Below are 44,375 nucleotides of genomic sequence, written 5' to 3' on the forward strand. Positions count from 1 at the left end.
CCTTCCGGGACCTGGAGGCGGTCTATTTTCTGGACGCGGACAACCGGATCACCCCGACCGCCATGCGGGTCCTTCTGGACTATATGCGCGCGAACAAGGGGGTGGACTGGATCTATCCCAATATCGACAAGTTCGGGATCGAGTGGAACGGCAATTATACGGCGCAGTATTCCCGGCTTTTGCATGTCACCTTCGACAATATCTGCGAGGCGGGCAGCTTGGTGTCCCGGGCCATGCTCGATGCGGGCATCCGGTTCGACGAGACGATGAAGGCTGGCTTTGAGGATTGGGAGTTCTGGCTTCAGGCGATCTCCAAGGGATTCAAGGGCGCCAATTATCCGTTTTTCGGCTTTGAATACCGCCAACGGGCGGAAAGCATGCTGCGCGATTCCAACCGGACGCGGGAAAGCATTCTTGGTTATATCCGCACCAAGCACAAAGACCTGTTTTCCGCCGATACGCTGTTGCGCTGGGAACATGAAGAGACCCCGCGCTATGTGGCATTTGGCACCGATTCCTATCTGGTCGACCTCTTCACAGACCCGGCTGTTGCCCATGAGCGGCGCGGGTTTGAGGAATTTGTCAAAATGTTCTGGGCGGCCAAGAGCGAGCCGGAAACCTTTGGGGTGCCCCCCTTCTGGCTCTGGATGTCCCCCGCGCACCGGGATGCTCTCAAGGGCTTCGGCCTGCTGCATAATGTGCTCTGGCTCGGCGAGCGGCTCAGCAAGTCCCACAATTTTGTGGCCATCCGGTTCGAGCATGACAAGGACCGCCTCGGCGTTGAGGTCGCAACGCTCGGCGAGGGCAAGGAACTGGGCAAGCGCCCGCTCGGCTGGATGTGTTCCCTCGGTATCTTGAAACAATGCGTTGAGGACAAGTCGGACGACTGGGTGCGGACCTTGCGCAAGGCGCAACCCTCTCCCAAAATTGCGGAGGTCGTGGTGCGCGGGCCGTTTTCCGCCGACGACATCCAGGGCACGGCCCTGTCCTCCACCAACAGTCTTCTGGCCACCCTTGGCGCCTTGCGCGATTCAGGCTACCGCAACGGGCCAGATGCACGCTGGATCTGGCGCTCGGCCTATTTTCCGGACCGCAGCACCTATCACGAATTGTTGCGCCACACGCTTGGGGCCTCGCCGGTGATGCCGCGGCTGGCCACGGAAAACGGCCCCTTGCGGGTCGGTCTACTGCTGCCGATTGCCACGTTCGGCGGGGTGGAAAAGGTGGCCTATGCGGCTGCCCGTGTGTTGAAGAATGCCGGTTGTGAAGTGCATCTCTATGTCTTCGGCAAACCCGTTTATAACCGCATTCCCGACAATGACGGGCTCTTTGACAGCCTCAATTTCCTGGCGGATGACTATCCGCTTTGGGGCGGCCCGAACACATTTTCCGGCCATGAGCTGCTGATGGGCCATGACGAAAACGCCAAGTCTGAGGAAATTCTCGGCTTTCTGTCCGGGCTTGATGTGATCGTCAACAACCAGTTGGCGCCCGCCAACGCCGTCTTTGGCGAGTTGCGGCGCCGGGGCGTCAAGATCGTGAATTATGTGCATGTGCTGGATGCCTCGGACATGGGGCGGGCAGCTGGCCATCCCTATCTGGCGCTGGCTTATGAGCACATCTATGACAGCGTGCTGACCTGTTCCCGCGACATGGCCGAATGGCTGCATGGAATGGGGGTTCCGAGCGCCAAGCTGCTGCATATTCCAAATGCGCCCGGCTATCCTCTGGACCCTGAGGAGGTCCGCAGCCTGACCGCAGGCCGGGCCGGGGGGCGGGGCGGCAAACTCCGGGCCTTGTTCCTGGGGCGTCTTGACCGGCAGAAGGGCATTGAACGCATCCTTGCGGCTGCCCGGACGCTGAAACGGCGCGGCATTGCCATTGACTGGCGGATTGTCGGCTCCGACGTCATGGATGACGGCGCGGGCAGCTCTTGGAAGGACAGGTTCGCGGATCTCGGCATCCGGGTGGAGGCGCCAGTCTATGACAGCCGCCACCTGAGCAAGCTGCTGTCCTGGGCGGATGTTTTTGTCCTGCCGTCCCGTTGGGAAGGGGCGCCGCTAACAATCATCGAGGCACAGCGGCTTGGCTGTGTTCCGGTCGCAACGGATGTCGGAGCGGTTCGCGAGCTGATCGACCACAAGCGCGACGGCCTTTTGCTGCGGGCCAGCGACGACGGGGTTGTGACCCACGACCTGATTGCTGCGCTGGAAGGGCTCGCCGGCGCGGGAGACCAGGTCAAGGCCCTTTCCGGCCGCGCCTCTGCCAGAGCCGCAGACCGGAGCTGGGACAAGAGCCTGCAGCCATTTTTAAGACAATTGCACACCTGGTTTCCGGAGCGTTTCCAGACGATCCGGCGCACCAAGGGGGCGCAAACGCAGATGGACGATGGGACCGGGGGAGCCGGACCGCGCCGGACCAAAACACCGCGGCGCCGGGGTCTTCAAACCTCAGTCCGATAACCGAAGGGCGCTTGCAGCCCGATAACTGGAAGGTGCAGATCACATGAAAAAGCTCTTCGTGCTGAATGGCGGCGCGGCCGTCAAACCGGGGAACAAATCAGCATTTCTGAAGATTGACGATCCGCTCTCAGCCTTTGCTCGCGGGGGGATCAACACAGGCGACGTGCTCGTCTATGATGCCATGCTGAAGGCGCTGGCTTATGACCAGATCAAGAACCTGCAATTCGCCCATGCAGGTGATGAGAAACTTTGGCCGGAGGGGGAGTATGACGCCACCGTTATCCGGGGGTCCAACTACCTGACCGAGACGGTCGACATCGGCAATGTGATCCCGCTTCTGAAAAAGCTGAAAGGCCCGATTGTGCCGGTCGGAGTTGGCGCCCAGGCCGCCAAATACAAGAAGCTGGAAATGCCCAAGGGCAGTATCGAGGCCTGGAAGATCATCGCCGACAAGTGTGAGACCATCGGCGTGCGCGGTGTCTACAGTGCGGAGGTGTTCAACGACATCGGTATCAAGAACATCCGCATTATCGGCTGCCCGAGTTTCTACCGGAACCTGCGCCCGTCCATCGAGATCAAGCCGTTTGACCCGGCCAAGGCCCGGGTTGGCCTGACGCTGAACCGGTATCTGTCGGCGGATTACGCCTCCAATGCCACCAAGACCAACCGCATGCAGCGGGCTCTGATCCAGGCGGTTGCCAAACGGTCTGCCAACCGGCTCTATTCGCAAGGTGAGCGGGAAGAGACCCTGGCCATTTTTGAAAGCGGCGAGGCGAAGCAGAAACACATCTCCTCGATCCTGCAAAAATATGGTCTGAGCGGCGACAAGGATGTCGAAACGCTGCTAAGCGAGCGCATGCAGGCCTTTTTCGACGTGGATGAATGGGCGGCCGACGCAAGAGAGAATGTCGACGTGCTGGTCGGCTTCCGTCTCCATGGCAATGTCATCGGTCTGCATCAGGGTATTCCGGCGGTCTTCTTCACCTACGATTCGCGCATCCGCGAACTCTCTACCCTGTTTGCCATCCCCTCCATCGAGGTGGAGGACTACATGCCGATCAATCTGGAGAAGATCTTCGAAAGCGCAGATTTCTCCAAGGTGCAGCATGTCTACCGGCTGAACTATGCCGAATATCACCGCTTCCTGAGCGAGAACGGCCTGAACCATGTTCTGGCCAAGCCGGTCGCCGCGCCGCCCAGCAATCCTCTGACCAAGCCCAATCTGGTTCAGCGCGAACAGGATCTTGGGGAAGTAACCGGCTGGTTCCAGGACGAGGTCGAGTACATGACCAGCGAGATCGAGGTGCTGCGCAAACGGGCGTGGAACCTGGAACTGAAACTGCGCGAAGTGACCGGCCCGAAACCGGAAGCCAAACTGGCAAGCTGATGGGGATCATCCGATCCTTGCCGGACGTTTCGCCTGCCCGCCGCCGGTTCTTGAAATCGGTTGCGGGGGGGCTTCTTGCTGCGGGCAGTGTTGGGGCCTTTCGGCCCCGGTCCGCTTTGGCCAGAGCGCCGCTCCCGGTTCCTCTGACAACGTTGCCGGGCGACTGGCAGCTCTCCTTTGAAGATGATTTCAACGATCCGGTCCGGTTTCTCAAGACCTGGGAATTGCTGAAGCGCGGTGGCCATCAGCACCAGACCATGCGCTATCCCAAAAACGTTCTGGTGGAAGATGGCGAGCTCGATTTGCGGCTGGGCCATCAGAATGATCCGGACCGGCCGTTCACTGGCGGTTATGTGCGCACCCGCATATTCCGGCAGACCTATGGCTATTTTGAATGCGAGATGCGGATTGCGGCTGAGGCCGGTGTCAACAATGCGTTCTGGATGGTTTCCGATCCTGAAACTCAGGGGAACACCCAGTTCGAGCTTGATGTAGCCGAAGCCAAACACCCGAATGTGGTTCAGGTGGCCGCCCGGCGCTGGAAGCCGGACAAGATTGTGTTGGCCGCAAGCTACCGGTCAGAGGCGCGGCTGGAGGAAACCTTTCACCGCTTCGCCATGTTGTGGACCGGGGAGATCTTCCGCTTCTATGTGGATGACCGGGAGATCTTCCACGTGGCCAACAGTTTTGCCCACACGCCGGCCCTGCTTTTGTTCAGCAATGCGGTTGCTCCCTTTGCCGGAAAGAATGATGGCGATGTGGCAGGCGCCGCGACCTCCGTGCGCCATGTGCGGGTGTTTCAGAACGTGGCGGCGTGAGCGCGCGGTTTTGGATCTTGACCCTTGATCGTAACGTCACCGGTTCGTCGGCTCCGCAGATCCACTTCGCGTTGGCCTATGGTGGCAGGTGGTCGTCGGATGCGCCGACGATTGTGGCAGAACCGTTGACGCAAAACGTTCAGTCTTTCTTGCCAGACGCATGTCCTTAGGGAAGTCCGGCAGCCATTTTGGGTGGGCTTCGTTCAAACATCCGGGCTTTCATACCCGCGCGGGTTCTTGCAGACCCAGTTCCAGGTGTCACGGCACATGGCGTCCAGATCCCGTTCTGCTGTCCAGTTCAAAAGCGTCTTTGCAAGCTCCGTATTGGCATAGCACTCGGCCACGTCGCCTTCCCTGCGGGGGGCGAAGGAAAAGCGGATTTCCTTGTTTGAGGCGCGTTCGAAGGCCCGGACCATGTCCAGCACGCTGTAGCCGTTGCCGGTGCCCAGATTGACCGCAAAGCAATTGGCAGGCGCGGAGCCGGAGGCCAGAACCTCATGGGCCCGCAAATGGCCCTCCACCAGGTCCGTGACATGGATATAGTCCCGGATGCCAGTGCCGTCTGGAGTGTCATAGTCCTTGCCGAAGATGGACAGCTGTTCCCGGCGGCCATCGGCCACTTGGGTGATGAAGGGCATCAGATTGTTGGGAATGCCGAGCGGATTCTCGCCGATCTGGCCGCTTTCATGGGCGCCGACCGGATTGAAATACCGCAAGATGCCAAAGCGCCAGTCGGCATTGCTGGCGGCCACATCCCGGAGCATATCCTCAATCATCAGCTTGGTGCGCCCGTAAGGATTGACGGCGCGAGTCGGGTGGTCTTCGGTCAGGGGCAGGAATTCCGGTTCCCCATAAACGGTTGCGGAGGAGGAGAAGATCATCTGATAGACACCGCAATTGGCCATGGCCATCAGCAGGCTGTGGGTGCCGACAAAATTGTTTTCATAGTAGGCAAGCGGAATCTGGCTGGATTCGCCAACGGCTTTCAATCCGGCAAAATGCACCACAGCGGTGCACTTATAGGTCTTCAGAATCTGTTCCATAGCTGCCCGGTCACGGATATCAGCCGTTTCGAAGCTGACTGTCTGGCCCGTGATTGCGGCGATGCGCTCAATGCTGAGTTTGTTCGCATTCGACAAATTGTCAACCACAACAAGGTCATATCCAGCTTTCTGGAACGTGACGCAGCAATGTGATCCGATATAGCCGGCACCGCCGGTGATAAGAATAGTCATGAAACCCCAGTCCTGCCACTGATCCGTTTGCGAATCTTCAAACATGATGAAATTATCTTGATTTCAGTTTTTTGTCTAAGGTTTGACGAAAAAATATTTATATACGAGAAAAATGTACTTAAATTAATTCGGATATACTTAAAAGTTTGCGCGTATTTATCATATTGTTTGTTTCGGGGCAGCCTATTAGGCCAAGCTTATTGTGGTTCTGATAGCCGTTCCAGGCACCTGGAAAATCATGACGGCACGGGATCCCTGCTTGCAAGGAAGAGCCAAGCTTTGCTGCAAAACCGGCCTGACAATTCCAGGTAGTTTGTTGTCGTTATGGGCAAGTATATATCTCAATATCTCATTTTACATTCCAAAGTCATTCAGTGAGGATAGCTGGGAAATGTGTGCTGTGCACGTTCAGCCAGTTGCACCGGATCGCGGTGTTTCCAGGCTTGACCGGGGAGCTTCAGGCTGTTTCTGATTGGCGGAGCGTTGCATGGGAATGCAGCACGGGTGGCCGCTGGTCCGTGAGAGAAACAGGCCGACCGCTAGCAGCACGTTCGCTGGAGGAGGAAACATGTTCAATCTGAAAACCGCAGCTTTGGCTGCTGCTGTCATCGTTGCCGGAACAGTATCGGCGACGGCGGCTGAGTATGAATTCAAGCTGCATCATTTCCTGGGCGAAAAAGCCCCGGCCCACGCCAAGATGCTCGTGCCCTGGGCCAAGCAGGTGGAAGCAAATTCGGGTGGCAAGGTGGCCATTGAAATCTACCCGGCCATGACCCTTGGCGGGCGCCCCCCGGAGCTGATCAACCAGGTGCGCGACGGGGTGGTGGATCTCGTCTGGACCGTCAACGGCTATACGCCGGGCCTGTTCCCACGCTCTGAAGTGTTTGAGCTGCCGGGCATTCACAAGAACGACACAGCTGCCACCAATCTGGCGCTTGCGGATTTGTTCGAGGACGATCTGAAGGAAGACTACAAGGGCGTGGAAGTCATGTTCCTGCATGTCCATGCAGGCCAGGGCATTCACATGCGGGACACGGAAGTGCATTCCCCAGCGGATCTGGCGGACAAGAAAATCCGCATTCCGACCCGCACGGGCGCCTGGGCGATTGAAGCGCTCGGGGCTGCGCCTGTGGCCATGCCGGTGCCCGAATTGCCGCCTGCGCTGCAGAAGGGCGTGATCGACGGAGCCATGATCCCTTGGGAGATCATTCCGCCGCTGAAGATTCAGGAACAGACCAAATACCAGATCGAGGGCGCCGACAAGGAGCGGTTCGGCACCACCGTGTTCCAGGTTTCCATGAACAAGGCCCGTTGGGACAGCCTGCCGGAAGATGTTCAAAAGGCGTTCCGGGATGCATCCGGCCGCGATTGGCTGACGGAAGTCGGCAACATCTGGGCTGCGTCGGATGACTTCGGCATTGCCCTCGCCGTAAAGGCGGGCAACAAGCACATCATCTTGACGCCGGAAGAAACAGCGGTCTTCAACGAGGCCCTCGCCCCCGTGGTCGGCCGCTGGGTGGACGAAGTTTCCGAAAAAGGCATTGACGGTGCCGCGCTCGTCGAAAAGGCGAAAGCTGCGGTCGCCAAGAATGCGGCCAACTGATGACCGCATCCCAGCACAGAGGCAGCTCCGGGTTTATCGGGGCTGCCAGCCGGCTGATCACGCTGTGGGCCCTGCTGGGCGGCGGCGTTTTGCTGGTCGTTGTCGGGGTCAACATGCTGACCATAATCAGCGGTCAGTTCGGCAAGCCCTTTCCTGGGGATTTTGAACTCACGGAAATGGGCGTCGCGATTGCCGTTTTCAGCTTTCTGCCCTACTGCCAGCTCTCCGGCGCGAATGTCTCGGCCGATATCTTCACCGCATCTGCTCCGCCGCGCGTGGTGGCGTTCTTTACTCTTTTGGGCTCGGTGGTTGCGCTTGGGTTCGCCTTTCTTTTGATCTGGCGCATGTATCTGGGGCTGCTTGACCAGAAGACCTATGACTACACCACGACCATCCTGCAGATCCCGCATTGGATGGCGTTTGTACCGATCCTGATTTCCCTTGCTTTTCTGGCCCTGGCCGCCTTTGTCACGCTGATCCGCGATGTGAGCGCCCTGTCGAAAGGATAACCCGAAAATGGCGGATGCTCTTGTGCTCGGGCTCGGTGGCTTGGCCGTTCTCATCGCCCTTATCGCAATAAGAATGCCGATTGCCTATGCCATGATCCTGGTGGGTGCGGGGGGCACGATGCTGCTCAACGGTCCGGCACTGGTTCTGAGCCAGTTGAAGACGCTGGCCTATGGGCAATTTTCCATCTACGACCTGTCCGTCGTGCCCATGTTCGTGCTGATGGGGGCGATTGCCTCCAAGACCGGGCTCAGCCAGGCGCTCTTCCGGGGCGCCAATGCCTGGCTCGGCTGGCTGCGCGGCGGCACCGCAATGGCGGCCATTGCAGGCTGTGCCGGGTTCGGGGCGGTTTGCGGTTCGTCGCTTGCCACGGCCTCCACGATGGGCAAGGTCGCCTTGCCCGAACTCAAGCGCTACCGCTATTCCGGCGCCTTGGCGACCGGAACGCTGGCTGCCGGCGGCGTGCTCGGCATTCTGATTCCACCTTCCGTGGTCCTGATCATCTACGCAATCATCGTGGAAGCCAACATCGTGACCATGTTCATGGCCGCGTTCCTGCCCGGTATTCTGGCGGTTATCCTGTTTCTGCTGACTATTGCGATCTATGTGGCTGTCAGGCCCGATGCGGGCCCGAAGGGCGGGGTTGCCGACAAGAAAGAATTCGCCGAAGCCACCGTCGGCATGATCCCGGTGCTGTTTATTTTCGGGCTGGTGATCGGCGGCATCTATCTCGGCCTCTACAACCCGACCCCGGCAGCGGCCGTTGGCGTGTTTCTGGTGCTGGCTTTCGGCCTGGCGCAGCGCAAGCTTTCCTGGCACGATTTCATTGCCGCGCTCAAGGAGACCGCCGGAACATCCGGCATGATCTATCTGATCATCCTGGGGGCGGAGCTTCTGAAGATTTTCATGTCCCGGGTGGGTCTGCCGCAAGAGACGGCGGCCTGGATCGTCGCCTCCGGGCTCGACCCCATGACGGTCTTGATTCTGCTGCTCGTGGCGTTGATCCTGCTCGGCTGCCTAATGGACAGCCTGTCCATGATTCTGCTGGTGATCCCGTTTTTCTGGCCGGTTCTGGTCGAGGTCAACGGCGGCATCTATCAGGGAGCTGATGGCGCTGGCTTCGGTATGAGCACGGAGGACCTGAAAATCTGGTTCGGGGTGCTGGCGCTGATCGTGGTGGAGCTTGGCCTGATAACGCCGCCGGTGGGCATGAATGTTTTTGTGATTTCCTCCCTCGACCGGGAAACGCCGATGATCGAGACCTTCAAGGGGGTGGCACCCTTCTTTGGGGCGGAGATCATTCGCGTTATTCTGCTGGTCAGCTTCCCTGCGCTGACACTCTGGCTGCCAAGCATCCTGCAATCATGACAAAGCGGGCCGGACACCTCATATTAGGCTCAGGAGAGTGGCCGCCGGAATTACGTTATGTATCAGGACGGTGATCTGCTGCGCTGCGCGAAAATGCGGGTGGCCATGGCCTTGGCCTCTGCAACCGCGCTGTGCGGGTCCAGCACGCTGGTCCAGTCCAGGCCGGGGGGGGCAAGTGCGCTGAGGGTTTCGGCAAACGGGGCCGGGCCTGCGGCGGCCTTGGCCACCAGATCCTTGGCCTTGCTCTTGGAGATCCCGGCCCGGGCCAGAGCGAAGCTGGCCGCCTCGGCCATCATCTCCGGATTGCCGGTGATTGTCCTGGAGAGACTGCTGGCATCCGGCCGCAAGGATCCTGCCAGATCCTGCCCGTGGCGCAGGGCCGTACCCGTGGCCAGCAGAATTTGCGGCACAGCCATCCATTCCAGCGGCCAGCTGGCGCCATCCCGTTCTTCTGCCGGGGCAGCGGCGGCCGCAAGAGAAGTCTGGGCCGACAGCGCGATCTGAAACAGCACCTTGAGCGTTTCGGCCTGAACCGGATTGGCTTTCTGCGGCATGGTGGAGGACCCGCCACCGGTGCCGCTGGACAGTTCATTGATGTCCGAGCGGCCCATCAAAATGAGATCCCCCGCCATTTTGGCAAGTCCGGCGCAAACGCTGACCAGCCAGCCCGCAAGGACAAGCCGGGGTGTGCGGTTGACATGCCAGGACGGGCTGTTTTCCAGGGCAAGCTCTTTGGCAAGGGCCGCGGCCACCCCTGCGCCATCCGGGGCAATCGCACTGTTGATGCCTGAAGCGCCACCGAATTGCAGCCGCAAGACTGTGCGGCGCAGCTCCGGCAGGGCAGCTTCTGCGTCGATCAGCGGATGGGCCCATTGGGCGATGCGATAGCCAAGGGTGATGGGGGTGGAAACCTGGCTGCGGGTGCGCCCGGCCAGCAGTTGCTCCGTCTGGGTGTGGCTTTCCCTTTCCAGCGTGTCGATCAGCGCGGTGAGACGCGGGCCGATCAGATCGAGGCAAGCTCGGATTTGAAGGGTCTGGGCCGTGTCGATCACATCCTGGCTGGTGGCGCCCCAGTGAAGCCAGCGCCCGGCCTCGCTGTCCACATGGCGGCGCAATTCCGCAACCAGGGCAGGCACCGGCACACCGGCTGAGGCCGTCCCGGCTGCCAGGGCTTCCGGGGCGACCTGAACCTCCCGCAGGCCCGTCTCAATCCCGTCCGCTGCTGTTTGCGGGATCAGGCCAAGCTGACCCTGCACCTTTGCAAGGGCCCGCTCAAAGGCAATCATATGCGCAAGATCGGCCGCATCATCCAGATGGGCGGCAAGATCCTCGTCACAAAAGAGGCCTGCATAAACAGGGCTTGAAAACAGGGATAGGGGCATGGCTCTCAACGGTCAGGGTCTTGCTCCCATTTGAGAGCCAAGGGCGGGGCAAGGTCAAGCGGCCTTGAGCGGAACATCCAGGATCTCACGGGCCTGCTGCCAGGTGGCCACCGGGCGCTCGTATTTTGCGCACAGATCCGCAGCCCGTTTGACGAGGGCGGCATTGGAGGGGGCAAGGGTCTGCCGGTCCAGGCGCACATTGTCTTCCAGACCGGTGCGGGTGTGGCCGCCTGCAGCGATGCACCATTCATTGATGGTCAGCTGATGCTGTCCGATGCCGGCCGCGCACCATTCCGCGCCTGGCACGAGTCGCCCGACCGTCCTGATGTAGTAGTCGAACACATCCCGGTCGACCGGCATGGCGTTTTTCACGCCCATGACGAACTGCACATAGAGCTTGCCCGGAATTCGCCCGTCCTTGTTCATGGCGGCGGCCTGATGAATGTGGCTGAGATCGAAGGCCTCGATCTCCGGTTTGATCTTGTGGGTCTTCATCTCCCCGGCGAGCCAGTCCACCAGATCCGGCGGGTTCTCATAGACCCTGGTGGGAAAGTTGTTGGAGCCGACGGAAAGCGATGCCATATCCGGGGACAGCGGCAGCATGCCGCCGCGCATCTGGCCTGCGCCGGAGCGGCCGCCAGTGGAAAACTGCACGATCATGCCGGGGCAGTGTTTTTCCAGCCCTTCCTTCAGCCGCGCGAATTTCTCCGGATCAGAGGACGGGGTCTCATCGTCATTGCGCACATGGGCATGGACAATGGACGCCCCGGCCTCGAATGCGGCCTGGGTGCTTTCCACCTGCTCGGCAACGGTGATCGGGACCGCCGGGTTGTTTTCTTTTTTCGGCAGGGAGCCGGTGATGGCAACGCAGATGATACAGGGTTTGGTCATGGTTTTTCTCGTAGCGGGTCAGATGTCGAAGAAGACGGTTTCATCTTCGCCCTGCAGCTTCACATCAAAGCGGTAGACGGGTTTGCCACCGCGTTCGGTTCTGCGCGCCAGCAGGGTTGCCCGGCGCCGTTCCCATTCGATCAGGTTCAGGACCGGGTCGCCTGCATTGGCGTCTGTCTCGTCCTCAAAATAGAGCCGGGTCTGGAGGCCGATATTGATGCCCCGGGCGACAATCCAGAGGGTGATATGCGGGGCCATAACCTTGCCGCCCGCGTCTGTCACCTTGCCGGGCTTGATGGTGTCGAAGCCCCATTCGCCGGTTTCAAAATCGGTGATGACACGCCCCCAGCCCCGGAAGCCGTCCTCAACCTCGCCCGGATGTTCCGGATGGGCATAGATGCCGTTGGCATTGGCTTGCCAGGCTTCCAGGAGCACGTCCTTGATGGGTGAGCCCATGCCGTCAATCACCTGGCCCTCAATGCGGATGCGTTCGCCTTGCGCGTTGGGCCCGGCAATGTCCCAGCCAAGCTCGTGTTGATAGATGTCGAAACCGGCAGCGCCCGGAGCCAGGCCGATATGGACGTAAGGTCCGGCGGTCTGGGACGGGGTCTCTTTCAGATAATCCAGTGTCTGGCGCATGGTCAGTTCCCTTCCGGCCGGTTCTCAAAAAGGGTCGAGCGGCGGCCGCGCAGAACGATGTCGAACTTGTAGGCAATCGTGTCGAGAGGAATGGTGGCATTCAGATCCAGCTGGGCCACCAGCTGTTCAATGGCATCCGGATCCGGGATTGTTGCCACAATCGGGCATTTTGCAATCAGCGGATCGCCCTCGAAATAGCATTGTGTGATCAACCGCTGGGCAAAGGCGCTGCCGAAGATCGACATATGGATATGGGCCGGGCGCCAGCTGTTGACCCAGTTGCGCCACGGATAGGCCCCGGGTTTGACTGTCCGGAAACAGTAATACCCTTTTTCATCCGTCAAGGTGCGGCCGCAGCCGCCGAAATTCGGATCAATCGGCGCTAGATAGGTGTCTTTCTTGTGCCGGTAACGTCCGCCTGCATTGGCCTGCCAGATCTCCACCAAAGTGTTGGGCACCGGCCGGGCGTCTTCGTCCAGCACCCGGCCGTGCAGGATGATGCGCTCACCAATGGGACCTTCGCCGGGCTTGGCATAGTTGGTCAGAAGATCATTGTCGCCCGGATCAATGTCCTTGTGGCCGAAGACCGGACCGGTGCTTTCGCTGACCGTGGTCTCCAGGCTGATCATGGAATATTGCGGCGATCGGGACACGCTGGTTTTGTATTCCGGCGTCAGTGCCGGGGGCTGCCAGCGGCGGTCCCGCTGGTAATAAGGGCCCGGTTTCATTGTCTCTCCTCCCTCGCTGCGCCAATGGGCACAGCCGCATGCGGAGCGTTCCGCTCCATTTCCGCGTAGGTTTCCTTGGCGATCTTGAGGGCCTGATTGGCCCGCGGAACGCCTGCATATATCGCAACATGCTGAAAGGCTTCCAGCACATCTGTCTTGCTGGCCCCGGTTCTGGCAGTCGCGCGGATATGCATGGCAATTTCCTCAAAATTGCCAAGCGCGGCCAGCAGAGCAAGGGTGAGCATGGACCGGTCCCTGGGCGTAATTCCGTCCGACGCCCAGACCGTGCCCCAGGCTCCCTCCGTGATCAATGTCTGAAACGGTTCGTCAAAGGCGGTTTTGGCGCTTTCCGCGCGCTCCACGTGGGCATCACCCAGCACGCTCCGCCGAACGGTCATGCCGTTTTGAAAGCGGTCAGTCATGAAGCTGCTCCTTAAAAAATGACAGGAGATGGGTCGTAAAGGCGTCCGGCTGCTCCACACAGGGCAAATGTCCGGCCGCGCCGATCTCCTCAAAACGGGCGCCTGGAATGCGCGCCATCGTATCGCGTACCAGATCGGGCGGGCTTGCCAGGTCCTCCCGGCCGCACAGGCCAAGGACAGGGCAGGTGATCCCGCCGGCCGCATCTCTCAGGTCGGCCCCGGCAATGGCTTCGCAGCTGCCAATATAACCCTCCACCGGCGTCCGCTCGAACATTGCCTGCCAGCCCAGGCAGGCGTCCGTCTCGCGGAAGCTGGAAGTGAACCAGCGTTCCATCACCGGCGCGGTGATTGCGGCCAGGCCGCCGCCGCTGCGGATGAGGCTGATCCGGTTTTGCCACATGCCGCTGGTTCCCATTTGTGCGGCGGTGCTGGACAGAACCATCCGGCGGATCCGCTGCGGCTGAAGCAGGGCCAGCCGCTGGCCGATCATGCCGCCAATGGACAGCCCCACAAAGAGGCAGGAGGAGATCTTGAGCCGGTCCAGAAGGTCGGCCGTATCCTGCACCAGAGCGTCCAGTGTGTAAGGATTGGGAGGGGTGGAGGAGAGACCATGGCCGCGCTTGTCAAAGCGGATCAACCTGTAGCCGTCGGGCGGAAAGCGCGCGACCACCTGATCCCACAGCCGCAAGTCCGTTCCCAGCGAATTGGCAAACACCACGGGAACCCCCTCAGGGTCGCCATCCTCGCGCCAATGAATATCAGCCGATGTCAGCCGCGCGATCCGCATCAGTAGGGCAGCCCCACATAATTCTGGGCGAACCACTTTTGGGCCGCTTCATTGTAGTGGAGCGACTCGATTTCCGCCCGCTGCATCTTCAGGTCGAAGCCGGTCTGATCCGGGAACCGGTGCAGCATATTGGTGGTCGCCCAGCTGAACCGCTCGGCCTTCCACACCCGGGCAAGTGCCTTTTGCGAATAGGTGTCAATGCCTTCGCTGTCCTTGTCCAGATAGTAGCTGCCCAGGGCCTCCTGAAGGTAGTGCACGTCCGAGGCCGCTGTATTGAGGCCCTTGGCACCGGTGGGCGGCACGATATGGGCGGCGTCGCCGCACAGAAACAGCCGTCCCCAGCGCATGGGTTCGCAGACGAAAGAGCGCAGCGGTGCGATGGATTTTTCCAGCGTTGGCCCGGTGACAAGCCGGTCTGCAACAGACTGGGGCAGGCGGCGCTTCAACTCGTCCCAGAACGCCTCGTCGCTCCAGGCATCCACCCGGTCGTCCAGATCGCACTGGACATAGTAGCGCGACAGGTTCTCGTTGCGCATGGAACATAGCGCAAAGCCCCGGGTGGAATTGGCATATATGAGTTCGTCATGGACCGGAGGGGTTTCCGACAGGACCCCTAGCCAGCCGAAAGGGAACACCTTCTCATATTCTGTGCGCACGCTTTCCGGGATGGTGGTTCGGCTGACCCCGTGAAAGCCGTCGCATCCGGCCACAAAGTCACAATCGATCCGCCGGCTCTGGCCGTCCTGAACAAACGTTACATAAGGGCTGTCCGTTTCCACCCCGTTGATGGTCACCCCTTCCACATCAAACAGGGTGGTGGCCCCGATGATGTCCCGGGCCTCATAGAGATCCCGGGTCACTTCCGTCTGGCCATAGACAATGACGTTCTGGCCGATCAGATCGTGAAAATTGACACCGAACAGCTCGTTTTCATAAGAGATGCAGGTGCCGTGGTGGACAAAACACTCCTTGTCCATACGCTCTGCCAAACCGGCGTCGCGCATCATGTTCACAAGACCGGTTTCCAGAATGCCCGCGCGGATGCGCTTGAGCACATAGTCCCGGGTCTTGCGTTCCAGAATGACGGTTTCAATGCCTTTGCGATGAAGCAGCTGTCCGAGCAGCAGGCCAGACGGGCCGCCGCCAACAATAACTACCTGAGTGCGCATGGGATCCTCCTTGACTCCGCTCATATTGAATGTTCAAAAAAGAGAAGTAAAATGAGATATTCAGTCTGTTTGTTTCCTTTTTTGGTAAGTTAATGATCGATCGGCGCATCAAATTCCGGCATATTCAGAGTTTTGTGGAAATTGCCCGCGAGGAGAGCCTCAAGCTGGCGGCGGACAAGCTGACCCTGACCCAGCCAGCCATTTCAAAGACGTTGAAAGAGCTGGAAGAAATTGTCGGCGCCACCTTGATGACCCGCAACCGGGCGGGCATCGCCTTGACTAAACAGGGCAAGGTGTTCCTGCATTTTGCCCAGATCTCCCTGGCCAGCCTGCAACAGGGGCTCGACGGGGTTGAAAAGGAAGGCGCCCGCGCCCGGGCTTTGTTGAAGGTCGGCGCCCTGCCCAGTGTGGCCGCCAGTTTCATGCCGCCTGTGATCCGGGAATTTGCGCAGCTGGCCCCCCATGTGACCGTGCAGATCATGGACGGGCCTCACGGCTATCTCATCGAGCGGCTGAAAATGGGGGAACTGGATCTTGTGATCGGCCGGCTTGGCCGGCCGGTCTCCATGGAAGGGGTGTCTTTCACCCAGCTCTATTCAGAACGGGTGGACCTGATCGTGCGCGCAGGTCATCCGCTTCTGGAGCAGCCTGATGTGAAGGAGATCGTGAACTGGCCGGTGATCTTTCCGCCGGAAGGGGCGGCGATCCGCCCGCTGGTGGAGCGGTTTTTGATTGCCAACGGGGTTGGTGAGATCACGAACCGGATCGAGACGGTCTCCGGCGCCTTCGGCCGGGTCTATACCCGCACCAGCGATGCGGTCTGGATCATCTCTGCCGGGGTGGTGCAGAACGAGACCGCCGACGGCCATCTGGTCCGGCTGCCATTTGACGGGGATATCACCAAGGGTCCGGTGGGGCTGATGACCCGTCCGGATGTGCAGCCGGGGGCCGAGGAACAGGTGTTCCGTCTGGCGCTGCAGACCGTGATTGACGAGCTGGGCCTGACGTCCTGAGGAAACAGGTCGCAGAAAGCGATTTTCATTCAGAACCTTCTCACCTATCGTGAGAGGCCGTTGCAGGTGCTGCCTTTCATGAGAGCGTGCCGCGCTCATCTGGTTTCAAAACGTTTTGTCTTTTGCGGGGACTTCTTTGATGTCAGGCCGCGAAAGGCCAATCGAACGGAACGCGATGTGCTCTCAAGGGGGATGCCGCACGGCTTTCTGACACTTGGGAAACAGCCGCCATGAGTGCGCCTAGGCTTCATTTTACCCTGAACGAATATCAGACGCGGATTGCGGCAACCCGGTCAGCCATGCAAAAGGCCGGGGTGGAGGTCATTCTTGTATCTGACCCGTCCAATATGGCTTGGCTGACCGGCTATGACGGCTGGTCCTTTTATGTGCACCAGGCCGTGCTGCTCGGGCTTGAGGGCGAGCCGGTCTGGTTCGGGCGCGGACAGGATGCGCAAGGGGCGCTGCGGACCTGCTTCATGCATCCAGACAATATCATTGGCTATCCGGACCATTACGTTCAGTCGCGCGAGCACCACCCGATGGCCTATTTGGCCGCACGGCTGGACGACCTTGGCTGGGCAGGCGCCCGGATCGGCGTGGAATTGGACAATTACTGGTTTTCTGCTGCGGCTCATGCGGCTTTGCTAAAAAGTTCGCCGAATGCCGGTGTTCAGGATGTGACCGGCCTCGTCAATTGGCTGCGGGCAGTCAAGTCGGAGCAGGAGCTGGCCTATATGCGCATGGCCGGAAAGAGGGTTGAAAAGATCCATTCGCGTATTCTGGAAAAGGCGGAACCGGGTCTGCGCAAATGCGATCTGGTGGCGGAGATATATGATGCGGGCCTGCGCTATGATCCTGCATTGGGGGCAGGCGGGGACTATCCGGCCATTGTGCCGCTCCTGCCGTCGGGAAGCGATGCGGCAGCGCCGCACCTGACCTGGGATGATCGGCCGATGATGAGGGGCGAGGGCACGTTTTTTGAAGTGGCCGGTGTCTGTCACCGGTATCATTGTCCCCTGTCCAGAACTCTTTTTCTGGGCAAGCCGACCCGGACGTTTCTGGAGGCGGAAGAGGCCGTGCTTGAGGGGATGGAGGCCGGGCTGGCGGTGGCCCGGGCGGGCAATCTGTGCGAAGATATTGCCCATGCTTTCTTCGCCGTCTTGAAACGCTACGGCATCACCAAGGACAACCGCACGGGCTATCCGATTGGCCTGTCCTATCCACCTGACTGGGGCGAGCGCACCATGTCGCTGCGCAGCGGCGACAAGACCGTTTTGCGCGAGAACATGACCTTTCATTTCATGACTGGCCTGTGGATGGAGGATTGGGGGTTTGAAATCACCGAGAGCATCGTCATTCGCGACGGGGCGCCGGAATGCCTGGCTGCCGTGCCGCGTCAGCTCTTTGTGAAGGGGTAAGCCATGGCCGGGAACCCGATTGTTGCCACTGTGCCGTTCGATGAAAATGGAGTTCACCACGGTTTCCTGCGTCTTCCCTACAGCCGGGACGAATCTGCCTGGGGCTCTGTGATGATCCCGCTGACGGTGGTGTATGGCGGGGAGGGGCCGACAGCGCTTTTGACGGGGGGAAACCACGGCGATGAGTATGAGGGGCCGATTGCGCTGCAGAACCTGGCCTTGTCCTTGAGCGCCCGGGAGGTGCGTGGGCGGGTGATCATCGTGCCTGCGTTCAATTATCTCGCCTTTCGCGCCGGAACACGGACGTCACCCATCGACAGGGGCAATCTCAACCGGACCTTTCCGGGCCGTCCTGACGGAACGGTGACGGAAAAGATCGCGGATTATTTCAACACAGTCCTTCTGCCGATGGCGGATGTGGTGCTCGACTTTCACTCTGGCGGCAGGACGCTGGACTTCCTTCCCTTTGCCTGTGCGCATGTGCTTGAAGACAAGACGCAGCAAGCCGCTTGCCTTGCTGCCGCGCAGGCCTTCAATGCGCCCTATACGGCGATCCTCAGAGAGATCGATGCGGCCGGAATGTATGACACTGCGGCCGAGGAGCAAGGCAAGGTCTTTGTCACAACAGAGCTTGGCGGGGGCGGAACGGCAACGGCGCGGTCTGTTGCAATCGCTTTAAGGGGCGCGCGCAATCTGCTCAAACATGCCGGTCTTCTGACGGGGCAGCCGGAGCTTGAGGGCAGTACGGCCCTGGACATGCCGGACGAGCGCTGCTTCGTCTTTTGCGAAGGCGACGGTATGATCGAGCCGCTCGCCGACCTCGGTGACACGGTTCAGGAAAACCAGGCGCTTGCCCAGGTCTGGGCTCTGGACCGGACGGGAATTGGTCCGGTGATCTACCGGGCAAGACGGTCCGGCCTTTTGATGGCGCGCCATTTTCCGGGTCTGATTCAATCTGGAGATTGCCTCGCGGTCGTCGCTGTCCCGACAGAGCATTTGTGAGCCGTTCTGGGGCTCTTGAGGCGAAAAAAATATCGAATCACCGCATTTTTGATCCGGAAAAGGCCCTGGTAGATTTTGCTGGGGCTGGTTTGGGTGGGCAGATTTTGAAGCGTAACCTTACGGCAGTACGGTTGAAACGGGACGGGGCGTCGAAAAAGGGCATGCGTATTACTGTTAACTATTGTGGCCGGAAAAAGTGCTCGTTTTTGCTGGGGGCGGAGAAATGTACCGTTAACAATTCGGAAACTGTAATATACTGGTAGCTTTTAAGCATTCTTAATTAAAAATCTTAAAGTGGGAATTTTTTGCCTAGTATAGGAAAAATATTCACGCTTTTTGGGCATAAATTACCTAGTAAAAATCTGAAAAAATTAAATTATTCGCGCCTGAAATACGCTATCAGTACGTTAAAGACTTGTAGCCGTGGCTCTGATTTTCCGGGCCCGGGTGTCTTGAGGAACTGGATATGGGTGTTGCGATATCTGAAACTGCGCCGGAGCAGAGCGAAACCGACGTGGATCACAAGAAGCGCCTCGAACAATTGGCTGCAACGGCCGAGGTGGATCTGACTGCCCTTGACGACGATCATCTACTGGCGCTGGTGGCAGCTGACAGGGAAGATGCGTTTCAGGCCCTGGTCGAGCGCCACGTGGATAGGGGGTATGCGGTGGCCTACCGCATCCTCCAGTCCGGGGCGGATGCGGAAGATGTTGTTCAGGACGCCTTTTTGCAGGTCTGGACCCGCAGGGACGTGTGGCAGCCCGGGCGGGCGCAGTTTTCCACCTGGCTCTACCGGGTGGTGAGCAACCGCTGTATTGACCTTCTGCGCAAGCCCAAGGCGGAGACCGTGGATGAGATCCCGGAACTGGAAGATGGCAGTCTGAACCAGTCCCAGGGCCTGGAACGCCAGCAGGCAGCAGAGCTTCTGGAGCGCGCGATCGGCAAGCTGCCGGACCAGCAGAGGATCGCGCTTGTCTTCTCCTATAACGAGAACATGAGCAACGGCGAGATTGCGGACATCATGGACACGACCGTGTCCGCCGTGGAGAGCCTGCTCAAGCGCGGGCGCCAAAGGCTGCGTGAGATCCTGAAAGCCCAAAGCGCCGATATTCTCAACGCTTTTACAAATGGTTAACTCTACCAGACCTGTCGAAAAATAAACTTCGCCTGATTTCAGGGCACTTCTCCGTTCAATCAACAGAGCGTGCAGAAAACACGCCGACCGCGCGGACAGTTTGCGTGGGTTTACGATCATCAGGAGAAGACGATGCCCGTTATTTCTACAAATACCGCTGCCAATACTGCGGTTCGCTATCTGAATATCAACTCCAGCGAACAGTCCGACTCGCTGTCAAAGCTGGCCAGTGGCTCGAACATCACCAAGGCGTCTGACGACGCGGCCGGTCTTGCCATCGCCACCAAGATTTCCTCTGACGTGGCCGCCCTTGAGCAGGCCTCCACCAACTCCTCTCACGGGATTTCCGTTCTGCAGACGGCTGATGGTGGCGCTGCCAATGTCAGTGACATTCTGGAGCGTATGAAAACCCTGGCCTCCCAATCGGCATCCGGCACGGTTACCGACACGGAGCGCGCCTATATCCAGGCGGAATTTGAGGAACTTCAGGAAGAAATTGACGGGATCGCGGAAAGCACCCGCTACAATGGCCAGAGCCTTCTGGACGGCACCAGCGACTTCTCCGACGACACGGTTGAAACAGCTGCCACCGTGACCGGGGCCACAGCAGCCGCAACAGTGACGGCCGGGGACACCGGTACGATCACGATCAACGACATCGAAATCGAACTCTCCAGCGACGATACGTCATTGACCGTTGACGAAATGGTCGAGCAGATCAACTCTGGCCTGCAGGCGGAAGGGGAATACAGCATCCAGGCCACCAATGATGGCGGAACGCTGACCCTGACGACGACCACCACTGGTGAAGATGCTTCCATCACCTTGGCCGACGGCTCTGGTGACCTTGATCTGTCGACCCTGGGCCTGACGGCAGGCACCACGACAGGCACCACGACCGAGGTGGACACCACCGGTGCGGAAATCGTTGTCGGATCCTCTTCCACCGATACGATCACGCTGACCCTTCCGGATCTGACATCCGAGTCTCTCGGGGTTGCCGATCTGGATGTGTCCACCGCTGATGGCGCAGCAGAAGCTCTTGCCCTTCTAGATGTGGCGATTGACGAAGTGTCCAATGCCCGGGCTGAAATGGGTGCGACCATGTCCCGCTTCGAGTTCCGCTCCGCGCAGATCGAGACCAGCATCGAGAACCTGGATGCGGCCCAGTCGGCCATCGCCGATGTCGATATCGCCAAGGAACAGGCGAAGCTGTCCTCTGCCAGCGTGAAGGTGCAGGCCGCTGTCGCCGCTGCGTCTCAGGCGAACGAAATGCCGGAAAATCTGCTGTCCTTGATCCGGTAACCGGGTCTTGACCCTTGTCCGGGTTGCTGAGCGCGCCAGAAGGCCACCAGCAGCCCGGATCTTTCGCGCCTTGAACGCATGAAGAAAGGTGATGAGTGTGACCGACACCACGTCAACAACCACATCGACGACGTCCACGACAAGCACCACCACCACCTATACCAGCTCCGCCAACACGGATGCGGATATCGATTGGGACGCTCTGATCGAGGCGGCGGTGACCGTCAAGGAATTGCCGGCTGCGACCATCGAATCCAAGATCGAGGACAATGAAGCCGAGATTGCCGCCTACGAGGAAATGCAATCCCTGCTTCAGGACATGACGTCCGCCCTTGAAACCATCCGAGGAACCGAAAACAGCCTCACCGAAAGCGATGACATCTTTTCGGTCCGGGAAGCCTATCTGACCGGGTTTGGCGGCGCCGATGCGGAAGCCGCTGTTGTGGTTACCGCGGATGACGGCATTGATGTGGCCACCTATGAGCTGGAAATCCTGCAGCTGGCCACGGCTCAGAAGGTGTCCGGCGACGTTTATGAAGACAACACCGCAGATCTCGGCCTGTCGGGCACGTTCGAACTCTCCCTGGAAAGCGGGGATGAGGACAGTGTTGTCGAGATCACCATCACCGAAGACATGTCCCTCGACGAGATTGCCGAGGAGATCAATGCCAATTCGGACACGAGCGGTGTCGCCGCAACGGTTGTGCAGGTGTCTGATGAGGAGTTCCAGCTTGTTCTGACCGCAACGGAGACCGGCAGCGATATCGTCTATACGGCCTTGGAGGGCGACGACATTGGTCAGGAACTGGAACTGACCGATGAGGACGGCGCCTTTGTCACCGAACTGCAGGCCTCGCAAAAGGCGATCATCAGTGTCGACGGGATCGAGGTCACCCGGAACAGCAACACCATTGATGATGTGATCGAGGGCATCACCTTCTCGCTCTATCAGGAGACCGAGGACGGCGAATATATCTCGGTTGAAATTTCCAATTCCCTGACCAGTATTCAGGAAGCGGTCTACGCTCTGGTGGAAGCCTACAACGCCTATCGTGAATGGGCTCTGACCCAGCAGGAAGTCGCCTCCGGCGGCGGGGCTGCGGCAGATGCTGTGCTGTTTGGCGACTCGATTTTGCGGTCGGCCAACAGCGACATTGCCGAAGCGCTGTCGACCATGATCGACGATACCAGCATGGCGCTTCTGGGCCTCTCCTATGACAGCAACAACAATCTGGAGGTCGATGACGACGAGCTGGCCGACGCGCTCCTGAACAATCTGGACGAGATCGAGGGTCTGCTTCTGTTCAGCATGGAGTCCAGCTCCACCGATCTGGCCCTGCTGGCCCGCAACGACAACATGCCTTCGGAATTGACCCTGGAGATTGAGGTTGATGAGGACGGCGAGGTGACCAGCGTTCTGGTGGATGGCCAGGAAGGGCTGTTCGAGGTCAGCGGGACGCGTATCGTCGGCGTCGAGGGCTCCGAGTATGAAGGCATCAGCTTCGTCTACACCGGCACGGAGAGCGACACAGTCACCGTCAGCTTCACCTCCGGCCTGGCGGAAGAACTTTACAACGCCGTCAATTCCTATGCCGATGAAGATGACGGTTTGCTGACGGAGATCGTGACCGATCTGACCGAGCAGAACAGCGATTATCAGGATGAGTATGACGACATCATCGCGTCCGCCGAGGATTACCGCGACTATCTGGTGACGCTCTACGCCTCCTATCAGACCGCCATCGAGGAAGCAGAATCGACCCTCGACTATCTTGAAGCTCTTCTCGACTCAGGAGATTAAGTGATGAGCTATGCCATGAACCACGCCATTTCCGCATATCGCACGGCTGCCACTGCGGTGGCGCCGCCCGTGGCGGTCACGCTGCTGCTGGATGAGGTTCTCAATGCAATCGTTCTGGGGGCAAAGCATCTGCGCAAGAAGGAATATGAAGACTCCCAACTCCGTATTGCCCGGGCAACCGGCATCCTGCGCGGCCTGCGCCAGAATGTGGATCCGGACATTGACAGGAAAATCGGGCGGCAGTTCATCGAAATGTACACCCGCAACATCTTTGCCCTGAACCGTGTGGCGGGCAAGAAGGATGCGGTTGAGCGCCTGGCAACCCTGGCCGAAGGCCTGCTGGAATTCAGAAACGCCTGGGCGGGTCAGACCCCGCTGTCCGAGCGCTCACTGACGGCACTTCAGGACGAGATTTACGACCGGCGAATTATTGCAGAGTGTTTCTGAAGACGTAGACATCCCGGGCGCTTGCCTGTACCGTCTGAGCCGTGGTCAATGATTTGCCGGTTCGCAGATGGACGCTTTCAAGCCCCGAATGGCTTTAGATAAATTTGACGCGCTGCTCGACAAGCACGGGTGCAACCTGGATGGCTGGCCTGCGATTGAGCAGGAATCGGCCAGAGAACTGCTGAAAATGTCTGATGACGCACGGTATCGCCTGAAAGAAGAACAGGATCTTGCGCACCTGCTCACCTCCCGCCAGGGGCCAAAGGCCCCGCGAGATCTTGTCGGCAAGATCATGCAAAAGGCGCGTGAATCATCCTGACATGCTGACTGTTTGAGTCTCGCCCGGCGCTGATATCGCGCGGCGTGCGGCCCGGAAAAATCGCACAAGGCCCGGCAAAAACTGCCGGGCCTTTGTCGTTTTGACCTTATCCACTGATTTGTAGTTGCTGTGCGGTCATCAAAAGTCCCGGGTTTTTGCCTTTTCAGGGCGCGTGCAGTGGTGTTTTTCTGCCCGGCAAGTATTTCCTTGTTTTTATAAGCTTCTGGGCATTTTTTACTTAGTAATTTTTTTGAAAAAAAACTCCGCCTGAAACGGTTCTCGCGAACGTTTCACTAATAGAGCGGGTTTGCTGTGTTCTTACTTAAGTAAAGCTCCGCTGAAGGATCGAAATCATCAGGTGGAGTTGAGGATATGAGCATATCCACAGTGAACTCTTACACAACGACAACTACAACGACGAGCGATAGTGCTACTGAAGATGCGAACAGAACAAGCATCGACAGTGATGAATTCTTGTTGTTGATGGTTCAGCAGCTTCAGTATCAGGATCCGACCGATCCGGCTGACACCGGCGAATATCTCAGCCAGCTCGCGTCTTATTCCAGCACCGAGACGCTGACGGAGATCTCCGACCAGCTCAGCAGCCTGACGGACAGCGTGTCGAGTTTCATGAACACCCAGGGGCTTGGCTACCTGAACCAGACGGTTGAAGCGGTGGGCAACACCACGTCGCTGCAGGATGGCGAGGCCAACTGGTCCTACACCCTCGACAGCGACGCGGAGAGCGTCACCGTCTCGATCTACGATGCGGACGGCAATCTCGTTTACAGCGAAGACGGCGCGACCTCCGAAGGGTCCCATTCCTTCACCTGGGATGGCGTGACCTCCGATGGTGAGCAGCTGGAAGATGGTGGCCAGTACACCATCGTGGTCGACGCCACGGACAGTGACGGAAACGAGGTTTCCGGTAGCACCACTGTCATCGCCGAAGTCACCGCCGTCGACAGCTCGGGCGACGATGTTGTTCTGGGCATCGGTGATGCAGCCGTCCTTCTTGAAAACGTTCTTGCCGTCGCCTCGACGGGCTAAGGGAGAGTGCAATGAGTATCCAAGGCGCCCTGAACGCTGCCATTTCGGCCCTGTCTGCCCAAAGTTCCGCCCTGTCGGTGATTTCGGACAATCTGGCCAACTCCCAGACCACCGGATACAAGTCCTCAACCACCAGCTTCTCCAGCCTGGTGGCGGGCAGCGGGTCCAATTCCAGCGGTGGTGTGGCTGCGACCATGGTATCGAATGTGGATGAGCAGGGGCTTTTGGTGGAGTCCACCGAGGCGACCCACATGGCGATTGAAGGCGATGGCTTTTTCATCGTCTCCGATTCCACGGACGCCACTTCCACCTATTACACCCGGGACGGCGAATTCACCGTCAACAGTGACGGCTATCTGGTCAATGGCGACTATTACCTGCTGGGCTGGGCCACGGATGAGGATGGCAATCCGATTGGTGGCACCAGTGAGAATGCCCTGACCACGATTGACCTCGATTCTGTTCAAAGTTCTGTGGAGGCCACGTCCAATGTGGCTATCCAGGCGAACTTGCCGGCGGATGCGGAAATCGGCGACAGTTTCGAAACCACGTTCGAAGTCTACGATTCCCTGGGCACGACCAGCACGATCACGGCGACCTACAACAAGACCGCCGAAAACACATGGGAAATCACGTACTCCGATCCGGTTCTGGCCTCCTCCGGTGAGACCATCGGAACGGTGACCTCCGACCCTGTGACCGTCACCTTCAACTCCGACGGCACACTGGCCTCGACCGATCCCGATCCGGTAGAGCTGACGATTGAAAACTGGACGACCGGAGCGGCCGACAGCACGATTTCGGTAGATCTGGGCGACGCAGACACCGACAGCGGCCTGACCCAGTATTCTTCCGACAGCGATGATCCGTCCATTGATGTGCAGTCGGTCGACCAGGACGGTCTGGCCTATGGCAATCTCAGCTCAATCGAAATTGACGATGACGGCATGGTGATCGCTTATTTCGACAATGGCGAAGAACGGCCGATCTTCCAGATACCGGTGGCAACATTTGGAAATGCTGACGGTCTGACGGAATTGAGCGGCAGTGTCTATGCCCGTTCCTCGGAATCCGGCAACGCGACCTTGCATGAGGCGGGTGAAGGGGGCGCCGGAACGATCTCCGGCGGATGGCTGGAATCGAGCACCGTCGACACCAGTGAGGAATTCTCCAAGATGCTGTCCGCGCAGCAGGCCTATTCGGCCGCCTCGCAGATCATGTCCACGGCCAATGACATGTACGACACGCTGCTCGATGCGGTTCGGTAAGCGTCATGAGCGATGACTTGAGGAAGCTGAAAGACCGGCACAAGCGTCTGCATGCGGAAATCGTGCGGATTGGCGCGGGCGGGAACACGCCCGCCAGAAAACTGAAGCTGCTGCTCCTCAAGAAGGATCTTGAAGAGGTGACCCGGGAAATGCGGGCGCAACAGAAGGAAACGGGCGCGAAAATGTCCCGATCCACGGCGGCCTCCCAGGCCGCCGGGGCCTACGCCAGAATGGCGAATGCATGGAAATCCCAAGGTAGGTGAACATGTCTGCTGCAAATCAGAAAAAACGGCCGGTCAAGGCCTCCAGTGTCTTACTGTCCTCCAGGGACATTGAAAAGGTGGAGGCGGCAGTTGACAATGCCATCCGGATTTCCGAAAGCCTGCTGGCGGTTGCGGAGGAAGAAAACCGCCGACTGTCCAGCGGGCGGCCCCGGCCGATTGATGATCTTCTTGAGAACAAGCAGAAGCTTTCCCGGGAGCTTGCGGATTTTCTGGATCTGTTCAAGGCCCAGAGCAACCTGTTTCTGCTGGCCTCACCGCAGAAATTTGCCGAATTGCAAGCGGTCAATGACCGCCTGACCAAGGCCTTGTCGGACAACAGCCAGAACCTCGTGCGGGCGCTCAACGCCAGCAAACGCCGGGTGCAGACCATCATGCGGGCGATCCGCGACAAGCAGACCGCCAATGCCCGTTACGACAATCGCGGCGGTTATGGCCAGAACCCGGTGCGGCCCATTTCCGTCGGCCGCCGCTACGAAGCTTGACGGGGAGAACCGGCTATGACCAGTTTGAGTACAGCCGCTTCCATCGCCTCCAGCGCCATCAGCAGCTCGCAGGTCCAGACCTCCGTTACATCTGCCAACATCGCCAATGCCGACACCGATGGCTATACGGCAAAGTCGGCCACCACCTCGGCCACCACCACCTCTGGTGTTGGCACCGGGGTTTCGGTGACGGGGATTTCCTCAAGCGTCAGCAAGTATCTTGTGGAAGACCTTCTGGAGGCCACCAGCAGCGCCGCCTCTGCAACGGCAACGGCCAGTTATCTGGACAGCCTGCAGCAATCGCTTGGCGAGACCTCCGATGACAGCGGGGATGGCAGTTCACTTGCCAACACCCTGTCCGACTTTGAAACCGCCCTGACCACGCTGGCCGAAACGCCAGAAAGCGAAAGCCTGGCAAGTGCTGCCGTCTCGGCGCTTGAAGAGGTTGTCTCCCAAATCAACAGCCTGTCGTCCGACGTCCAGGACCAAATCGACCAGGCGGACGAGGAAATCGGTGATGCGGTCACAGCCGCCAATGAGGCCATCAGCACGATTGACAGTCTGAATGAGCAGATTGAGGCTGTTGCGGCCCGGGGCGGCAGCACGGCGGATCTGGAAGATGAGCTGAATTCCGCCCTGGCGGCCTTGTCGGAGCAGATGGGCATCAGCTATGCGAAGGCCGACAATGGTACGGTCAAGGTCTATACGGACAGTGGCCAGATGCTGGTGGGCGACACGGCTCATCTTTTGACCACGGACACGTCGGCCGACGGCACCACAACCGTTTCCGTTGACGGCTTGGACATCACGGATGACATCGATACGGGCACGATCGGGGCGCTGTTGGAACTGCGCGACGAAACCCTGCCAGCCTATCAGGACATGCTTGACGAGTTTGCCACAACATTCATCGAAAGCGTGAATGGGGTGTCCGCGGACACGCTCACCGGCACCGGGGCGTCGGACATTTCGGTCAGTGAGACGGTCACCTCTGATCCGTCCGAACTGCTCGGGGACACGTTGCCTTCGGAAGTCGCCTACGCCCTTCTGGATGTCCTGCAAGGGGAGGTGACCTTTGATGATGCGGGCGGGCTCAGCGGGGGCACCATGTCCTTCACCAGCTATGCCAACGACATTCTGGCCGATGCGGTCACCAAGGCCAATTCCGCCGAAAGCGCGCTCGACCTGGCCGAGACCGAATTGAGCACCGTCTCAGACACGATCTCGTCCACCTACGGGGTCAATGTGGATGAGGAGCTCGCCCGGTTGTCGGAACTGGAACAGCTTTATTCCGCAGCCTCCACGCTTTTGAGCGTGGTCAACGAAATGTTCGAGGAACTGCTGGAAGCGGTCAGCTAACCCGGCGTTTCAAAGGGCGGCTTCTGCGCCCGCACGGCATGTCTTCAGGAGCGTGCGAAATGGTTATGCGTGTTGCGACGTTCAATCAGACCTCCCAGGTTCTGAAAAATGCGCTGGAAACCCAGGCAAAACTGGCGGAAAATCAGGAGCAGCAATCCAGCGGAAAGATTTCCAGCGACTATGCTGGCCTTGGCACGGATGCGTCCAAGCTGGTTGAACTGGAAGTTTCAATTGCACGGTCCGAGGCGTCCGTCTCGGTTGCCGGGGATGCGCTGACGCGGGTCGAGACCACCTATTCCGCCCTTGGCAGTATGAGCGATCTTCTGACCTCCATGCGCACCGAGGTGTCGGCTGTCAGCACCGAGGATGACCTGTCGGGCCTGCAGACGGCTGCGGCCTCCTATCTGGAGGAATTGCAGTCTCTTTTGAACACGCAGTTGAACGGCCGCTATCTGTTCGCGGGCAGCAACACGCAGGACGCCCCGGTGGATCTGGAGACCTATGAGGCTGCCGACCTGACCACCACCGACACCAGTTACTATACCGGCGACGACTATACCCAGACCGTGCGGCTGAGCTCGGACCGGTCGATAGACTATGGGGTAACGGCCGATACGGAAGCCATTGAGGAGGCCCTTCGTGCGCTCTCCTATGCAGCAACGTCCGATACGCTGACGACCGACGACATGGAAGCCCTGTCAGAACTTCTGGTCAGCGCCCAGGACGGTATCATTGCCTTGCAGAGCATGGCCTCCTCGGATGCTTCGGCGCTGGAAAGCTATGTGAGCAGCGAAAACGAGTATGTGGCCTCGCTTGAGGAGATGGTCAGCAGTATCTCCGATGCAGATGTGGCACAGCTCATTGTTGAAGCCTCCAGTTACGAAGTGCAGTTGGAGGCCAGCTATGCGGCCCTTGGCACCATCGGAGACCTTTCTGTGCTCGAATATCTGTTTTGATGGTTTGATTTCTTTGCGGAATTTGTTGATCCGCATCTGCCGCGCGTTTGGCCTGCGGCAGGGCCGGGGAGATATGGGAAGGCGGTTTTCCGATCGTTTGTCCCGTCTCTGCGAGGTGTTGTGCAGGCAAAGCGGCCGGGCGTTCTGTTGCCGCAGAAGTGGCTTGCAGAAATATGAGTTTTTTTGTTAAGTTTTATTCGGGCGCTCAGAAGACCGGGCGCCAAGGTGTGCGCAGCCGCTCCCTCGGCCCAGACAAACGGATCTTGGAGGCCGGTTTCCCGAAGATTTCTTCGCACGAACCGGTCCGGGCGGATGTGTTTTTCGATTTTTATGCAAACGTTTGACAGCCGGCACAGATGCGCCGGGCTCGGGTGGGGTGATGATCTGTCAAGACGGCGAGGACGGCTTTGCGTGCTATTTGGCGCATCGTATGGCCTTGGTAAATTATGTGGCGCCGATGATCGGCTCGCGGGATGATGCGGAAGAGATCGTGCAGGAGGTCTATCTGCGCTTTTCCCGTCGGCACGACCAGATCACCGGGTCTGTCCGGGCTTACCTGTTCAGCATTGCGCATAATCTGGCCCTGGACTGGAAACGCAGACGCAAGCGGGAAAGCGGCCTGAATGCTCAGGAGTTGCCGGACTGGGCCGCGCCGCAGGGGGACTCCACGCCCGAGCACAGCATGGTTGCCGCCGACGAGCTTCGCCGCATTTCCGACTATCTGAAAACCTGTCCGGAGGAATACGGTCTTGTGCTGGAGCTCTACCGGTTCCGGGGGCTGACCATGGTTCAGATCGCAGCGCAGCTGGAGATTTCGGTGGCCAGTGTCCACCGGATTCTGCGCAAGACCCTTGCGGCCCTTGCCGCCTTGAGCAATCCCGACGCGTAAACCAGGTCCGGATCTGGGTGTTTTGAAGAGAACGGGCTTTTTTTTACTGAAAAAACGCAGCTTCGCTGAAAAAAAAGTCTTTGGTAATCGTTTTAAAAAACAGGATTGAACAGTTCCGGGCCGGCCGCGGCCGCAGGAGAGGACAAGAGCGGGCGCATGAGTGACTTTGACCAGACGGCGGAAGGGGGCATTCCGCAAAGCGTTTTGGAGGATGCGGCCGACTGGTTTCTCAAACTGCAGGAGAACCGGGCAGACAGCGCGCTGCTGTCAGGCTTTGATGCCTGGCGGCGTCAGCATCCGCACCATGACGCCGCCTGGAAAAGAACCTGCAAGGCCTGGCAGGCACTTGATATGATCGAGCCTGGCCTCTTGCGGGCGGAGGGGGCGGCGAGGGTCCCGTCCTTTGAGATGCGCGCGAGGGATCTTTCAGCATCTTTTGACCACAATAAGCAAACCTTTCGTAAAGGCGCGCGCGGCCTCCGGCGGGCGGGCGCCTTCGCGGCCTGTGCCCTTGCCGCCTGCCTTGTGCTGGTGCTGGCTCCGGGCTGGCTCCTGCGGCTTGAAGCGGATCATGCCACGGCAACGGGCGAAATCCGGACCATTGATCTTCAAGATGGCAGCCGGGTGACCCTGGCGGGCCGGAGCGCCATTGCCGAACAGTTTGAAGGTGGAAAACGCCAGGTGACACTTCTGGCAGGAGAGGCGTTTTTTGACGTGGCCCGGGACCCGGAGCGGCCCTTCACGGTCACGGCCGGAGGCTTTCAGGTGAAAGTCCTTGGAACGGAATTCAACCTGCGCCGGGGGCAGGCGGCAACGTCGGTTGCCCTTCTGGAGGGCGCAGTCACGGCGATGCCCGATCTGGAGATGGCGGATAAAGTGGCGCTTCAGCCGGGGCACATGCTACGCGTCGACAGGGCCAGCGGCGCCGCTTCTGTGCTGGCCGTCGACCCGGCTGATATCGCGGCCTGGCGTCGGGGGCGTCTTGTGGTGTCCGGCCAGACTGTTGCCAGTGTGGCCGAACAGATTGGCCGCTATCAGGTGGGGTGGATCACCATTCCGGACAGCCAGCTGGCCTCTCGTCGGGTCACAGGGATCTTCGATCTCTCCAAACCGGACCGTGCCTTGCGGGCGCTGGTGGCGCCATTTGGCGGTCAAGTTATTGAAATTTCTCCCTACTTTCATGTTTTGAGAGGGGCAAGCTGATAAATATGAATAATAAATTCATATTTTTTTACGCTGCCCTGAAAAAAATCCCGATGCCGCTCGTCTAACTGTCCGAGATCCGATGCCAAGGCAGGCCTGCCAACGCGCGGATATCTGACAGGAGTGGTGGGTAGAGTATGATGCGTAATGGGACGGGGTCCGGATTTGGAGGAGTTGTTTGCGGGAGGCAAGCCAGACGTTTGGGGCTGCTATGGGCCATGACAATCGTCTTGTCGGTGATGACAGCTGCAGTGCCGGGGGCTGTCAGCGGCGGGGCGCAGGCCCAGGAGGTTGAGGCTGCTCAGGTCAGCTTTAATATTCCCAGCCAGCCGGTGGGACCGGCCATGGCGGCTTTTGGGCGTCAGTCCGGTCTGCAGATTTCCTTGGCTACGGCCATCGGCAGCGGGATTGCGACCAACGCGGTTTCCGGAACGATGGATCCTTATGCGGCCCTGTCGCAGATGCTGGCTGGAACCGGCCTCTATTGGTGGGTGTCCGAAGCCGGCACGGTCATCATTTCCTCAACAGAGGCCGCTGTCACCCGAACCGGTGAAGCCGGCGAGGAGGTGCTCGACCTGATCGTGGTCACGGACAATACGGGCACCGGTTATGCCGGGACGCCGGACTGGGTCTATGAAACGGCTGACAGTGTGAGCGTGATTACCAGCGAAGCTATTGCCGACAGCGGCGTCCGTGGCACCAACCAGCTTTTCAATTCGGTGGCCGGGGCCTATCAGGGCGCAACCGTTGGCAGTTTCCCAACCGTCTCCCCAAATGTGCGTGGCTTGCAGGATGCCGGGCGTGTGGTCGTCTCCATTGAAGGAGCGCGGCAGAACGCCCAGGATGGCGGGCGCTATGGCGGCACATCCACGGGCGGAATTGGCCTGGCTTTTGTCGATACATCATTTGTGCGGGCGGTGGACATTACCAAGAAAACCGGAGCTTCTGCCAACAATGCGGGGTCCTTGGGGGGCGCCGTCGATTTCAGGCTTGTGGGGGCGGACGACATTATCGAGCCGGGCAAGTCCTGGGGCATGGAAGTTGAAGGCGGGGCCGGTACCAATGGATATGAATTGGACGGGTCCTTTGTCGGAGCCATGCGCCTGGGGGAGGTGATCTCGGTTACGCTCGGGGCAAGCCGCAAGCGCATGGGCACCTATGAGCCGGGGGAAAATGGTGTTGCCGATGGCCGTTATGACCTGACTTACCGGCGGAGCTGGAGCGGGTTTGCCAAGGTGGAAGCGGAGCTGGAGGAGGTGACGGCTTCCTTGTCCTGGCTACACCAGCACAATGCCTTCCGCTACAGCACGACTGCAGATGGGAACGGCAGTTCGTTCGACGTTGGTTCGAACACGGTGGTGGCCGATATCGGCTGGACGCCGGACAACACGCTGATCGACCTGTCCGGCAAGCTTTGGGCCCAGACCACGTCAAACGACGAAACGCGTGAAGCGCGCAGCTCGTCTGCTGAAACCAGCATTGCGACGGAATTCACAAGTTTTGGCTTTATTCTGGACAACACAAGCGAGCTGTCCACGTCGCTGGGGGCGCTGAGCCTGGATTATGGTGTGGAGGCCTTCCGCGATGTGTCGAACAAGCAGGCTTCCAGCACAAGTATCGACAGCAATCCTCTTTTTGAAAACTCCTATGGAAGCTGGTCGCCTCCGGGCCGCCGCGATGTCGCAAGCGCCTTTCTCAACAGTACGCTGGAGCCCGTGCACTGGTTGTCCATTTCCGGTGGACTTCGCTATGATTGGTATCGCTTGAAAGGAAGCTCAACATATCGCGACCAGACGACATCAAATACAAATTATGTCGTGCAATCGGTGATATCTTACTATGACTATCTTGTTGCTACAGATCCGGACAGAGCAGCAGCGCTTTCGACCCGTACGGCAAACAGATACAGGGCTCGAATGGGGGAAGTTGTCGACGGAATCTTCTATATTGCCGGGCAGTCCATCATAACATCCAGCACCACGGTAAGTTCAGAAACGCTTGATATTGAGCGGTCCGATGGGGCGTGGCTGCCATCTGCAACCGTGGAGCTTGCGCCGGTTGACTGGTTCAAGCCCTATGCCAGCTATTCTCAAAGCTTCCGGCCTCCAACCATCTCGGAAACCTTTGCCTCTGGCTCCTTGTCTCCTGGAGACTATGTCGGAACGTCGCTGGCCCCGAATCTGGATCTTGACCCGGAAAAAGCACGAACCTTTGAACTTGGCGCAAATGTGTTTACCAACGATCTGCTGACACCGGGAGACAGCCTGCGGATCAAGGCATCCGCGTTCTACAGGGAAATTGAAGACTATATCGTTGTCGGCGACATTGTTCCGGATGCGCAAGTCACCCATACCTATTACGGTTTTGTCAATCTGGATGGCACCACCCAGATGAAGGGCATCGAGCTGGAGGGCAACTATGATGCCGGGGTCGCCTGGTTTGGTGCTTCTCTGACCCTGCTTGATGTCGAGTGGCCGCAAAAAACCGACCGGTTCAGCAACAGCAACGTGTCCACGACCGGCGAAACGATCTTCTTCAATTCCGAAGTGCCACCGCGCCAGAAACTTGTGTTGAACGCAGGGGTGCGCTTGTTTGACCGCCGCCTGTCCCTCGGAGCGCGTGTGAGCCATGTCACGGCCACGGAAGCGGCCACACTGGACAGTGAGGGCAATCCGCTGGAAGTCTATGGCGATCCCTATACGACGCTGGATCTCTTCGGCTCTTTCAAGGCGAATGACCACGCCGTGCTGCGCTTTTCCGCCAACAATGTGACTGACATCAACTATGTGCCGCCCAACAGCACTTATGTCGCACCGGGCCGCACTTTGCAGGCGTCCCTGACGCTCCGGTTCTGACCTCCGCCATCCGACAGGCACGGCTTTTGAAAGCCGTCCGGGACAGCAAACTGACAGATTGATGGTGCTGCGCCTGGGCTCTTAGCCCCAGGCGGTCGCAGGATCCTCGATTTCGGAGGGCTTTCAGCCCCCGGAAGCCCTGGCCGGAAAGCCCTCCGGCCAGGGACAAAGTGCCCGTGCAACCGGGCAACAGCAGCAAACTCAAGGAGAATACCCATGGCTGCCATTATCGATCTTACCAGCGCGTCTTCCAACATGGTATCTTATCTGGCGAGCTGGTCGAACGGCTTCACTTCCAACTATGGGGCCTTCTGGAATGCCTCGGACGGGATCGTCACCCAGCCGTCCAGCACTGCCACCTATGACCAGTGGGCTGCAGGCAGCGCAGGGTCGAACGGCATCGTTCTGGATGGCGACATGCAATACAGCCAGGGCAACCTGACGGGGGATGTGGACACAATCACGCTTGGCACAGGCTACAGCGAATCCAGCACCAGCGGGTTCTCCGTGACCTCCGAACTGGTGATTACCAACGATCCAAATTATGACACGTCTGGTGCCGGTGATCTTCTGGACTATGCCATTTATGGCCTGAGCGTACAGGGATCCACCTCCTACCTTTACAGCTACCTCGCGGATGTCGGGACGGTCATCAACGATACGGCTGCGTCTGACATTCTGACCGGGTTTGCCGGAGAAGACACGTTTGTGTTCTCCAGCGGTGATGACAGTGTCACGTCCGGAGACACAGGCACCTCCGGGTATCAGGATGGTGTTGACACTCTGGATATCTCCGCTTGGGGGACAACGTCCTTTAGCGATCTTGTGGTCGAACAGGATGGCTCGGATACGATCGTCTACGACATCAACAAGGACGTGGACAGCATTACCCTCGCCGACACGGATGCATCCGTCATCGATGCTTCCGACTTCCTGTTTGCCTGATCGGGATTTCCCGTGACCATGGCAAGCAGCCAGACTGAAATGCTGTCCCGGCGTGAAGCCGGGGCAGTGTTCCTGCCCCTGAAGCGGGCCGGCCTGGCCCTGTTCGCAGCCAGTGCCTTTTTGAACCTGCTTGCGCTGAACGGGCCGCTGTTCATGTTGCAGGTTTACGACCGGGTGCTTGCGAGCCGCAGTGTGCCGACCCTTGTTGCTTTGTGCGTGCTGGCCGGAATGCTCTACGGGTTTCAGGCGCTGCTGGATGGCTTGCGGGCCCGCCTGCTGCTGCGCCTCGGGGAAGGATTGGATACCCGTTTTTCCAGAACAGTGCTGTCCGCCATTGCGCGGCTGCCCCTGGCCGCCCGCGTTTCCGGCGATGGCCAGCAGCCTATGCGGGACCTTGACACCGTGCGCGCCTTCCTGTCCGGCCCGGGGCCCGGCGCGTTTTTGGATCTGCCCTGGGTGCCGCTGTATCTGGGCATCTGTTTCCTGTTGCATGTCTGGCTGGGCGTGACCGCTCTGGCCGGGGCCGTCCTGTTGTTCTCACTTACCCTGGCCGCAGATTTTGCCGTCCGCCGGCCCTCGCGCGTTGCTGTCGACAAGGGCATGGAGCGTGCTGCCGTTTCCGAAGCAGCCCGCCGGAATGCGGAGAGCATCCGAGCCATGGGGATGGAAGAGGCGGTCTATGACCGCTGGCAGGGCCATAACCGGTCCTATCTGGCCGCCAGCCGCAAAAGCGGCGACACCGGCGCCTCCATGAACGCGCTCGCCCGCGCCCTGCGTCAAGCGCTGCAATCCGCCATTCTGGCCGTGGGGGCCTGGCTGGTGATTGAACAGCAGGCCTCCGCCGGCGTAATGATTGCCGCCTCCGTGATGATGGGACGGGCAATGGCCCCGGTCGACACCGCAATTGCGCAATGGAAACACTTTGTTGGTGCCCGTCAGGGCTGGCAGCGCTTGAGAGGCATTTTACGGGACTTTGCACCCAAGGAGGAGGTGCTGAAGCTTCCGGCTCCGTGCCGCACCGTTCAGGTCGCTGATCTGGTGGTTGTCCCGCCTGGCGGCGGCGCACCGTGTCTGGCCAATGTCTCGTTCCGGCTGGAGGCAGGTGCCGCTCTTGGGGTGATTGGTCCGTCCGGCTGCGGCAAGACCTCGTTGGCCCGGGTGCTGACCGGGGTCTGGGCCCCGCCGCGCGGGGACGTGCGGATCGACGGCGCCTCCCTTGATCAATGGAACCCGGTGGACCTCGGCTGCCACATTGGGTATCTGCCCCAGTCTGCGGAGCTGTTTGAAGGCACGATCGCCGAGAATATCGCCCGGTTCCGGCCGGGCGCGCGGGATGAAGATATTGTCGAGGCCGCACAGGCCGCGCGCGCCCATGACTTCATCATCTCCCTTCCCAAGGGCTACCAGACGGGCATCGGCCTTGACGGGGCCGGGCTTTCAGGCGGTCAGAAACAGCGGATCGGTCTCGCCCGGGCGCTGTTCGGCAATCCCTTCCTGCTTGTGCTGGACGAGCCGAATGCCAATCTGGACGCGACCGGAGAAGAGGCTCTTCTGAAAGCCATCCAGCACCAGAAGGAGCGCAACGGCATTGCTGTGGTCATCGCCCACCGGCCTAGTGCCATGGCGGCTGTGGATCAGGTGCTGATCCTGGAGAATGGCCGGGTGAAAGCGCTCGGTCCCAAGGAGGAGGTTCTGGCCCAGGTGATGAAGAAACCGGGGGCTGTGCCAGTGCCGGTCAAAACGCCCTCATCCCACGGCGCGCAAATGCTCAATCCCTTGCGTGTGGTCGCGAGCAGTCCGCTGACGCCTGAGATCCCCAAAGCTGCTGAACCTGGCAAGGAGACATCCGAATGAGTGATTTGAAACATCTCAACCGGTCCTTGCTGCGCCATGTCGGAGTGTGCGCCGTGCTCAGTTTCGGGCTTGGCGTGGGGCTTGTCTCCTGGGCCATGGGCAGCACGCTGGTCGGCGCGGTGGTTGCCGCAGGGTCTTTCGTGGTGGAAAGCCATGTGAAGGCGGTGCAGCACCCCACTGGCGGGGTGGTCGGCGAACTCTTGGTGCGCGAAGGACAGAATGTGCGTGCAGGCGATGTTGTTATCCGGCTGGATGGCACGGAGGCGCGTACCAACAATGCCATTGTGACCAACCGGCTGAACGAGTTGCGGGCCCAGCTGGCGCGCCTTGAGGCGGAGCGGGATGATCTGGGCATTTTGGTTTTTCCAGAGGATCTGGAGCGGCTTGCGCAGTCCGATCAGGAAACCGCCAAGGCCCTGCGCAGTGAACGCATTCTGTTTCATTTCCGCCGGGACTTGCGCACCAGTAAAAAAGAACAGCTGAAAGAGCGCATTTCCCAGTATGACTATGAAATTGAAGGATATCAGGCCCAGATTTCCGCCTTTGAGCAGGCGTTGAAAGTGCTGGATGACGAGCTGGCCTCCTTGCGGCCGCTCTATTCCCGCAAGCTGGTGTCCGTGCAGCGGCTGAGCGCGCTGGAGCGGGAGGCTGCGACTTTTGCAGGCGACCGGGGCGAGGCAATTGCTGCGGCCGCGCAGGCGGCCGGGCGGATCGCGGAAGCCAGGCTGCAGATCCTTCAGATCGATCAGGATTTCAAGGCCGAGGTCGGCCGCGAGCTGCGGTCCGCGCAGATGGAAACCGGCGAATTGCGCGAACGCAAACTGGCGACGGAAGACGAATTGCGGCGGATTGATATCCGCGCACCGCAGGATGGCGCTGTGCATCAGCTCGAGATCCACACGGTCGGTGGGGTGGCCCCCCCCGGTGAGAACCTGATGCTGATCGTGCCGAGGAATGACAGCCTGTCCCTTGATGTGCGGGTCAAGCCGGAGGATGTGGACCAGCTCCATCTGGGACAGACCGCCTTGGTGCGCCTGAGCGCCTTCAATCAACGCACGACGCCGGAACTCGACGGAACAGTTGAGCGGATTGCAGCCGACCTCAGCGAAGATCCGGTGACGGGCTTGTCCTTCTATCTGGTGCGCATCCATATCAGCGACAGTGAACGCAAGCGGCTCGCGGGGCTGGTGCTGGTGCCGGGCATGCCAGCGGAAGCGTTCATCCAGACCAGACAGCGCACCGCGCTCTCCTATCTCTTGAAGCCGCTCACCGATCAGTTCGAGCTGGCCTTACGCGAAGACTGACGGGTTGCAGGTTTGGTCTTCTGTCATCCTGACAGTGGACCTTCCTGGCCTGAGCGCTTGCGGTGGAAAAGCTTCAGCACCACCACAAAGAACACCGGTACCACGTAGATGCCGAGGAACGTGGCGCTGAGCATGCCGCCAAGCACGCCGATGCCCACCGCATTTTGGGAGGCGGACCCGGCACCTGTCGCCACGGCCAGGGGGAGAACGCCAAGAATGAAGGTGAGGGCGGTCATCAGGATCGGGCGCAGACGCAGGCGGGCCGCTTCTTTGGCCGCGTCCAGAAGACCGGCGCCGTGCTCCCAGCGTTCCTTGGCGAATTCGACAATCAAAATGGCGTTCCTGGCAGTCAGGCCAATGGTTATGAGCAGGCCGACCTTGAAATAGACGTCGTTCTCCTGACCGAACGACTGGGCGGCCACAAGGGAGCCGAGCACGCCGACAGGCACGGCCAGAAGCACTGCGAAGGGCACAGACCAACTTTCATAAAGGGCGGCCAGCGACAGGAAAACAGCTAAGGCCGACACCGCATAGAGCAGGCTGGCCTGGGAACCGGCCAGCCGTTCCTGATAGGAGAGACCCGACCAGGCGGCCGTATAGCCGCCGTCCAATTCTGCCACCAGCTCTTCCATGGCGTCCATGGCTGCCCCGGAGCTTGTGCTTTGGGCAGCTTCGCCCTGAATGGAGACTGCCGCCGTACCGTTGAAGCGCTTGAGAGAGGGCGGCCCTTGGGCCCAGCCGGTAGAGGCAATGGCGGAAAACGGCACCATTTCGTCCGAGCTATTGCGCGCATACCAGTGGTAGACGTCCTCGGTCTGCATGCGGTACGGGGCGTCGGCCTGCACATAGACCGGCTTGATCTCTCCGTTCAGGGTGAAGTCATTCACATAGGTGCCGGCAAAGGCAGTGCTGACAATGGCATTGGCATCGGAAATGTCGACACCGAGGGCGCCGGCCTTCTCATGGTCGATATTGATCCGCAGCTGGCTTTCCTGGGTGCGGGTGTTGCCCCGGACCTGGCCGACCCGGTCATCGGTGGTCGCGGCATCCGCCAGTTTGTTGGCCGCTTCTTCCAGGGCAGTGGTGCCGGTGTTGGACACGTCCTCCAGATACATCGTGAAGCCGCCGGAGCTCCCCAGACCCTGAATGGCGGGCGGGGCCAGAACAAACACCTCCGCATCGCGGATTTGGGCAAACTGCTGCATCGCCCGGCTGGCAATGGCCTGGGCGGATTGTTCCTTGCCGGGGCGGTCCTCAAAATCCTTCAGGCGGACAAAGGCCATGGCGGCGTTTTCGCCACTGCCACCAAAGCCAAAGCCAAGGGTTGTGAACACGCTTTTGACGTTGTCGTCGTTCTGCAGATAGTCCTCGACCATGTCGATCACCGCCTGGGTGCGAGCGGCATTGGCCCCTTCCGGCAAGGTGATCTGGGTCATTAGAACGCCCTGGTCTTCCACCGGGACAAAGGAGCTGGGCAGGTTTGTGTAAAGGCCATAGCCTCCGGCAAAGAGAGCGGCGGCCAGCGCGACGACACGAATGGGCCGGATGAGAAGCGCGCCGACGCCGCTGACATAGCCGCGTGTGACCCGCTCAAGGCCCCGGTTGAACCAATTGAACCATCTGGACGGCCTGGCATCGGTTTCATAGGTCAGGATCGTTGCACACAGGGCCGGGCTCAAGATGATTGCGACCAGGGTGGACAGCACGATGGCGGAGCCGATGGTCACGGCAAATTGCCGGTAGATCACGCCGACGGAGCCGGAAAAGAAAGCCATGGGCGTGACCACCGCGACCAGCACGGCGGAGGTGCCAATCAGGGCGCCTGTCACCTGCTGCATGGTTTTTTCCGTGGCCGCGCGCGGGCCCAAATGCTCTTCGGCCATGAGGCGGAAGACATTTTCCACCACCACGATGGCATCATCCACCAGTAGGCCGATGGCGAGCACCATCGCGAACATGGTCAGCATGTTGATCGAATAGCCAAGCATGGACAGGACCGCGAAGGTGCCCAGAAGCACCACCGGGATGGCAACCATGGGAACAAGCGTTGCCCGGATGTTCTGCAGGAACAGGTACAGCACCAGAAACACCAGCAGGATGGCTTCGGCGATGGTCTGCGCCACCTTCCAGATCGCCAGCTTTACAAACGGCGTGGTTTCATAGGAATAGGCGATCTCGACCCCGTCTGGCAGGGTGTTGGCCAGACGGTTCAGTTCCGCCCGCACCGCATTGGCGGTGGAAATGGCATTCGCGCCACTGGCCAGCTGCACACCGAACCCGGCCGCCGGCTTGCCGTTATAGGAGGACCGCTGGCCGTAGCTTTCCAGCCCGATTTCCACCCGGGCCACATCGCCAAGGCGCACGGTGGAGCCGTCCGTATTTGTCTTCAGGATGATCGCCTCGAACCCGGCGACGGTGCTGAGCTGGGTCTGCGAGACAATATTGGCCTTCAGCTGCTGGCCGCTGACAACCGGGGTGGAGCCGATGGACCCGGCCGAGACCTGCTGGTTCTGGGCCTGGATGGCCTCCACGAGATCGGCAGGCACCAGCTGAAATTTCTGCAGCGCCATAGGGTCCATCCAGACCCGCATGGCATAGCCTGCGCCGAAGGACTGCAGCGAACCGACACCGTCGACCCGTTCAATCCGTTCCTCGATGCGGCTTGAGACAATGTCGGAAAGCTGTTCGGAGCTGTAGGTGCCGTCGGTGGAGACGATGCTGCCGATCATCAGGATGCCGGACGGGGCGCGGGAGACGCGTACGCCGTCCTGCTGGACAGAGTCCGGCAGTTGGGCTTCGACCCGCGCCAGCTTGTTCTGCACTTGCACCTGCGCCAGTTCCGGGGCGGTGTCGTTGTCGAAGGTCAGCGAAATGGAAGACGACCCGGTGCTGGATGTCGATTCCATATAAAGCAGACCGTCAAGACCGGTCATCGCACCTTCAATGATCGTGGTGACAGAGTTTTCGACCGCCTTGGCGGTGGCGCCGGAATAGGTGGCGTCGATGCGCACCGTGACCGGAGCGATATCCGGATATTGGGAGATCGTGAGGGTGTAAACAGCCCCGGCGCCGCACAGCGAGGTTGCGATGGCCAGGACAAGGGCAAAGATCGGCCGGGCAATGAAAAACGAGGCCAGGCTTTTCGGCTGTTCGCCGTGTTGCGGTGGCAAGGAGGAGGTATTGGTCATTTTGCAGCCGCCTCGCCGGTTGTTTCAAGGCTTTGGGGAACCACGCCGGACGCGTTGATGGTTACATCGACGGGAATGACATCGGCCCCGGCGGAGAACTTCTGGAAGCCGTCCACGATCAGTCGGTCTCCCTCCGAAAGGTCTTGGGTGACAACCCAGTCATTGTCCTTGGAACTGATCGTCGTGAGGGTCCGGGCCTCTGCCTTGTTGTCTGCGGTGACGACATAGGCGGTTGCAGTGCCATTCGGCGCGCGGGTCACGGCACGCTGGGGCACGAGAAAGGCCTTGGGGGTGACGCCAAGATCAACGTCAGCCCGCACGAAGGTGCCTGGCAGCAGCACAAAATCCGGATTGCCGATGGTGGCGCGCAAGGTGAAGGTGCCTGTGGTCTTGCTGACGGTGCGTTCCGTTAGGGACAGTTCGCCGGTGACCGGATAACGGGTGCCGTCCTCAAGGGTCAGCTTCACCTTGGGCGGGCCGTCTTGGGTCGGGTTCAGCATGCCTGCTTCGAACGCGGAGCGAATCCGCAGCAGATTTGCACTGGAATCAACAAGGTTCACATAGACCGGATTGATCTGGCGGATGGTGGCCAGCGCGTCGGTCTGATTGGCGGTGACCAGTGAGCCGACGCTTACCGAGGCCGGGCCGATCAGGCCTGAGATCGGCGCCTTGATTGTGGCGTTGGCCAGATTGATCTCGGCTGCTTCCAGCTCAGCCTGCGCGGAAGCCAGGTCGGCTTCGGCCTCTAGCACCGCCGTGCGTTTTTCCTCCAAAGTCTGCTGGCTGGCATTGTTGGTGCCGGTCAGTTTTTCAGTGCGTTTCAGGGTTGACCGGGCACCGGTCAAGGTGGCCTGAGCCTTGCTCACGGCGGCAGCGGAGGCGTTTTTCTCGGCCCTGAATGTGGCATCATCGAGGGCAAACAGCGGCTCGCCTTCCGTGACCTGTCCGCCTTCCTTGAACAGGATTTTGCGCACCAGGCCGTCGACCTGGGGCCGGATTTCCGCTGTGGCCAAGGGGCTCACCCGGCCGGGCAGCTGCACAGAGCGCGGCACGTCCTGGCTTTCAAGGGTAATGACGCCGACCTCGACCGGGCCGCGCTGGCGTGATTGCCCGGGCGGGTGGTCCTGCTGCTCGTTGCAGGCGGCAAGGGCAAGAAGGCTGAGCAGGGCGAGCGCAAGGCCTGTACCAGAGCGCGCAGGTCTTGCCCGCGAACATGCGTCAGAACAAGGCGTGAGCGCCTGTCCCTGTCTTTGCTTGAATTGGAAAGGCTCCGGGGTCAGGGACAATTTGGTCATGGCGGCTTCTGAATGAACAGTCCCGGCATTGGGACGGGGAACGGCAGGTCGAGCGTATCGCGCTCATCCGCAGGCAAGGTGTTTTGTCCTTTGCGTTGAAAACTCCGACTTCAGACAGCGAAAGACAAGTCCAATTGAGGCAATGCGCCGGAACTGCGCAAACGGAAAGCACAGGCCCGGAACGCATATGCCATCCAAGCCACGCCGCGTTCTATAAGCCGCCATCAATGATTAGGCTATTTACAAAATGTCTGAAAATGTAACGGAATGTGTCCGCAAGTGATGAATGGCTCATTGGCTCAAAGGGGCGGGCTCGGCTCTTGGCAAAAGGATTGCGCAAAGCGTGAATTCGTAAAACAAACAGGACGGCCTGCCATGTGCGGGCCGTCTCTTCAGAACGAGGCGTTGTCAGAGAAGCTTGCCGTTTCTCGAGTGCAGGATTGGTTTTGGGTCAGTCAAAGGGACCGTCAATCACATGCTGCTTGGAGTAGTTGGCCAGAAGCTTTTCGCGGTGCCATTCGGCAGCCATGGGCGTGTTGGCATATTCATGGAAGCACGGGGTGCCCAGCGTAAAGTGCAGCAATTTGGCATCCGGATTGGGGCCGAATTCGTCCGGCAGCCAGTTCCATTCGATCGGCAATTCACCAATCAGGTCGTCGGACAGCCACGTGAACCGGTGAAGTTGTGCTCCAGAAGCCTCCATCACGAAACCAGGCGTCACCATCCGGTTTGCTGGGTGCGAACAGTTCCAGAGCACGACACTGGACCAGTTCTTGCGTGGGTAATCTTCGTTTTTTGAACCGAGATATTTGGTTTTCTGCTTGGTCTTGTAGTCATGGTGGACACACATGACCGCTTTGCTTTCGTCGTGCATTGCGAACAGCTTGGCAATGTCGTCCCGGACGATCATGTCGCCGTCCAGAAACAGGGCCCAGCCGGAATAATTCATGAGGTGCGGGATCAGAAAACGGGTGTAGATGAAATGGTTGGAGCCGTCTGAATGGGTCTCCTGATACGTTTTCAGATTGGTCAGAGAGATTGGTGTTATCGCCAGCATATCACTTGAAAGGCGGGTCAAGCTGTTCGAGCATACGTGATAAGCGACTGCTTCCCTAGGGTCGAAGCCAATGAAAATGTTGAGCATCTCTCGTGCCTTTCGAAACTGAAACCGGCGGCAAACTATGAGCAAAAACCTGAGGATGCAATACCTGTTATATGGCGGCAACCTGCGGCAAACATAGTAACACCAAGCGCAGTTGATCATGACCCATTTGACCGCGCTTGGAGGGGCTTCGGCCAGGAGAGCGTCGCAGGTCGATACGGGGTATCGGGCCAGACGTGCGACAACGTCCGAAGTCCCTCCAAGTGGGGCCTCTGGTTACCCATTTCCGCCCAACGGCCATCGTTGCACCGCTTACCCTGTCAACCAGACCGGGGCGCGCGATCCGCCTGGCCGTTGAACGCAAATGGGGCATCAAAGAGGTCATGAGCAACTGCGCTTGGTTGTCTAATTCCGGCCTCACAGTCAAGTCCCAAGCCCTGTTGCCTCCTCACCAGGTCCACGGTTGTCTTCGAAGTCGCTGCCAGCAGGGTCTGTGGAGCGCT

At 59.5% G+C, this 44,375-nt stretch carries 37 protein-coding genes and 1 pseudogene (1 of these 38 running past the window's edge); 27 read left to right on the plus strand and 11 right to left on the minus strand.

The window, feature by feature from the left end; all coding sequences use genetic code 11:
- The 3 genes in view from ACXAH0_RS16970 to ACXAH0_RS16980 are tightly spaced (at most 43 nt apart) and all read left to right on the plus strand, a layout consistent with a single transcriptional unit that may run on beyond the window.
- A protein-coding gene (locus ACXAH0_RS16970) for a glycosyltransferase (RefSeq protein WP_475193242.1) crosses the window boundary here: on the plus strand, nt 1–2,462 show its 3' portion. The gene continues 328 nt to the left of window position 1, outside the view; only the last 2,462 of its 2,790 coding nucleotides appear in the window; its start codon lies off the left edge, out of view; it ends in the stop codon at nt 2,460–2,462.
- Nucleotides 2,463–2,505: 43 nt separating this feature from the next.
- Nucleotides 2,506–3,849, plus strand: a complete 1,344-nt coding sequence (locus tag ACXAH0_RS16975) for a polysaccharide pyruvyl transferase family protein (RefSeq protein WP_475175460.1) — start codon at nt 2,506–2,508, stop codon at nt 3,847–3,849.
- Complete coding sequence (locus tag ACXAH0_RS16980) at nt 3,849–4,667, plus strand: glycoside hydrolase family 16 protein (protein ID WP_475193245.1); 819 nt, start codon at nt 3,849–3,851, stop codon at nt 4,665–4,667. Before ACXAH0_RS16975 ends, ACXAH0_RS16980 begins: the two co-directional genes overlap by 1 nt.
- A gap of 203 nt (nt 4,668–4,870) precedes the next feature.
- Here the strand turns inward: ACXAH0_RS16980 and galE are convergent, their stop codons facing one another.
- Complete coding sequence (galE, locus tag ACXAH0_RS16985; RefSeq protein ID WP_475175457.1) at nt 4,871–5,902, minus strand: UDP-glucose 4-epimerase GalE; 1,032 nt, start codon at nt 5,900–5,902, stop codon at nt 4,871–4,873.
- Between the two features lie 568 nt (nt 5,903–6,470).
- Between galE and ACXAH0_RS16990 the strand changes: the two genes are divergently transcribed.
- From ACXAH0_RS16990 to ACXAH0_RS17000, 3 genes are read left to right on the plus strand one after another with little or no spacing between them, the layout of a single operon-like run.
- Nucleotides 6,471–7,505, plus strand: a complete 1,035-nt coding sequence (locus ACXAH0_RS16990) for a TRAP transporter substrate-binding protein (RefSeq protein ID WP_475193248.1) — start codon at nt 6,471–6,473, stop codon at nt 7,503–7,505.
- Nucleotides 7,505–8,014, plus strand: coding sequence for a TRAP transporter small permease (locus ACXAH0_RS16995; protein ID WP_475175452.1), 510 nt, complete (start codon nt 7,505–7,507; stop codon nt 8,012–8,014). Before ACXAH0_RS16990 ends, ACXAH0_RS16995 begins: the two co-directional genes overlap by 1 nt.
- Before the next feature lie 7 nt (nt 8,015–8,021).
- Nucleotides 8,022–9,380 (plus strand): TRAP transporter large permease, encoded by a 1,359-nt coding sequence (locus ACXAH0_RS17000; protein ID WP_475175451.1) that lies wholly within the window; start codon nt 8,022–8,024, stop codon nt 9,378–9,380.
- Nucleotides 9,381–9,442: 62 nt separating this feature from the next.
- Here ACXAH0_RS17000 and ACXAH0_RS17005 read toward each other — a convergent pair whose 3' ends face one another.
- Genes ACXAH0_RS17005 through pobA form a run of 7 tightly spaced genes read right to left on the minus strand, consistent with a single transcriptional unit; the run spans nt 9,443 to nt 15,398 of the window.
- The gene (locus ACXAH0_RS17005; RefSeq protein WP_475193252.1) at nt 9,443–10,762 is read right to left on the minus strand and encodes a lyase family protein; all 1,320 of its coding nucleotides are present in this window, start codon (nt 10,760–10,762) and stop codon (nt 9,443–9,445) included.
- A 54-nt stretch (nt 10,763–10,816) separates the two neighbouring features.
- Nucleotides 10,817–11,653 (minus strand): 3-oxoadipate:acetyl-CoA acetyltransferase, encoded by an 837-nt coding sequence (locus ACXAH0_RS17010; protein ID WP_475175448.1) that lies wholly within the window; start codon nt 11,651–11,653, stop codon nt 10,817–10,819.
- Nucleotides 11,654–11,671: 18 nt separating this feature from the next.
- Nucleotides 11,672–12,292: a protocatechuate 3,4-dioxygenase subunit alpha gene (gene pcaG / locus ACXAH0_RS17015; RefSeq protein WP_475175446.1), complete on the minus strand. Its 621-nt coding sequence runs from the start codon at nt 12,290–12,292 to the stop codon at nt 11,672–11,674.
- A gap of 2 nt (nt 12,293–12,294) precedes the next feature.
- A complete protein-coding gene (gene pcaH, locus ACXAH0_RS17020) occupies nt 12,295–13,020 on the minus strand; it encodes a protocatechuate 3,4-dioxygenase subunit beta (RefSeq protein ID WP_475175445.1) in 726 nt (241 codons plus the stop codon).
- A complete protein-coding gene (gene pcaC, locus ACXAH0_RS17025; RefSeq protein WP_475175442.1) occupies nt 13,017–13,442 on the minus strand; it encodes a 4-carboxymuconolactone decarboxylase in 426 nt (141 codons plus the stop codon). Before pcaC ends, pcaH begins: the two co-directional genes overlap by 4 nt.
- Nucleotides 13,435–14,229: a 3-oxoadipate enol-lactonase gene (pcaD, locus tag ACXAH0_RS17030; protein ID WP_475175441.1), complete on the minus strand. Its 795-nt coding sequence runs from the start codon at nt 14,227–14,229 to the stop codon at nt 13,435–13,437. Before pcaD ends, pcaC begins: the two co-directional genes overlap by 8 nt.
- Nucleotides 14,229–15,398, minus strand: a complete 1,170-nt coding sequence (pobA, locus tag ACXAH0_RS17035; protein WP_475175439.1) for a 4-hydroxybenzoate 3-monooxygenase — start codon at nt 15,396–15,398, stop codon at nt 14,229–14,231. Before pobA ends, pcaD begins: the two co-directional genes overlap by 1 nt.
- A gap of 92 nt (nt 15,399–15,490) precedes the next feature.
- On the opposite strand from pobA, the gene pcaQ reads away from it, so the two are divergent.
- From pcaQ to ACXAH0_RS17140, 21 genes and pseudogenes are all read left to right on the plus strand, one after another.
- Entirely contained in the window at nt 15,491–16,411 is a 921-nt protein-coding gene (pcaQ, locus tag ACXAH0_RS17040; protein WP_475175437.1) for a pca operon transcription factor PcaQ, read from the plus strand.
- A gap of 230 nt (nt 16,412–16,641) precedes the next feature.
- Complete coding sequence (gene doeA / locus ACXAH0_RS17045; RefSeq protein WP_475193256.1) at nt 16,642–17,829, plus strand: ectoine hydrolase DoeA; 1,188 nt, start codon at nt 16,642–16,644, stop codon at nt 17,827–17,829.
- A gap of 3 nt (nt 17,830–17,832) precedes the next feature.
- Nucleotides 17,833–18,831 carry a N(2)-acetyl-L-2,4-diaminobutanoate deacetylase DoeB gene (doeB, locus tag ACXAH0_RS17050; protein ID WP_475193262.1) on the plus strand — a complete coding sequence of 333 codons (999 nt, stop codon included), beginning with the start codon at nt 17,833–17,835 and terminating at the stop codon, nt 18,829–18,831.
- A 466-nt stretch (nt 18,832–19,297) separates the two neighbouring features.
- Nucleotides 19,298–19,966 (plus strand): sigma-70 family RNA polymerase sigma factor, encoded by a 669-nt coding sequence (locus ACXAH0_RS17055; protein ID WP_475175431.1) that lies wholly within the window; start codon nt 19,298–19,300, stop codon nt 19,964–19,966.
- 132 nt (nt 19,967–20,098) lie between these two features.
- Nucleotides 20,099–20,530 (plus strand): annotated as a pseudogene (locus ACXAH0_RS17060) (flagellin); the annotation flags it as partial.
- 141 nt (nt 20,531–20,671) lie between these two features.
- On the plus strand, nt 20,672–21,271 hold the full coding sequence (locus ACXAH0_RS17065; RefSeq protein ID WP_475175736.1) for a flagellin: 600 nt from the start codon (nt 20,672–20,674) through the stop codon (nt 21,269–21,271).
- A 91-nt stretch (nt 21,272–21,362) separates the two neighbouring features.
- The gene (gene fliD, locus ACXAH0_RS17070) at nt 21,363–23,072 is read left to right on the plus strand and encodes a flagellar filament capping protein FliD (protein WP_475193266.1); all 1,710 of its coding nucleotides are present in this window, start codon (nt 21,363–21,365) and stop codon (nt 23,070–23,072) included.
- Between the two features lie 3 nt (nt 23,073–23,075).
- Entirely contained in the window at nt 23,076–23,519 is a 444-nt protein-coding gene (locus ACXAH0_RS17075) for a flagellar export chaperone FliS (protein ID WP_475175428.1), read from the plus strand.
- A gap of 67 nt (nt 23,520–23,586) precedes the next feature.
- Nucleotides 23,587–23,838 (plus strand): hypothetical protein, encoded by a 252-nt coding sequence (locus ACXAH0_RS17080; RefSeq protein ID WP_475175426.1) that lies wholly within the window; start codon nt 23,587–23,589, stop codon nt 23,836–23,838.
- Between the two features lie 372 nt (nt 23,839–24,210).
- On the plus strand, nt 24,211–24,888 hold the full coding sequence (locus tag ACXAH0_RS17085; protein WP_475193269.1) for a flagellar hook assembly protein FlgD: 678 nt from the start codon (nt 24,211–24,213) through the stop codon (nt 24,886–24,888).
- Nucleotides 24,889–24,899: 11 nt separating this feature from the next.
- Entirely contained in the window at nt 24,900–26,156 is a 1,257-nt protein-coding gene (gene flgE / locus ACXAH0_RS17090) for a flagellar hook protein FlgE (RefSeq protein ID WP_475175421.1), read from the plus strand.
- A 5-nt stretch (nt 26,157–26,161) separates the two neighbouring features.
- Nucleotides 26,162–26,419: a hypothetical protein gene (locus tag ACXAH0_RS17095; RefSeq protein WP_475175419.1), complete on the plus strand. Its 258-nt coding sequence runs from the start codon at nt 26,162–26,164 to the stop codon at nt 26,417–26,419.
- A gap of 2 nt (nt 26,420–26,421) precedes the next feature.
- On the plus strand, nt 26,422–26,922 hold the full coding sequence (locus ACXAH0_RS17100; RefSeq protein WP_475175417.1) for a hypothetical protein: 501 nt from the start codon (nt 26,422–26,424) through the stop codon (nt 26,920–26,922).
- A gap of 15 nt (nt 26,923–26,937) precedes the next feature.
- Complete coding sequence (gene flgK / locus ACXAH0_RS17105; RefSeq protein ID WP_475175416.1) at nt 26,938–28,281, plus strand: flagellar hook-associated protein FlgK; 1,344 nt, start codon at nt 26,938–26,940, stop codon at nt 28,279–28,281.
- A 59-nt stretch (nt 28,282–28,340) separates the two neighbouring features.
- Complete coding sequence (locus ACXAH0_RS17110; RefSeq protein WP_475193274.1) at nt 28,341–29,237, plus strand: flagellin; 897 nt, start codon at nt 28,341–28,343, stop codon at nt 29,235–29,237.
- 379 nt (nt 29,238–29,616) lie between these two features.
- Nucleotides 29,617–30,126: an RNA polymerase sigma factor gene (locus ACXAH0_RS17115; RefSeq protein WP_475175413.1), complete on the plus strand. Its 510-nt coding sequence runs from the start codon at nt 29,617–29,619 to the stop codon at nt 30,124–30,126.
- 156 nt (nt 30,127–30,282) lie between these two features.
- Nucleotides 30,283–31,329 carry a FecR family protein gene (locus ACXAH0_RS17120; protein WP_475193278.1) on the plus strand — a complete coding sequence of 349 codons (1,047 nt, stop codon included), beginning with the start codon at nt 30,283–30,285 and terminating at the stop codon, nt 31,327–31,329.
- A 218-nt stretch (nt 31,330–31,547) separates the two neighbouring features.
- A complete protein-coding gene (locus ACXAH0_RS17125) occupies nt 31,548–34,184 on the plus strand; it encodes a TonB-dependent receptor (protein WP_475193283.1) in 2,637 nt (878 codons plus the stop codon).
- Nucleotides 34,185–34,400: 216 nt separating this feature from the next.
- Nucleotides 34,401–35,129 (plus strand): hypothetical protein, encoded by a 729-nt coding sequence (locus ACXAH0_RS17130; RefSeq protein WP_475193288.1) that lies wholly within the window; start codon nt 34,401–34,403, stop codon nt 35,127–35,129.
- An 18-nt stretch (nt 35,130–35,147) separates the two neighbouring features.
- A complete protein-coding gene (locus ACXAH0_RS17135; RefSeq protein WP_475193301.1) occupies nt 35,148–36,983 on the plus strand; it encodes a type I secretion system permease/ATPase in 1,836 nt (611 codons plus the stop codon).
- Nucleotides 36,980–38,287: an HlyD family type I secretion periplasmic adaptor subunit gene (locus ACXAH0_RS17140; RefSeq protein WP_475175406.1), complete on the plus strand. Its 1,308-nt coding sequence runs from the start codon at nt 36,980–36,982 to the stop codon at nt 38,285–38,287. Before ACXAH0_RS17135 ends, ACXAH0_RS17140 begins: the two co-directional genes overlap by 4 nt.
- Before the next feature lie 23 nt (nt 38,288–38,310).
- Here the strand turns inward: ACXAH0_RS17140 and ACXAH0_RS17145 are convergent, their stop codons facing one another.
- From ACXAH0_RS17145 to ACXAH0_RS17155, 3 genes are all read right to left on the minus strand, one after another.
- Nucleotides 38,311–41,424, minus strand: a complete 3,114-nt coding sequence (locus ACXAH0_RS17145; RefSeq protein ID WP_475193305.1) for an efflux RND transporter permease subunit — start codon at nt 41,422–41,424, stop codon at nt 38,311–38,313.
- A gap of 47 nt (nt 41,425–41,471) precedes the next feature.
- Complete coding sequence (locus ACXAH0_RS17150; RefSeq protein ID WP_475193291.1) at nt 41,472–42,770, minus strand: efflux RND transporter periplasmic adaptor subunit; 1,299 nt, start codon at nt 42,768–42,770, stop codon at nt 41,472–41,474.
- Nucleotides 42,771–43,221: 451 nt separating this feature from the next.
- On the minus strand, nt 43,222–43,914 hold the full coding sequence (locus ACXAH0_RS17155; protein WP_475193294.1) for a glycosyltransferase: 693 nt from the start codon (nt 43,912–43,914) through the stop codon (nt 43,222–43,224).
- Nucleotides 43,915–44,375 lie beyond the last annotated feature (461 nt).

It is taken from the genome of Roseibium sp. AWQ4_290 (assembly GCF_056160985.1).

Excerpts from the sequence above, each read along its gene's own strand:
- ACXAH0_RS17005 (WP_475193252.1), bottom strand. The coding sequence starts at position 10,762 with ATGCCCCTATCCCTGTTTTCAAGCCCTGTTTATGCAGGCCTCTTTTGT.
- pcaC (WP_475175442.1), bottom strand. The coding sequence starts at position 13,442 with ATGACTGACCGCTTTCAAAACGGCATGACCGTTCGGCGGAGCGTGCTG.
- ACXAH0_RS17150 (WP_475193291.1), bottom strand. The coding sequence starts at position 42,770 with ATGACCAAATTGTCCCTGACCCCGGAGCCTTTCCAATTCAAGCAAAGA.
- ACXAH0_RS17095 (WP_475175419.1), top strand. The coding sequence starts at position 26,162 with ATGAGCGATGACTTGAGGAAGCTGAAAGACCGGCACAAGCGTCTGCAT.
- ACXAH0_RS17130 (WP_475193288.1), top strand. The coding sequence starts at position 34,401 with ATGGCTGCCATTATCGATCTTACCAGCGCGTCTTCCAACATGGTATCT.
- ACXAH0_RS16990 (WP_475193248.1), top strand. The coding sequence starts at position 6,471 with ATGTTCAATCTGAAAACCGCAGCTTTGGCTGCTGCTGTCATCGTTGCC.
- pobA (WP_475175439.1), bottom strand. The coding sequence starts at position 15,398 with ATGCGCACTCAGGTAGTTATTGTTGGCGGCGGCCCGTCTGGCCTGCTG.
- flgK (WP_475175416.1), top strand. The coding sequence starts at position 26,938 with ATGACCAGTTTGAGTACAGCCGCTTCCATCGCCTCCAGCGCCATCAGC.
- ACXAH0_RS17135 (WP_475193301.1), top strand. The coding sequence starts at position 35,148 with ATGGCAAGCAGCCAGACTGAAATGCTGTCCCGGCGTGAAGCCGGGGCA.
- ACXAH0_RS16995 (WP_475175452.1), top strand. The coding sequence starts at position 7,505 with ATGACCGCATCCCAGCACAGAGGCAGCTCCGGGTTTATCGGGGCTGCC.
- ACXAH0_RS17125 (WP_475193283.1), top strand. The coding sequence starts at position 31,548 with ATGACAATCGTCTTGTCGGTGATGACAGCTGCAGTGCCGGGGGCTGTC.
- doeB (WP_475193262.1), top strand. The coding sequence starts at position 17,833 with ATGGCCGGGAACCCGATTGTTGCCACTGTGCCGTTCGATGAAAATGGA.
- ACXAH0_RS17100 (WP_475175417.1), top strand. The coding sequence starts at position 26,422 with ATGTCTGCTGCAAATCAGAAAAAACGGCCGGTCAAGGCCTCCAGTGTC.
- pcaQ (WP_475175437.1), top strand. The coding sequence starts at position 15,491 with ATGATCGATCGGCGCATCAAATTCCGGCATATTCAGAGTTTTGTGGAA.
- ACXAH0_RS17065 (WP_475175736.1), top strand. The coding sequence starts at position 20,672 with ATGGTCGAGCAGATCAACTCTGGCCTGCAGGCGGAAGGGGAATACAGC.
- galE (WP_475175457.1), bottom strand. The coding sequence starts at position 5,902 with ATGACTATTCTTATCACCGGCGGTGCCGGCTATATCGGATCACATTGC.
- ACXAH0_RS17000 (WP_475175451.1), top strand. The coding sequence starts at position 8,022 with ATGGCGGATGCTCTTGTGCTCGGGCTCGGTGGCTTGGCCGTTCTCATC.
- pcaD (WP_475175441.1), bottom strand. The coding sequence starts at position 14,229 with ATGCGGATCGCGCGGCTGACATCGGCTGATATTCATTGGCGCGAGGAT.
- ACXAH0_RS17115 (WP_475175413.1), top strand. The coding sequence starts at position 29,617 with ATGATCTGTCAAGACGGCGAGGACGGCTTTGCGTGCTATTTGGCGCAT.
- ACXAH0_RS17120 (WP_475193278.1), top strand. The coding sequence starts at position 30,283 with ATGAGTGACTTTGACCAGACGGCGGAAGGGGGCATTCCGCAAAGCGTT.
- ACXAH0_RS17010 (WP_475175448.1), bottom strand. The coding sequence starts at position 11,653 with ATGACCAAACCCTGTATCATCTGCGTTGCCATCACCGGCTCCCTGCCG.
- ACXAH0_RS17110 (WP_475193274.1), top strand. The coding sequence starts at position 28,341 with ATGGTTATGCGTGTTGCGACGTTCAATCAGACCTCCCAGGTTCTGAAA.
- fliD (WP_475193266.1), top strand. The coding sequence starts at position 21,363 with ATGAGTGTGACCGACACCACGTCAACAACCACATCGACGACGTCCACG.
- pcaH (WP_475175445.1), bottom strand. The coding sequence starts at position 13,020 with ATGAAACCGGGCCCTTATTACCAGCGGGACCGCCGCTGGCAGCCCCCG.
- ACXAH0_RS17080 (WP_475175426.1), top strand. The coding sequence starts at position 23,587 with ATGGACGCTTTCAAGCCCCGAATGGCTTTAGATAAATTTGACGCGCTG.
- ACXAH0_RS16975 (WP_475175460.1), top strand. The coding sequence starts at position 2,506 with ATGAAAAAGCTCTTCGTGCTGAATGGCGGCGCGGCCGTCAAACCGGGG.
- pcaG (WP_475175446.1), bottom strand. The coding sequence starts at position 12,292 with ATGCGCCAGACACTGGATTATCTGAAAGAGACCCCGTCCCAGACCGCC.
- doeA (WP_475193256.1), top strand. The coding sequence starts at position 16,642 with ATGAGTGCGCCTAGGCTTCATTTTACCCTGAACGAATATCAGACGCGG.
- ACXAH0_RS17140 (WP_475175406.1), top strand. The coding sequence starts at position 36,980 with ATGAGTGATTTGAAACATCTCAACCGGTCCTTGCTGCGCCATGTCGGA.
- flgE (WP_475175421.1), top strand. The coding sequence starts at position 24,900 with ATGAGTATCCAAGGCGCCCTGAACGCTGCCATTTCGGCCCTGTCTGCC.
- ACXAH0_RS17075 (WP_475175428.1), top strand. The coding sequence starts at position 23,076 with ATGAGCTATGCCATGAACCACGCCATTTCCGCATATCGCACGGCTGCC.
- ACXAH0_RS17155 (WP_475193294.1), bottom strand. The coding sequence starts at position 43,914 with ATGCTCAACATTTTCATTGGCTTCGACCCTAGGGAAGCAGTCGCTTAT.
- ACXAH0_RS16980 (WP_475193245.1), top strand. The coding sequence starts at position 3,849 with ATGGGGATCATCCGATCCTTGCCGGACGTTTCGCCTGCCCGCCGCCGG.
- ACXAH0_RS17085 (WP_475193269.1), top strand. The coding sequence starts at position 24,211 with ATGAGCATATCCACAGTGAACTCTTACACAACGACAACTACAACGACG.
- ACXAH0_RS17055 (WP_475175431.1), top strand. The coding sequence starts at position 19,298 with ATGGGTGTTGCGATATCTGAAACTGCGCCGGAGCAGAGCGAAACCGAC.